The organism is Neolewinella aurantiaca (assembly GCF_008014675.1).
Lineage (GTDB): Bacteria > Bacteroidota > Bacteroidia > Chitinophagales > Saprospiraceae > Neolewinella > Neolewinella aurantiaca.
On sequence record NZ_VOXD01000008.1, the window covers coordinates 1 to 57,671 of the forward strand.

Here is a 57,671-nt window from a genome sequence, read left to right on the forward strand (position 1 = left end):
TCCAAAAAGCCTTATCATGTGTATCTTATCAGGCGGTACACGACTGGGAAACCCAGTACGTCTGCGAAAATCGATACGGGTTGGTCCGCCGTATGAATCGGGAGCTAAAATCAGCGGCGGCTTGAAGCTAACAGACGGAACACCCTAGTACTAGTAGTGCTCAATATTTTTTGTAGGGCAGTCCAATCGGAGGATCTATCATCAGTAGCCGTTCTACAAATTGTCACGCAGCCATGACTCGTGCCACCTATATGCAAACGAAATCCGTTTCTCGGTTTACCTTGATGATTAGTCACGCCGGGCACATCATATTGATCATTTTGTGGGGTTCCATCTTGAGCGTCAATTCTGAACCAATCATCATGAGAAGGATTTGTATTTCCTCCATTTTCCAAAATGTCAAATGTTCCGTTCGGGATTTCAACTTCGGCTAAGTTACGATTTGTCTCGAAATTTCCATCAGTCTGGTTTACTCCTCCTCCGGAAAATACATTTTCTATCACTAAAACTTGATTATGAGTTAGGTTGCCATTGGCATCTCTAGCACCACCATGAACATAATCGGCCGCTGAGACATATTTAGTCGACAAGTTCGGATCGAAATGATCTAGGTCAACAACGCTAAGTGTAGCATTTGTCTTATTGTAGGAAATGATAACGTCTTCTGGCGCCATCCCATCCGGATCAACCAACCTAACCGGATTCCCCAACACATAGTTATAAGAACTCCACCCTGGGAACTCCCCCGCCAACGCATCCACCCCCAAAAACCGCCCAATCTCAGAATCATACAACCGCGCTCCCCGGTTATCGTACCCCGTATCCTTATCCCGCTCGTGGTGGGTGGAGAGGTAGCGGTTTTGGTTGCAGGCCTTGTATTCGCGCAGGATTTTACCGTAGGGGTAATAGTCGGCGGCGTAGTCGATTTGGATGGCGCCCGCGCCGTCGGCGCGGAAGGTAAGGCCGGTGATGATGAAGGGGCGGAGCGGTTTCACAGGGCTACAAGATAAGGCGATTGGCGAGAACAGTCATTGGCCGGGGCATCTGGGCGCGGACGCAGGTTCCGACCCCGATCACCTTCGGGGTGCAAGGGGAAGATGGCTGAAAATAATATCCATTACCCAGAGGGAAGCCTATTAGCCCGCAAAGACAAGAAGCTTTCTCAGACTCAACTGGCAAAGCAACTCAGCACCTCCATTTTCGTCATCAGTCGCTACGAGCGTGGCGAGATGACACCGTCCATTGACAACGCTAAAAAACTAGCCGGTTTACTTGATACCACCGTAGGCTATCTACTCGGCGAGACCTCCGATCGCGATTTACTGAAAGACCCCGCCATGCTACGTCGACTTATCGCCATTAGTGAGCTGCCGGAAAAGGAGCGCGATCATGTTCTGTATAACCTTGACGCTGTAATTCGGGACTACAAAACTAGGATGGCGTACGCTGCTGGCTAACGTAACTTTACCTTAGGTAGCATTAAATTGGCCCATTCCGTTTGTAGCGATCTATGTAATATTGTATAGCTGCAACATCAGCTGAGTCTATTCGCTCAAGCCTATAAGTCGGCCAGCCACCATGATTTTCAGACTCTTCAAGCAATATGCTTTTCAAGTCAAAACTCATCTTGTAGAAGCCGCTAGTATCAAGTATTCTATTCGGTGCATGGCAATCCGAGCATAGCCAAAAGAATAGGTCCGAACCCAATAAAAGCTCTTCTCCGGTGTTCGAGACCTTCGACTTGTATATCTCCAAATTCGTTATTTCTACATCAACGACCTGACTATCAAGCGATACGTATTTGTATCCGTTTTCCGATTCTATCCAATGACTATATTCTGGTTTCTCAACACTGTCTGAGGAAGAGCTATTCCGGCAAGAAAGAAAACACAGAAAAAACAGCAACACAGTTACAAGACAAGTTCTCATACTAACGCTTTTTGTAATCTGCCTTTACTGATTTCAGAAAATCACGCAAATCTGTTTGACTGGATAGTTTCGAGGGGTCTGTTTGATTCACAGAACCAACTCGCGTCTTACCCTCTTTTCCCATTAATAAACCGCCAACTATTTGCCTCCTCTCCGCAAAGGACACATTTTTACCATTTCCTGTTGTCGGGTGCATTAGCGAACCTGATTTTGATAAATGCTCTAACCCTAGGTTATGACCCAGCTCATGTGCGGTCACAGTTTTACTTCCACTAATGTATTTAGATTCTACAGCAGCTATATGACCACCTAATTGGGCAATACCGGCCGGATTTCCTTCGCCCTTACCTTGATCTGAAATTGCATCTACAACAGCTAAGACGTGGTCAGACTCGCCTATATCGTCGATGCTCGAAGCAACTTCAAAGTCAAAGGTGACATTTAACTCAAAATTTGTGCGATCTGATCCGCCGCCAGCAGCAGCGGTCCTTCCATTGAATGTTTCTATGCCACTAATACGCTTTGCATAATCTTGAATCTGGGAGTCTGACAGACTACCCGAACTAAGATTTATCACCTTTCCAGTAACCGTTACATCTAAGACTATTGTACCATCGTCTCTGGTGGACTGATTCACAATGATGTCTTGCCCACTCCGACCATCCGGATCAATAAACCGCAACGGGTTATTGTAAGCATAATGGTACGGGCTCTGATCCGGGAACTCCCCCGCCAACGGATCAACCCCCAAAAACCGCCCAATCTCAGAATCATACAACCGCGCCCCCCGGTTATCGTACCCCGTATCCTTATCCCGCTCGTGGTGGGTAGAGAGGTAGCGGTTTTGGTTGCAGGCCTTGTATTCACGCAGGATTTTCCCGTAGGGGTAGTAGTCGGCGGCGTAGGTGATTTGGATGGCGCCCGCGCCGTCGGCGCGGAAGGTTAGGCCGGTGATGATAAAGGGGCGGAGCGGTTTCACAGGGCTACAAGATAAGGCGATTGGCGAGAACAGTCATTTGCCGGGGCATCTGGGCGCGGACGCAGGTTCCGACCCCGATCACCTTCGGGGTGCAAGGGAAAGATGGCGCAGATCAATAGTCGCTAGTCGACAAGTGCTGAGGCATCTGCGGGTCAGCTATTCATTGGGTTTGATACAACTATTTCGATCTCTTTTTCCGTTGTACAATTTTCTCAACGTCACCGTTCTTACCCAAATAATGAATAGGGCCCAAAATTTCATCTTCGCAGTAAAAGTAGGTGTCCGGAGTACCATCTCTACGATATGTTTGCCATAGTCCGTGAGCTAAGCCATTCTCGTAATGCTCAACTATGGTTAAGCGGCCTTTAACATAACGGGAGACAGAACCGCTAAGAATACCATTTACATAATTACTGACTCTAGACAACCTCCCCTTAGTATCGTATTGATATTCAAGGCCGTGCTTTCTTCCTTTCAGATAATTGCCTTTTTCAATAATAAATGGCTTATTTGTGTACTTATAGCGAATGGTGTAGGCACCATTGAGCTGGCCATCCACATATCTTGATTCTCTTAAAATGAATGTCTCTCCGTATTCTTCGACGCAATCGCCTTGCTTCAAACCATTACCATCTAAATAGCAATCTTGAGACCAAAGAACGCTGAAAAATAGACAGAAAAACAGCAGAGTACTTATTGTTTTATTTATCATAAGTTAATTATTGTTAACACCATCGACCACTCTAGTTGATCTTACAATTTCTAAATATGAAAAACTAAGGTTAAGCCGATACCTGGAATCCTGGGCAGGTGCATTCGGTGATCTACTCACGGTGATGTCTATAGAGCCACCTGTTACTGTCCCAGAGAAAGAGCCGGAATAAGTTACTTGTCCATCAAGTGAAGGCCCATTATTAAGGCCAAAATCACCAGTCATCAAAGTCTCTCCACCACCACCTTGACTTACAGTCAATCTATCTGGAAGATTATCTCCATCAAATGAAACATCAAACTGGCCTGTGCTAATTTGAGCAGAACTTAAACCGTCAGGCGCGCCAAATGTTGTCGTTTCTTCAAACCCAAGATTTGGTACGGCAGATGATGCGCTATTACCATCCACAAATGAACCTATTTTGGCTTTCGACTTGGCAAACTCAATAGTGACATTTATGTTACCGCGTTGTCCAGTGGGTGCAGTTCTTCCCATTCTACCGCTAGTTGAAGACCGACTACCTCCCCACATCCACTTTCTCTTTCCATACTTCTTAGCTAATCGATTAGCCTCAGGCCCTAACACAGACCTAGCATCATCTAATGTCAATGAGTTATTGCTTTTCACGGCATCCGCCCACATTGCTTCCAAGGGTTCTCTAACCTTTTCTCGGAATTTGCGGTTAGCTCTTTGCCGTCTTCTCTCTTTTTTATCGGAATTCCCCCCATTACTTGGCATTCTCCCATCTGGATCGATCAGACTAATCGGATTCCCCAACACATAATTATAAGGGCTATGCCCAGGGAAAGAACTAGCCAACGGATCCACCCCCAAAAACCGCCCAATCTCAGAATCATAAAGTCGCGCCCCCCGGTTATCGTAACCCGTATCCTTATCCCGCTCGTGGTGGGTGGAGAGGTAGCGGTTTTGGTTGCAGGCCTTGTATTCGCGCAGAATTTTACCGTAGGGGTAGTAGTCGGCGGCGTAGTCGATTGGGATGTCGCCCGCGCCGTCGGCGCGAAAGGTTAGGCCGGTGATGATGAAGGGGCGGAGCGGTTTCACAGGGCTACAAGATAAGGCGATTGGCGAGAACAGTCATTGGCCGAGGGCATCTGGGCGCGGACGCAGGTTCCGACCCCGATCACCTTCGGGGTGCAAGGGAAAGATGGCGCAAATCAATAGCAGCTAGTCGACAAGTGCTGAGGTCTCTGCGGGTAGCTATTCATTGGGGGAGACAAAGAGCGCAAACATGTGCTTTTTGCGCTCGATGCGATGATTCGGGATGTGAAGTTGAGGGAACTGACGGCGGAATGAAGGGCATACTTTTATAGAACATTCCCATTTTATTCGTACAAATCGTCTACATACAAATATATAGACCATAAACAACATGTTACTGCCAAAACATTGTCATAATTGTAAATAGCAACAAGTATTGAGAACAAAGCCATTAGTGGAAGCGGACGAAGCAAACTGGAAGGTTGCTTTAGTACAGCTCGAACATTAATAGATATCCCGACTAATATACTAAAAACAAGCCCCCCATTAATTATTGGCAAGACATTATAATCTACCTTAAAGAACATATGCATGCCAATAACAAGAAGTGACACCCACTGCACAACTCGAGAAATAACACGCAACATATTACCTTTTAAATTTACCATCATGATCGTAGTATGTTGTACCCCCTCTTTGGTTTGATTTAGTAACTGTGGATTGTTGACGTTGAGGTGAAGTAGCCTGCAATGTACCACCAGCTGCCAAAGCAACGCCACTCAACACTTTTACGCCCAATGTAAACCCTCCTACACTAGCAGCGTAAGCTGCCGTAGACATATTACTTCTATTTTGTTCTTGAGCTTGCTGCCCTGAGAATACATAGTTGAAATTTCGGTTAGGTTCAGCATCGAAACTCTGTTGTTTCCCGAATGAAACCGCCTCTCCAACAGTTCTCCGAAGATCAACACTACCATTTGTAACAGCAGCATCTCCGCACGATGTACTACAACTAGACTCCTTACGAGTAACTCCATCAATTACTGTCGTTTGAGTTTCAACATCGGTTGTAGCATTTGTCACTACTCCATCATCTGCTACATCAACATAAGAGGACTCTGTAGTAACTACTATCTCTTTTTTGGTGCTCCCAAAAAACTCTGTTTGGGTTTTGGTAGTTGTTTTATTATATATTCTAACTCCATTATTTGGCAGAGCAGTAGAAGTTGTTGTAGAGTACCAATCTGTTCGAACTTTTTTTGGTGGATCGTCAGGCCCAGTAGCCATTTTCCCATCCGGATCAACCAATCTCACCGGATTCCCCATCACATAATTATACGGTGACCATGCTGGGAACTCACTAGCCAACGGATCAACCCCCAAAAACCGCCCAATCTCAGAATCATAAAGTCGCGCCCCCCGGTTATCGTAACCCGTATCCTTGTCCCGCTCGTGGTGGGTGGAGAGGTAGCGGTTTTGGTTGCAGGCCTTGTACTCGCGGAGGATTTTACCGTAGGGGTAGTAATCGGCGGCGTAGTCGATTTGGATGGCGTCCGCGCCGTCGGCGCGGAAGGTAAGGCCGGTGATGATGAAGGGGCGGAGCGGTTTCACAGGGCTACAAGATAAGGCGATTGGCGAGAACAGTCATTGGCCGAGGGCATCTGGGCGCGGACGCAGGTTCCGACCCCGATCACCTTCGGGGTGCAAGGGAAATATGCCTGAAAATAATATCCATCACCCAGAGGGAGGCCTATTAGCCCGCAAAGACAAGAAGCTTTCTCAGACTCAACTGGCAAAGCAACTCAGCACCTCCATTTTCGTCATCAGTCGCTACGAGCGTGGCGAGATGAAGCCGTCTATTGACGTTGTCGTCAAGTTGGCGGAAGTCCTCGAAGTATCTATTGATTATCTAGTAGGTAAAGTCGATACCGCACTCGACGCGGACACACTTAGCAAGGTACGAGCGATTTCCGATCTATCTGATGATGATCGTTCTTTCGTGCTACGGGCGATGGATGGGCTTATCAGAGACTTAAAAAAATCAGCGGGCTTACGCCATCACATAAACGGATCGGCTCAACGAATTCCGGAAAGTGGCTACTATTTACAAGGCATATTTGTCAAATAAGACAGATGTGGCTCCCCCTTATTTACCCATACAAAATAGTTTGACAGATCAAGTTGACTTGCGTTAGCTATTTGATAACGAGTAAAGACATCTCCGTTATATTCAAATGTGTATCGAATGAGTTCCGGGGAATTATTTCCGACAATTTGAAACCCTTGCTGGCATATCTTGCTATAAGCTGTTGTGTCAAATACTGGTGAGGTAAAGTCAATTGAACTAACCTCTGGATTTAAAGGATCGTAAATAACTTTATAAGTTTCATCATTAAAAAGCCCCCTCGGGGAATAGCGTTGTGCGTTTTTATATGTAACGCCATTTACTACGTATGAATAGCTTAATCCTTTATATTCTATTGCTACTCGCCCGATAGTGGCAAGGCCTGATTTTTGAAGATAATCCATTTTCTGCTTACCGCTAGATAGCTGGTAGTATCCTATACAGACAACTAACATAATGGTTCCAAACAAGGCCAGACAACTTTGGTTATTTTTCATCTTTACCTATTGCTTGATTGAACATTGCCTTTGCTTTATTAGTGACGGGCTCTTTCATTGTATCGGCGAATATTCCAGTTGCACTAGTCATAGTTTCTGCATTGGCAGATTGTAATCCCTGTATCTTCCCTTCACGAGCAACTGCTTGCGTATGATTATTTGATCCGGGTCTAAACTTCTTGATTTTGTTAGCAGCGCTCCTTGCTGTAGACCTAAGCCCTGCATTTACGGCGTCTCCTAATTTTGCTCCAGCAGCATCTGAGACTTTGCCAGTTAAGAGACTAATCGAGGCCTCTACTGCCACATCACTTGCCGCCTTGGAACCATTAGCTAGTGACTCAACTTTGATTTCCCCGTCACTGAATGTTACATCAGTACTTGCCTTAGCTAATTCGTCAGTTACGACAAGTGCTACTTTAGCAATCCTAGCTACTTTAACTGTTGCAGTAAGTGTACTAATTCCACCAGTCAATGCCCCGGTAATAGTGGATTGCGCGACATCATAATAGTCTATATCTAAAATAGGTTTACCTGTTGCTAAATTTGTCGTCATCTGAGAAATGATCTCAACTCCTCCACCTACAAGAGCTCCAAGACACCATGGACACTCCCCATCAGGATCAGTAAGGCTCACTGGATTTCCCCAAACATACTGATAAGGCGACATCATTATCTGGTTCGGATGATCCGCCAACGGATCCACCCCCAAAAACCGCCCAATCTCAGAATCATAAAGTCGCGCCCCCCGGTTATCGTAACCCGTATCCTTGTCCCGCTCGTGGTGGGTGGAGAGGTAGCGGTTTTGGTTGCAGGCCTTGTACTCGCGGAGGATTTTACCGTAGGGGTAGTAATCGGCGGCGTAGTCGATTTGGATGGCGTCCGCGCCGTCGGCGCGGAAGGTAAGGCCGGTGATGATGAAGGGGCGGAGCGGTTTCACAGGGCTACAAGATAAGGCGATTGGCGAGAACAGTCATTGGCCGAGGGCATCTGGGCGCGGACGCAGGTTCCGACCCCGATCACCTTCGGGGTGCAAGGGAAAGATGGCTGAAAATAATATCCATTACCCAGAGGAAAGTCTATTAGCCCGCAAATAAAAGAAGCTTTCCCAGTCCGCTCTCGCGAAAAAGGTGAACCTGGCCAACATCCAGATCAGCCGCTACGAATAGCAAAAATCCAAGCCCTCCCCCGACGTCGTCCGCCGCCTTGCCGACGCCCTCGGCACAACCGCCGATTTTCTGATGAACGGAGACAGCCAGACCGTCGCCGCCGGTAAGATTATTGACCGGGACTTACTGGAACTATTCGCTGCCGTTGAAAAACTCGACGTTTCGGATCAGACTATGTGGTTAAGACTTTTATTGATGCGCTGGTTACTAAACGGAGGGTGCAGGAGTTAGCTTAACCGATTTGATTTTTCATTGACATTCACATTGTGCCGCTTTTTTAACCCTCTTTGTCACATTGCTTGAAGAAAAGTAGTCAGTAGCATACTCCCATAAGAAATCTGTTTTATATTCTGCCCTCATTTTTGAAGGGAGATCGAATATTTTTATATGTAAGTATGCTTGCTGAAAAACATCTATTTTTGTTTTAAAGCTATACGGCTTGTTTCTTATAAAGCCATCCACCAACCTCCACGATTTAAAACTTATGAGAGCATTAGAGTCTGGCGGCATTAGCATGATGCTTTCATACATACTTTCGCCCCCCACTACTTCTCCGATCCTATAAGCTACCTTGAGGGTATCGTATAAATGAGTAGAATCAGGTGATGGAAAAACTATTTCAAAGTCTGATATATTACTTTCAACACAACCATTTCTTTCTATAACAACGTTTAAGCGAGATTGAGCTGATGCGTCTACAGAAGATAGCAAGCACTCCAAAATTATAAAAACAAAAACACGTCTCATGTTAAATGATTTATCATGCGATTAAAAACCAGCTTCTAGCTTTATTCTATTCTTTAGGATTTGCTGCATAGCAGACTTAGTAAGCGTTCCCTGAGGCTTTACTTCTCCTCTACCATAAAACGCTGCTCCCAGCTTAGGTTGTGATATACCCGAAGAAGTCTTTGATGCATTTCCTAGCCTACCTACAATGATGTTTTGTAGGAAATTTGGAAACGCGTCTTGGTCGGCTTCGCCAGCAGGCTTTTGCCCCGTAAGTGATGGTTTTAAAGCGCTGTAACTTCTTACTCCACCTCCAGGATCTTCAGTTGCGTTCAAACCATGAGAATGTATGCTGACTCCATTAACACCACTTCTTCCAGGAACAGTCGCACTTTCTTGAGCCCCACGTTCTCCAGTGCTTATTACTCCTCCTTCAACTAATGAAGCTTCTTCATAATCTCCACCGTTGTTTTCTGTTCGATATAAGACTTGTGCCGCAGCTCGAATATTCGTAGCTGTCGTTTTGATTTTGGCACCGCTAATTAATTGCTCAGTAGTGACATCTCCATTTGCAAGTTTTTGCTGAATTTTGCTTGCGGAACCATCTACAACAGCAACATGATCAGGTGTTGAATCATCAACTCTAGCAATCAGGACTCCATCTTTATCAACAATATCAGTATCAACACTTCGCCCGTCAGGATCAGTATTAGATATCGGATTCCCTAAAACGTAATTATAAGGGGAAAACGGCGCGTACATACCCGCCAACGCATCCACACCCAAAAACCGCCCGATCTCAGAATCATAAAGTCGAGCTCCCCGGTTATCGTACCCCGTGTCCTTATCCCGCTCGTGGTGGGTGGAGAGGTAGCGGTTTTGGTTGCAGGCCTTGTATTCGCGGAGGATTTTCCCGTAGGGGTAGTAGTCGGCGGCGGCGGAAGCGTTCTTCCGTAAGCGGAAGGTAGGCTTTTCCGGAGGAAATACAAATGGTTAAAGCTTCAGGACGTGTGTATCCGCGCATTAAATTTCAATGAGGTTACCCCACAATGTTTGTCCGGTTTGAGCGCAAGTTGATTTTAAATTACTGAGGCGAGTTGATGAGCGCGCAAACCAGATTGTCGCTCACCCCCCTCCCTGCCTCCCCACATCGCTACGTTGGGGAGGAGTAATCGCGACAATCTGATTTGCGCCCGTTGATGTACCTGCATTAATCTCCCCCTCCAACTGCCAGATTTAGTTGACACCTATTGAACAAGTTCAAGTATTTACCGGAATTTCCGTCTGACCTTTACCCTTGAACACAGCAAACAATGATCAACAAACGGACCATGACGAACTGCTTCACCCTTCTCCTCAGTAACGGGCTGTTAGTACTGACGCTTCTGATGACAGGTACAAGTGTCTGCGCCCAAAACGCTTACGACATCACCCAGGAAGAGGCCCTGGAAGCCATGATGGCGGCCAAAAAACATGCGGAGGATACCGATGTGCTCGTAAATATCGCCGTCGTTGATGCGGGTGCGAACCTGAAAGCATTTGTGCGTATGGATGGTTCCTACCTGGGAAGTATCGATGTAGCCATCAAGAAAGCCAAAACTTCGCGGTATTTCGACATAGACTCAGGTGAACTGGGAACCCTGACCCAGCCCGGAGGGATCATCTACAACATCGAGCACTCTAACGGCGGGCTTATGACTTTTCCCGGAGGGGTCCCCATCAAAGACAAAGAAGGAAATATCATTGGAGCGATAGGTGTCAGCGGAGGCACCATTGAACAAGACAGGGAGATTGCTACAGCGGGCGCTGCGGCGCTTATCGATTAAACGCCTCTTTCACCCAAACCAAAGGTTTTGGATCATAATTTATACTACTGAACTTTTTTGGTTCCCTCTCCGCTGAGCTTTAGGCGAGCACGAAGTACTGCGAAGCAAACCTTGCTGGAAAGGACGGAGGGTGAGGTGGAAAATCAAAAATGTCCAGTAGTATGGTCATAATTACAAAAATTCAAATTTAATCATGCCATTCATCAAATATATCGTACTGTTCGGGTTAGTGTTTTTCTCTCAGGTCTGTTGGTCGCAGTCTTCAGATGAGTTGATGCTGTATCGCCAGGATTTCAAAGGTTTATCGGCCAACAATACGGTTACTGTAACCAGTTACGACAAAAACGATTCCCATTTCGTCTACGTAGGAGGCTTCAAAGGCATTGATGTTTTCAGCTTAAATGAAGATGGCCAGCTAACGGAGTTAAGCAGCCATGAACTGTACAAAGAAGAAGGACCGGCCAGGGGCATGGTTGCCGACAACATCAACGGAACAGACTTCCTTTTCGTAGCCAATAAGCACGGAGACGCTATCGAGACATTTGAAATCCTTAGCAACGGGTCGCTCAAACGAGCGTCCCTGACCCTCGACACCGACGAAACTCACCTGGGCACCGCCATTACCCTTCAGGTCGTTCACATGGACAAAGCCTCCTATCTGTTTATCGGAGGCTTGGAAGAAACTCCGGGCCTGAGCAGTTTCAAAATTGAGGACGACGGCAAACTAACCCACGTCCAGTCAATGCCGGACACGGAAGAAATTCACACCGATGGCATCATCGGGATGCACACCGCCAAAATCGATAACACAACCTATCTGTATACGGGAGGATTCCAGGACAATGGTGTCAGTAGCTTCCGTATCAAAGAGAACGGCAAATTCAAGCATGTCAACAGCATTAGCGACAACACCACCGATCGGTACCTCACCGGTGCCTATCCCGTAACGGGAGTAACCCTGGGCGACAACCACTACGTAATTGTAGGCCACCGCCATCATAAGTACTACAAAAGAGGGAACTTCATCAAAAGAAAAAACTTCATCTACCACGGCGATGCTGTCAGTGTTTTCAAAGTCGACGAAAAAGGCGCCCTCGTCCCGCACTCCGTGCTGAAGGACGACAAAACGACCAAACTATCCGGGCAAACCCGGATCGAGGTTGTTTCCGTAAGCGCCAATAAAGCCATTCTTGCCGTAGGCACCAGGGATGACGCAAGCATCCAGCTTTGCGAACTCAACGAAGCTGGCGTTCTTAGCCCGGTCAATTACCTCGAAACCGGATTCTCGATCTATTACGGCCTGAGGTCACACCAAATCGGGGACAAACACTTCCTGATTGCAGGCTCCAATCAGTTTGATCTGAGAAAAGTAGTCTCCTATGAAGTAGCTCCCGCAATCGACCGCAAGGAGAAAGTACTACGGCACATCGTAAACCTCAGGTATAAAGACGAAGCTTCTGCCGCAGAAGTCGATGCCGCAGTAGCGATGTTTGTCGACCTCAAAGATAAAATCCCGGGAATTACCGACATTGAATGGGGCGTGAACGACAGCACCGAAGGAGCCAGCAAAGGGTTCACCCATTCCTTCGTCCTGACGTTTAAGGACGAACACGCGCGAGAAATTTATCTTTTTCATAAAGCGCATTTAGACCTGGTAAGCAAAATAGGGCCTATCATCGCGGATGTTTTCGTGATGGACTACTGGACAAAAGCCGAATAGTGGTTCCGTCCGGCATCACTTCATTCAATAACCCAAACAGAAATGAGCAATTTAACAGGAAAGAAAGCGATAATTACTGGTGGCAGCAGAGGTCTCGGAAAAGCTACCGCTCTGGCATTGGCCAAAGAAGGCATCGATGTCGCCATCACGGGCCGAAACGAAGAAAAGCTGAAAGAAACCGTTGCTGAACTCGAAAAAACCGGTGTTAAGGCGATCTATTCCGTATTCGATGTTGGAAACTACGAAGAAGTAAAAACCGCCATCAAGGATATCGTGGACCGGCTCGGATCAGTTGACATTTTGGTGAATAACGCCGGAATAGCTGCGGTAGGCTCCTTCAACGAAATGGAAGTAAGTCTTTGGAGCCAGATCATTCAAACGAACGTCATGGGGATGTACTACGTCACCAAAGAGGTACTACCCTACCTGCTCGAAAAAAACGAAGGAGATATCATCAATGTCTCTTCTACCGCAGGGCTGAACGGCAACGCAAACGTATCGGCCTACTCAGCTTCCAAATTTGCGGTGATCGGGATGTCCGAATCACTCATGAAAGAGGTTCGTAAGAACAACATCAGGGTCAACACCCTGACGCCGAGCACCATCGAATCGGACATGACCATTGAGCTTGGCTTCACGAATGAAGGCTCCCAGGACAGCGTCCTGCAGCCAGAAGATTTTGCGGACCTGATCCTCGCCGGCCTGAAACTCCCACGAAGAGCGATGCTCAAAGGTGCCGCCTTATGGTCTACAAATCCGTAGTAACCTGCGGGCTAATCAGTCCGGGTAGCGAGACTACCCTGCTTTAAACGCGACTATTCCCCTACCCCGGCACTGCGCCATTGTCCGCCGTGTACCGCAAAATCAGCGGGAGGCCCTCTCCCCTCGCCCGGGTGATCTCCCGTTTCCAGGCAGCCCGCAGGGTTTGCAACACATTTGCATGCTCCGGCGCATCGATCAGGTTGTGGATTTCCCCGGGGTCTTCCGCCAGGTGGTAGAGTTCCTCGTAGACCGGTTGCTCGCCGCGCAGCGGCGACTCTACGTAATCCCGGTAAACAGCAATCCCCGGATCATGAACGGGGTACAGCATGAGGTTGGGGTTTATGCCCAGCTCTTTAGCCGTGGAGATAAGCTTACTGGCCGGGAAGGTCGAGTTACGGTAATACCGGATGTATTTCCACTCTTTGTTCTGTACCGCTTCGCAGCGCGGGTTGCCGAACTTGGTCGACCAAAGGTTTTCGGTAAACAGATACTCCCGCACCGCTTCCTGCTTCCCCGCGAGAAGTGGGCCGAGGTCTTCCCCCTGGAAACTTGCCGGAAGCGGCACACCCGCCCGGGTAAGAATGGTTGGTGCAATGTCGATTGACTGCACCAGGGCTATGCTCCTTTTACCCCGCTTCCTTTTGGGTTGCTCAGGATCGAAGATGATGAGCGGCACGTGGGTCGTCTCCTCGTAGCAAAGGGCTTTCCCGCCCAGCCCCTGCTCGCCGTGAAACAGACCGTGGTCGGAGGTGAAGATCAGTACGGTATTTTTGGCCAGACCGGCCTTCGTCAGGGCCGCTCGCAGGTTCCCCACCAGCCGGTCGATGCCCGTCATGGCCTGGTATTCCCGAATCAATTGCTCGCGGTTGGTCTCCGGCGAATCGACGTAGTCGTAGCCCGCCTGGCGGTCCTCGGCCCTGAGGAGATTAGCGGGCAGCTTGGGTTGGTCAATGTCTTGCTTTGCAACATAGTAGGCAGGCAGGGGAATGTCCTGATCGCGGTAAAGGGTACGGTAGATCTCATCGTCAGTATCGCGCATTTGCATCGAGCGGGTCCCCGCTCCGTGGGGTAAGTTGAGGTTGATGGAGAGGAGAAAAGGCTGGTCTTTGGGCCGGGCATCAAGAAAATGCAGCGCGCCCTCCAGCTTACGTTCGTTGGTCATCAGGAAATCATCGATGCCTTCGCTAACGATTTCCAGTTGCGTATCGACTTTAGCGTTCTTAAAAATCTTATGCCTTTCTTTGGGGTAAAACCCCAGGTGACCGTGCCCGGCGTACCAGTAATCGAAACTCTTTTCCATCAGCCCGCTACCGTAGCCCCCCTCACCGATGGGCGCGTGGTTTTTGCCGATCCAGCCGGTGTAGTAACCGGCCTGGCGCATCACTACGGGATAGGAATTGGCCCAGGCTTCCGGCGCTACGCTGGTACCCGAATTGAAATTAACGTTGTGCCGCCGCTCGTGCTGGCTCAACAGAATACTGATCCGGCTCGGGGTACAGATTGCGCTGGTCACGTGCGCGTTGTCGAACAGGATGCCGTCTTTGGCGAGCCGGTCGATGTTTGGCGTTTGCACGGTTTCATTCCCCGTACAGCCCAGGTAACCGTACGACTGATCGTCGGTCAGGATGAAGACGAAATTGGGGCGGGATTGGGCCACCAGACTACCGGCAAACAGACTCAGGTATAACGCTACGATTACTAGTCGATACATAGTTGAATTGATTTTCATTTCGAATAATTTACGGGCGCAGACGCGGGTGCAAGGGGAAGGTTGAAGGAGCAAGCTTTTTTTCAGCGCCACGCCATCCGATGATAAAAATTACTTTACTCCCTCATCCTATCCGGGCCCGTGGCCCGGCGCCGTTGTGCCTCCCATCGACGCTCGGCCTTAAGCGACCCTTCGATGTGGGGGTCTTCCCAGCCGGGGTCGATATTTTGGCGGTCCCAATCAGCATAGACAGCCTTCAGGCGCTGAACGATATCGGGTTCAGCCGCGGCAAGGTCTTTTTGTTCCCGGGGGTCATCAGCAAGGTTAAAAAGCATTGTTCTACCCTTGCGGGTATTCTCGATGAGTTTATAGTCGCCGTCCCTCACGGCGGACTCCCAGCCGCCAACGGCGCGCCAGAACAGGACGTCGTGCGGAGCCGACGATTTCTGACCACGGAGGTAGGGGCCGAGGTTTTGCCCGTCGAGGTGGGAAAAAGCGGTAGCTTCCCCTCCCGCGGCCTCCACTAAAGTGGGGAAGAGGTCCAGAGCGGAGACTACTTCGGGATAAGTCTTTCCCATTGGCAGCCCCGCCGGCCAGGTGATGAAGAACGGCACTTTGATGCCGCCCTCGAAGAGCATTCCTTTATAGCCCCGGAAGGGTCCGTTGTCGGCATACTGCCCCCGGCCACCGTTGTCGCTAAGGAAGACGATGATGGTGTTTTCCTTGAGGCCGTTGGCGATCAGGGCCGAATCGATGCGCCCAACACCGTGGTCTACCGCGTTGACCATGGCGGCGTAGACGCTGCGGCCACCGTATTCGATGTGCTTCGTCCGTTCGAGGTATTTCGCCGGCGCGTGGTCGGGTGCGTGAGGAGCGTTGTAGGCGAGGTAGACGAAGAATGGAGACCTCGTCTGCCGGTCGGTGATGAACGAGATCGTTTCATCGGTGAAATCATCCGTCAGATAGCTAAGGTTCTCCGGCGCGACGGGAGTACCATTACGGTAGATCGTCCGGAGCTCGTCGGTTTGGTCGCCCCAGTAATTCATGGCTCCGCCGGGGAACCCGAACCAGTGATCAAAACCCTGCGCGGGCGGGTGCAACGCGGGGTGGTCGCCCACGTGCCATTTACCGATAGCGGCCGTGCGGTAGCCCTGTTTTTTCAGTGCTTCAGAGATCATTGTTTCTGACAGCGGCGTACCAACGGTTTCATCGTTGTTGCCATGGTAGGGCATATTGCAGTCGTGGCCGAAGCGGGCCTGGTAGCGCCCGGTCAACAGGCCAGCCCGCGACGGGCTGCAGTACGGATGAGAGACATAACCATTGGAAAGGATGGTGCCCTGGCCGGCAAGCCGGTCGAGATGTGGCGTCGGAATGTCGGTGCTGCCGTTGAACCCGACGTCCGCCCAGCCCTGGTCGTCGGTCAGGACGAGGATGATGTTGGGCGGATCTTCAGGTTGTATAATAACGGAGACGCCAGTCTGCCGGGACAGGCAGGATGCTGCCGTGAGAATGATTAGCGTCAGGCTTAAAAATCGGCTCATTGGAATTTAATTTACGATTATTTCCAGGTGTATTCTCCCGTGCGCATCATAACTTTCATTGCACCTGCGGCCGCGCCCGGACCACATGTTCTTTCTGGCGCGGCCGCAGGTGCAATGGAAAAGTTGGAGGAGCAAAACGAAGAAATCCCCCTCCTTCGGAGAATACCTCCCCGGATCACAAAAGCAAATATGGATGTACCACCAGTTCCGGACTGTTACTGTTGGTTATTTCCGAACAACTACCGGTTTTTCACAGCATTTTGCCCCGCCAGTACGGTCGGTAATCTCTCCTGAACCGATACCTTGACCATCAGCTTCTAAAATCTGACGATCATGAAAACTTCTCTCTTTTCGCTTGTGCTCTTTTTTGCGTCGTTGACTTCATACATAAGTGCGCAAACATCCCTGCCCAACGTAGTGCTGGTGCTGGCCGATGATGTTGGCCCCGGCGACCTTTCCGCCTACCGCCGCCTGCTTGGCCAGGAGGTTATTCTGGAAACCCCGAACCTCGATCAGCTGATGGCGAACGGCACCTCTTTTTCCGACGCTCACTCTCCGAATGCGCTCTGTGCTCCCTCCCGCTACGCCATCATGACGGGCAACAACACTTACCACAGTTACGCGCCTTGGGGCGTTTGGGGTGCCTATCAGGAAAGCCCGCTCAAACCAACCGACATGACGCTCGGCAAGCTGATGCAGCAGGCTGGCTACCAAACGGCCTTCCTCGGCAAATGGCACATCGGCGGCGATTACTACCGCAAAGGAACCACCGAAATCTACCGCCAGGGAGACCGCTCTAAGCCGGAATTGGACGTAGACATCCGCCGTATCGTCGGCAACGGGCCCACGGACCACGGCTTCGATTACAGCCTCGTATTCCCGGCCGGCATCCAGGATGTTCCCTACGCCGTCTACGAAAACGACACTTGGATGCCGCTGTACCCAGGCTCGGAAATCACAGAGGTCACCCAGTCGAAGCTGAACCGCTTCGGCTTCAAAATCGACAAAATGGAGGGCATGGGAGACTCCAACTGGAACGCTTACGATATGGGCCCACTGCTGGTCAATAAAGCAGTCAACTACATCCGGGAAGCCCGCACGGACCAACCGCTGTTCATGTACTATTGCAGCCAGGCGGTTCACCTGCCGCACACTCCCGCGATGCTCCTCGACGGCCAGAAGGTGCGGGGCACAACCCCCAGCAGCCACATGGATATGGTAAAAGAACTGGACGTTCAGGTCGGGATGCTCGTAGCCGCCCTGAAGGAGAAGGGCGAATACGACAACACTCTCTTCATCTTCACTTCCGACAACGGCGGGCTGCTCCGCAAGGAGAGCATCGACGCCGGTCATAACTCGCCCGGTATTTACCGGGGCGGCAAGAACCAAAGCTTCGAGGGCGGCCACCGGGTTCCGTTCATTGCCTCCTGGCCGGGCAAAATCCCTACCGGAACCGTTGCGCCCGAACTCGTATCGGGCACCGACATCATGGCCACCCTGGCCGCGATTACCCAACAGGAACTGGCCCCGCACCAGGCGATGGATTCTTACAATTTTCTCCGCCTGATGCTCGGCCAGCCGGACGCTCCCTCCCGCGAATACCTGATGATTCAGAGCGGAACCGACCGCAAGGTTATCTTCCGCGACGGGAAGTGGAAACTCATCATGCAGTCCGATAAAGCCGGGGAAAAGTTCACGCCCGTCTCCCTGTTCGACCTTCAGGACAACGTAGCAGAAGTTCCGGCAGGCGACCTGATCGGGCAGGCGAAGTACAGCGGCAGGGTGAAGGATATGTTGGGTAGATACACCGCCATCCGGCACGGAAAGCTGAGAACCGACGGTGGCAGAGCAGGGGATTAGTCCCGGAGTTATCCTTCTCTATTTCATACCGCCGGACCGAACTACGGAATAGCCGTCTTCACGATACTGCTGCAGAAGCGTACTCATTTCGGTGATCCTTTCCGGGTGCTCACCGTAGAGGTTGACGCGCTGCTCCGGGTCATCTTTCATATTGAAGAGTATTCCTTCGGTATCGAAATCAGTGTAGCCGGTCAGTTTTTTGAATCCTTCAGGGAGCTTCCGGTGCCCTCCGGAGGAACTGTTGATGTAGAGCCAGTCTCCCTTCCTGATGCCCCATTTCGAGTTGTACGTATTATGAACGGTCGCTTCCCTGAGCGGGGATGAATACTCAGTGCCCAGTACCACGGGAGAGAAGTCGTAGCTATCCGGCGAGGCCTTTGCCGGCAGGGTCGTTCCGGTTAGGTTTGCCAGCGTGGCCATGATGTCTACCTGCGAGATCAGTTCGTCAGAAACAGCGCCCGCTTCGATTTCCCCCGGCCATTTGATGATAAAAGGCACATGGTGCCCTCCTTCCCAGACGTCGCGTTTCAGCCCCCGGAAATTGCCCATGCTGAAGTGACCGTACTTCTCGGCGCGTTCCCATGCGTAAGACTCGGTGCCGTTATCGGCGCTGAACACGATGATGGTATTCTCTTCCAGTCCTTTTTCCTTCAGTGCCTTCAGCACCTGCCCTGCTACCCAGTCGGTTTGTACAACGAAGTCACCATAAGCACCTGCCTGCGATTTCTGGTCGAATTCGTCGTTCGGGATGATGGGGGCGTGCGGCGAGGGCAAAGCGAAGTAGAGAAAGAAGGGTTTGTCTTCTTCCTGCTGGTCAATCCATTCAACCGTTTTCCGGGTGAGGGTTGGCAGCACCTCGTACGGGTTCCATCCTTTCACCCTCGGGCCGGGACGAAACTCCCACCGTCCTTCCTTGGTCGTGAAACCGATATTTTCGGTGGTCATTTCTTCGGTGGGCGCTTCGAGTACCCGGTCGTTCTCAATCCAGGCATACGGAGGGAAATTGATGGTACCATCTCCGAAGTAGTAATCGAAACCACGGTCCAGCGGGCCTCCGGCGAGGGGCTTGCTCCAGTCGATGTCATCTGAATGCACTATCCGGCGGACCTTGCCGTTCGGGCCCAGAACGGCAGTGGTGTCTTCTGCAATTTCCCAATCCCAACCCAGGTGCCACTTCCCGATACAAGCTGTACGGTAACCATTACTTTTCAGCACCTGGGGCAGGGTGATGTCCGAATCCTGGAAAAAAGGTTTACCGAATGAATTGACGATGCCGTGTTGTCTGCGCCAGTGGTAGCTTCCCGTGAGCAGCGCAAAACGGCTGGGGGAGCAAATTCCGGACGAGCTGTGCGCGTCGGTGAAGCGCATGCCTTCGGCAGCGAGCTGGTCCAGGTTGTCCGTAGGAATCTTTGATGCCTGGTTCTGGCAGTTCAGGTCTCCGTACCCCATATCATCAGCGTAGATGATTACAATATTCGGTGGTTGCCCGCTGCTTTCGGTGCAGCTCTGCAGCGCAATAGCGCATAGTATTGTCGTAAAAATGACCGATGCTTTCATACCCTTTATTTACCTATTAAGAGGCCTAACAGAACAGCAAGGTAATCAAATTAGCCAGTTATGGGACAATGACGGACCGGAGAAAGCTAAACTCAGCGGCAGGCGGAACAATAGCGCGTTACCCTCCCCCCGAAGCGTCGGGCAGGCAGGCCGACGAAATCATCCAATGGTGAGCTTTCCGGAGGCGCATTGCTTAAAACCGCCCTGGCACCTGCGGCCGCGCCCGGTCGTTATGCGATTTCAGGGCGCAAACGCAGGTGCAAAATCTGGTTTGAGGGAACAAGCTCTTATTCCTGGTCTACCCGTAGTATTTCCTCGTTCACTTTTTTTGCGGCAACGGAATAAAAGTATTTGATCTCTTTCCCCTCCCCTACGGCTATCTTGTAATTGCCTGCGTGGCGTACGCGTGGCTGGTAAGCATTGCCTTTGATGCGAAGAGATGAGATCACCTCACTGGTGTAATTGTCCAGCACGGTCACGACCTGTTCCGGCTCAGAAAAAGTAAGCGTTGGCAAGAAGAAACCATCCCGGATTTCGAAATTATCAGTTTGCCCGAAGGTTACCGGCCAGCCGGGATAAGGTTTGCTCCCCGGGGCGAACATATCCACTCCGCGTGGCCAACATTCGTAGGTGGTCTCTCTTCGTTGTTTGTTGAAACGAATGATGCCGTACCCTGCGGCCCGGCCGTGGAGAGGATCGCTTTTTTCGGAGTTGTCTTTATTGGTGGGGTTCGCCACGGCGTGCACGGTCATTTTGTTGTGAAAGGCATCCTCGTATTCCCCCGTGTACTGAGGAGCTCCGGGCCGACGGTTTTTGCCCGGCTCATCGGGCAGCCACCACCTCATCCAGAAATTGGCTACGGCCGGGACGGCAAATGAGTAGCCGGCATCATTCCATTCTTCAACGCCGTGATGAACGACAGAGCCGAGGTGCTGATCACCGGCGATCATACAGGCGTAACTTTTGCGGATGACAGAGAGCGCCTTGTTTCTGCCCGTCTGGGGCCAGCCGTTGGAGTCGTGGCTGTACTTATTCCTCCTTTCGAGGGTTGGTGAGTGGGTAGAAAGATTGGCAAAGATCGTTGCGGAGAGCACCGCTTTCATCTCCGCATCTTCCCAGTCGGTGGTCCAGTCTTCCAGAAAGTCCAACTGACGCTTGCCCAGGAGCTGAGCCCCGGGTACGTCCATGTCCCGTGTGTCCGGGTAAGATTTTTTCGTCAGTACCCCTTTCGGGCCGGATTTGAATTTCCGGTCCTCGATGATAGCAAAGCTGATGCCACCCCACTTCAGGTCGGTGTAGTACACCCCGATGCCTTGTTTGATTGGTGTAGGATCGTAAGGATCGGGAAGGTGGCTGGTCTGCGCCCGTTCTACTTCCCGGATATACTCGACGGGCATATAGTAACCACCCTTGTTCCCGTCGCGGGTATCAGTTTTGTTACCGCCGTTCCCCCAAAGGTTACCCTGACCAATATCGTGGTCGTCGGGGATGGTGACGGTGGGTGTATTGCGGATGAGGTCGCCAAATGCCTCCCCGAATTTCAGCCAGTTGCCAAGGTGGTTACTATGGTCGTAGACCTGGTCTCCTGCAAAAAACAACAGGTCTGGTTGCAGGCGTTCCAGGTTATTGACAATGTCGTCCATTGGTAAGTCGCTGCCATGTTCGATCACATTGGACCAGCAGGAAAAGGCCGCTACGATAATTTCCTCTTTTTGTACCGGGTTTTTACGAATGATGCCTTCGTAAAAAGCCTTGTCGGCGTAAACGACCCGGTAAAGCTTTTCCAGTTCTTCGTCCCAATCCTCAACTCTGAACTGAGCCGTGTACCCCGGATAGTTGATTCGTGCTTCCTGAACGGTTTCCCATTCTCCACCATCCAAAATCTGGAGGCTGGCGGAAAACGGTTCGTAGTTCCTGACCGGATAAAACTGAGCGGTGAGCTTCAGGGTGCTTTCGTGCACCGTATACAGCGCAAAGCAAATTTTGCTCTGCGCCTTTCCTTTTGCGGACAACGGGGAGCTTCCCTGCTCCTGAGCATACGTCGATGTGAAGCACATACAGATGAGCAGCAGAAGACAAATCACCCGTTTACGGCCGAAAAAGTGGCCTTGAACACAGAAATTGAAGTAGTGCATGTTGCTTTTGTTTTTTCGTTCTACGTGCTCTCGTTTCTCGGTTACGGAGCAGTATCCACCATTCTGCCAAAAGGCAGAATGGATCAGCCTCCGCTCAGAGGCCGGATGTAAGTGTAGTACACGCCGTAGTGTTCGCCTCCTTCGATGAAGTCGTTTACCAGCAGGGTTTTACCGGTAGTTAGTCGCACGCGAAACACGACTGCTTCCTCGTTTCCCTTTACGTCCTTTTCCAGAATCTGATTGGCTATACTGATCCGTACCCTTTCCGGCTTTACCGGCTGATATTGGTAAAGGTTTTTGGGGTTTTCTGCGGGGATTCCCCAGGTCGGGCCCGGGCATTCTTTGGGCCACCGCCGGCAGGCGATTTCGTACCATCCTTCGCGCTCGACTTCGATGGCGTGCGTGTTGTTAGAATTTTTCATACCGGCAGCCACCTGATCCGCTTTCCAGATTCCGACATCTTCGCCAATTGCGTGCTGGATGGTAAGTTTGACTTCCTCCTGGGCTTCGTTGCCAATTACGGTGCAGGGCAACTCATCATAGCGGATAACGGCCTGCGCCGCAGCGATAAAGCGGGCGTTATCGGCACGCATTCTTCTCACCAAATCCGGATGCTGAGCGGCGACATCCCGATCCTGGAGGCGGTCTTCCTCCACATCGTAGAGTTCATCTCCGTTCAATAAACGCCACTTTTCGTTCAGGATGGCAGCTTTGTTTACAGCCGCGGGTGGACGCCAGTCCTGGCGATGGTGAACAAACACATTGCGGTCAGGCAGTTCCTGCTTAGCTCCGGTTAGCAGAGGCGAAAAATCCACTCCGTCAACTTTTACACCCTGCGGCAACCGGAATCCGCACAGGCCCGCCAGAGAGGGCATCAGGTCTACATGAGCGGTGAGCTCCCCAACATCGCGACCACCCTCTACCCTGCCGCCGGGCCAACGGATGAAGAAAGGGACACGGTGACCACCTTCGGAGACGGCTCCTTTGCGTCCGCGCAAACCGTGATTGTAGCCAAGTTGGCCGTCTGCGCTGATCCCGCCCCGCGTACCATTGTCCGTCATGAAGATGAGGACGGTATTGTCCAGCAGGTCGCTTTGCTCCAGGAACTGCTCCAGCTTCCTGAAGTTTTCGTCGATGTTGGCGATCATTCCGTAAAAATTCGCGCTGAGAATTTCGCTGCCTTCCAGGTGACGGTAAGGCGCCGCGTATTCATCCGCTACGATCCAGGGATCATGCGGGGCATTGATTGAGAGGTAAACGAAGAAGGGATCATCTCCGTTCCCGGCGATGAACTTCGTCGCCTCTTCAAACCATACATCGGTGCAGTATCCCTTAAAAGATGCAGGCGTATTGTTGACGTAATACACATCATCGAAATAGCTGTTGCCCCAGTGATCAGAAAGCTCCCCCACTCCACCGGCTTTGTGGTGCACGGCCACTTCGAACCCACAATCCGTCGGCCGTACCGGGTAGTTGTCACCGAGGTGCCACTTACCGAAAATGCCGGTCCGGTAGCCATTGTCACGGAACACCTCAGCGAGGGTGGTTGTCCCTTTTGAGAGGGCATCCCGTCCTTTGAAAGTAGCCCACGCTCCGTTATTGATTGGGTACCTTCCGGTCATCAGGGCAGCCCTGGAAGGGGTGCAAAGGGGGCTGACGTGAAAATCGGTCATCCGTACAGCTCTTTCGTAGAAACCATCAATGTTCGGGGTTTTGAGCCAGGGGTTCCCGTTACACCCCAGATCACCACTTCCCTGATCGTCGGTGAGTACGATGATGACGTTGGGTGGCCGGTCGGGGGGGCGTGCAATGCTGGCCGCACATCCGGAAAGCAGAAAACCCGCTACCACCAAAGCCAATCCCCGATAAGAAAAGGAGTATATATTGAAACTACTCATGCAAGATGCTTTTTCAACCTACTCCAGCCTCCAGGTCCGTACCCAGTCGTAGCTGGTGGTCCGTCCTTTTTTGTTTTGTGAGGCGAGAAAGCTGCCCGTGGCGGGCACCGGGTTCCAATCGTAGGTTTCGATGGCCATGTGCAGGAAAGCCGGCATATTGAAACCGATGCTGGGCGTGATGGAGTAGACGTATTTGCCGTCGAGGTAGAACCGCAGCTCATCGGGCGATTTCCACCAGCAACCATAGACGTAGTAGCGCTTCCAGTTCTTTGTTTCCGGGGTCATCTGTCCCTGAATCTGGGTAGGTTCGGGGTTACAGGACGTTTTGCGGTGGATGGCGTTGGAGTGAAAAATCTGGTCCCAGTCCTTCACCCAATCTGCTTTTTCGGGAGAGACGGCGCCCACGCACTCCAGGATATCGAGCTCCTGCTTTTGCTCGCAGTTGTACTTGGACATGAGCCAGAAGGTTGTCGACATTTCCGTGTGGTTGGCTTTGATGCGGGCTTCGTAGTACCAGCCGTGCTGGCCGGGGTTAAGAGCCCGGACGATACCGCCGTAGTACAGGAACGTATCGTTTTTGATGACGCGTGGCTCGTCGAGCACACCAACTTCGACCTGGAGTTTTCCTTTTCTCACCTTGATGTTGTCTTCGAGGAAGAGCCCGGGCGGACGCCCGATCCAGGCCCAGTCGTTGCCCACCGGAGCGGTTTGCCATTTGGTACGGTCGATTTTTCTCCCCGAGAATTCGTCGGACAGTTCGGGGACGGGGCTCCAGCTTTTGTCGGCGGGGGCCGGGTCTTCGCCCGGCGCAAAAGTTGGCTGAGCGGCGGCAGTTATCGATAAAAAGAGGAATGTAAGCAGGAGAGATGATCTGTTCATGGGAATACGGCTGAACCCCGTAGGGTTCGGTTTTGATGAGGCTCAAATATCCTCCTGACGTACGTTTCCCGCTGGTGTAAATGGGTTCTTCATTAGACCATATGGTTTACTTTGGTGCTAACGATCATTTCGTCCTCACTTTGCACCTGCGCTCCGCCGCCCTGAACCTGACCGGGCACCTCCCCTGCTCTTATTTTTTCGATTGCTTGTTTCGGCTCACGTACTCGCTCGGCACGATGCCGAACTGGCGTTTGAAACACTTCGAGAAGTAACTCGCCGTGTTGAAGCCGGTCATGTACATCACTTCCTTGACGGAATAATTGCTGTTTTCCAGCAGTTGCACCGCTCTTTTCAGACGTACGGTTCTGACGAACTCGCTGGAAGACTGCCCCGTTAGTGCCTTCAGTTTGAGGTAAAGTTTGCTGCGCGAAACGCCCATCTCCTTTACCAGCTGATCGACGCTGAATTCAGTGTTGGACATGTTTTCTTCCACGATGTCCATCGCCTGGCGCAGGAAAAGTTCGTCGGAGTCGGTCACCGTCACTTCGGCCGGCTCGGTGATCACTTCTCTGCGGAAACGATCGCGCAGGATGTCCCGGTGTTGAACGATGTTCAGAATTTGCTGCAGCAAAGCTTCCTGATCGAAGGGTTTGGTTACGTACCCGTCGGCGCCGTACCGGAGGCCTTCGAGGCGGCTTTCTTCGGTGTCTTTTGCCGTGAGCAGGATAACCGGGATATGACTTGTCTGGGGGTTACTCTTCAGCTTATCCAGCACTTCTATGCCGTCCATTCCCGGCATCATCAGGTCGGAAACGATGATGTCCGGCGAAGACGTGAGCGCAAGCTCGAGGCCGGCTTCACCGCTGTCAGCGGCGATGACCCGGAAATCGTTTGCGAAAGTATGACGGATATAGTTCCTCAGATCGGGGTTATCATCGATGTAAAGGAGCAGAGACGAATCATCCGAATCTTCCTGTTGCGGAGAGATGCCCGCCCCTAACTGAAGTGCGTTCAGTTCTTCTTCCTTATTGTTCTCTTCAGGCATGAAATAGTCTACCGGATCTGCCTGCGGGACGTAATCGCTGAGATCACGCTGTTCGAGTTCAGATTTCTGGTACACAGTTTTGTCCAGTGGCAGGCGCAGGTAGAAAGTAGTTCCTTTCCCCAGGCTGCTCTTCACGTCGATGAGCCCGCGGTGCAGGTCGACGAGGCTTTGTGCGTAAGCAAGGCCGATGCCGGCTCCCTCTCTGTTCATGCTGTCTTCCTGAGCTCCTTTATAGAAGCGATCGAAGATTCTTCTGAGCTTTTTGTCGGAGATGCCCACTCCGGAGTCTTTCACGGTAATGAGGAGCGTTCCGTAGCCGGGCAGGTGTTTTTTAAAGCGCGGGTCGTCCTGGTTTATCTTTTCGATGGCCAGCAGAATGTCTCCGCCTTCGGGTGTGAACTTGAAAGCATTGGACAGCAGGTTGAAAAGCACCTTTTCGAGAATCTCGGGAGCAAACCAGGTCGTGATGGGGCGTTCTTCGGCCACTACCCTGAAGTTGATGTCTTTTTTGGTCGCCAGAAACTCGAACGGAGCCACGGTTCCTTCAATGTGTTCCACCACATCGTTTTTGCTTACCCGCAGGCTGAGCTTACCCTGATCGAGCCTTCTGAAATCGAGCAACTCATTGACCAGTCGCAGCAGGTATTTGGAGTTCTTGTACATCAGGTGGTAGTACTGGTTGCGTTGCTCCGGCTGGAGGCTGGACTGGTTGCGGATGAGCGACTCGAGCGGGCCGGAAATGAGCGTAAGCGGGGTCCTGAATTCGTGGGAGATATTGGTAAAGAACTGCAGTTTGAGCTGGTTGAGTTCCTCGGTTTTCTCCTGATTGACTTTTTTGAGCTCGATGCGATTCTTCTCCTCTATATCGATGATGGAATAACGGCGCAGGAGGTACAGAAAACCGACAAAGAGCAAGAGGTAAAGGAAGTATGCGGCATTGGTTCGCCAAAAAGGTGGCTGCACGACCACGCCAAGTGTGAGCACCTCCTCGTTCCACACCTTATCGTTGTTGCTCACCTTGAGCATGAAAGTGTAATTGCCGGCGGGAAGGTTTGTGTACGTAGCTACCCGCTGGCGGGCAGACGTAAAAATCCAGTCCTTATCGAATCCGTCGAGCTTATAGGCGAAGCGGTTCTTCTCCGGGGAAGCGTAATGGAGAGCTCCCAGTTGAAAAGAGACGCTGTTGTGGCTGTGGATGAGGTTGATGCGCTCGAGATTGCTGATTGCCTGCGGCAATACTACCTGGCCGTCTCTCTCCTCCCCCACCTCTACTGGCTTATTGAGGATGCTCAGGCCGGTGATCACCGGCCGGGCCGGGATGGCGTTCAACTTGATCGACTCCGGGTAGAAAGCCGTGAAACCATTGACCCCCCCGAAGATGATGCTGCCGTCGGCCTGGGTACAAACGGCCAGTTCTCCGAATTCATCGCCCTGTAAACCGTCATTTATGTCAAAATTTTCAAATTTCTCCTTTCTGGGGTCAAACCTGCTAATTCCCCGGTTGGAGCTTATCCACAGGTTGCCGCTCTGGTCTTCGGTAATTGCTTTGATGACACCGTCGACCAATCCGTCGGATTCGCCGTAGCTTTTAAAGCTTACCGACTCGCCCTCGGTTGCCGGCATGTATTTATTGATGCCTCCACCAAAGGTCCCAATCCAAACGGTGCCGTCGGTTGCCGTGTAGATCGGCAAAATGTAGCTGTTGCTCAACGAGCTCCTGTCTTCCGGGATATTCTTGTAAGACTGGTGCGAAGGGTCTGCTTTCGCAGCTTCGGACGAAGAGATGAAGACCAGTCCGTCTCCCGTACCCACCCAGATATTTCCGGCCTTATCCTCTTCCAGGCTACGGATGATCTGACTTGGCAGCTCGTTCCCTCCGGTTTCTCCGATCCTGGTTTTTACGTAGCCCCCTTCAGCCTCAGGATCGGGAGTCCACCGCATCAAGCCATCAAAATAGTTGCCGATCCAGAACGCGCCGCGGCTGTCTTCCAACATGGCAAAGACCGAGCCTGTTACTTCGCGGATAGGTTCAATCGATATATCCTCCCGGTTCAGGTCGGCCCTGAACAGGCCGGGGCCACTATTGGAGCCAAAATACATGGCGTGTTCCACCTCGTTGTTGATCTCAATGATCGAGTACACCCTCCGGGGTCGCTGAAAATGCCGGAAGGTCGATTTTTCGTTCAGCGGTAACGGGCCATCGCTGAGTTCTATTCCGCCCCCGTCGGAACCCACCCAGATCCTTTGCTCCGAATCACGGTACAACGCCCGAATGGTGGCAGCAGCCCCGCCTACGTCCTTATGATGGTAAAAATGCTTACGAAACGGATCGAATTTATTGATGCCGCCGCCACTGGTTCCTGCCCAAATGATCCGGGTCTCATCGATGGTGAGGGTGGTGATGTCGTTGTTACTCAGGCTACGGGGATCCAGGGCATCGTAGGTGTAATGCTCCAGCTCCTCCGGCATTTCACCGTTCCGGCCAACGGAGTATTTGTACAATCCGGTAGACGCCCCGATCCAAAGCTGATCGATCTCTCTGTCGTAGGCCAGTGCGTTGATTCCGGTCAGGTGGCCTACGAACCTAAACGCTTCGCTGTCGGCAGACTGCTGCATAAACAGCCCTGCGCCACATCCCAGTAAGAGCTCTCCACTGGCTAGCTGCACGATAGAGGTTGCGTTTATATTTCCGATATTTTTGAGATCGATTCTGCGCAGGCTCATTTCATCATCATCCACCACCCGGAAGAGGGAGTTTTGGGCCGCGAACCAAATGTTTCCGGAGGCGTCTTCGAAAAGAGAGTGGATAAAGAAGGGCTTAGAAGGGTCCGGTAAGCTGATATGAACAAACTCGGGTTCGGCTCCTTCCCGAAACTTCTTCAGTACGCTGAGTCCTTTATTCGTGCCCACCCACAGCCGGCCTTTTTTGTCCGACAGGAGGACGTTTATCGTGTTGGATCGGATGCTTTGCGGATCAGCGGGATCGTGGGTAATTCGCTGGAAATTATTGGTGGAACGGTTGTAATAATTCAGCCCTTTTCCGGTAGTGCCGATCCACAGGTTCCCCTTCTCATCGTCGGTTATTGAGAAAATCCGGATACCGCTGATGCTGTTGGAATCCTGCGGGTCTGGCTTGAATTCCTTTACCTCGTACCCGTCGTAACGGTTGAGCCCGGCGAAGGTGCCGAACCACATGAACCCGTCGTCGTCCTGAAAGCTACAGGTGACGTAGTTGGCAGAAAACCCCTGCTGGGAGCCCAGCCGGTCTACGTACAGCCGGTCTTCCTGGCTTGTCAGGGGCGAAAATGAACAGAAAACCAGCATCAGGAGCAACGAAACCCGTAGCAATTGACGCGGCGAAATCTTCTGGCAAATTATCATCATCAAAATTAAGCTTCCTAAAATATAAAAAACGGGTAGGCACTTTCTTTTCCTGCTTCTTAACCAAGCCGTATAAACATCAACAATTCCACCAACATCCTGATGCATTAACGACCTGACCGCTACTCGTAAGCTTACCCGTCGGGCGTGGCTCCGAACAGATTGATCAGGGCGCTGACGCAGGTGCAAAGTAAAAAACAAAGAGCATAGTGAGTTGACTATGCCGGTTGATCAACTGTAAGTTGCCGTTCTGCGAACTCATGAACTAACCAAAAGAAGCAGGAAAAAACCGATTTGTGTTCTCTAATCTTAAGTTTCATTATCCAACACAACACTATCTCCAGGTGGTCAATCGGGGAAAAAATACCTATGCCTTCTCAGATGCAACTAAAAATCTGGTAATTAACACTAGCCAATTTCATTTATTTCCACTCGACACCTCATTAATTGCTTTTAACCCCCTATTTTAGAGCCACCTTACTATTCCCCATCCCTTCCTTATAGAGATTTATTTGCTTTAGTCCAATCAGCAAGTAACAAGTCTGTCGACTGCATACTGCGATCAGGGCACTGGTTTTCCTTATTCCCAAACACCTCCAAAGAAGCATTCAATTACAGTCGGCTCATTAAGCCGACATAACTCTAGTAAAACACTTTCCCATATGCAAACAAAACTCAACCTCCTTATTTTATCCTTGTTCCTCACCTTCCAGGTGAGCAATAAGGTGCGGGCTCAAATCCTCTATCCGAGTTGGAGCCCAACTTCCTGCAACACCCTTGACAACCTTTCCCCAGGCTCACTGGTCGAGAGTGGATCCGACTTCTGGGCCAACTTTCCGGGCGCAGATTCAGATGCAACCATTACGAACGAACAGACTTTCTCTGGCAACCGTGCCTTACGGCTTGATCGTCCTAACGCAGGGTATTTTGACGATGTAGTCTACTACATGAACCCCGCCACCTCCGGGCGCTACCGCATTGAGTGGATGATGTTTCTACCGGTGGGTAGTGCAGCTACAGCAGGCCTGATCAACGATTTTGATGGAACCAGCGGGCCCAACAGCAACTGGGCCTACCGGATCGAATTCAACGGTAGCGGGCTGGCGACCATTCTTCTTGGTCAGGGTGACGTACAACTTACCTCCATCAGCTACCCGCGGGGGCGCTGGTTCCGTGTAGCCCAGGTCATTGACCTGGACGATGACTACGTCAGCATGTTTATCGACTACAACCACGTGGCAGACTGGAACCTGAGCGACGGCGAAGATTCTTTCGGCAGCCTTTCCCTGGACGCCATCAACATCTGGGCTAAAGTAGCTACTGACCTCCCGACCAGCCAGAGCCCCATCTATATCGACAACATGTGTATTTCTCTGCGAAATAACGGCGTGATTGTTGATTGTTTCGAACCTAACCCTTCTTGTTTATTAGGCGAAGACCTATACAACGAGTGTGCCGGATTGCAGGCTGGCTTCGTGGAAGGTGAATGGACCCTCGGCAGTTGCGACGGAGGCGGTAACGGAGAAGCCAATATTTGCCTGGAAGCCATCCCGCTCGACTGTAATTATACTTTCCTTGGCAACAACTTTGAATCGGACAACAGCTACACTTCGTCCGATTACACTTGTGCTACAAGAGACGTCAACTACAATGGCGGCGACGAGGTATTCAGAATAGACCATCCCGGAGGCCGCTTCGTTGTGTCCCTGATGAACGACGATGCTACTGATTTTGACATCTTCCTCCATGAAGATGCAATCTGTGACGGAGGCGAGGCATTCGGGCTTGCACCGGGCAGACAACTGCCCACATGTATTGCCAAAAGCGATAACGTAGCCGGCACTACTTTCAATCGTGAGCAAATCTATTTCCCTTTGCTTGATGCCGGTACTTATTACCTGGTGGTAGACGGAGTAAACAGCGATGAAGTTGGCAGTTACGAACTCGCCCTGAGTTGTGAATTTAACTGTTTCACAACCGATGCAACCCTTAGCTGTGGAGGCACTGCTAACAACAGAATACCCAGCCGGGAAGAACAACCCCGGGGTAATTTTACCAGTAACTACTGCGGAATTGACACCACAGTGCCAGGAACCGGCATTACGGGCAATGAACATACCTACCGCCTGAACATCACCGATGCAGGAACTTACGACTTCAACCTCACGGTTCCTTCCGGATCAACAGCAGACTTTGAACTTATCGTTCTGGCCAGTACGCCCGAAGCCAATGGAGGCACCTGCGCGTTATTTGACGACTGCCTCGGTATCGCCACCAACGGAGGTTTTGGAGAACCGGAAAACCTTAGTCTGTTCCTCGATCCCGGAGAATACTTTCTGGTGATAGATGGATGGTACGGCAGTTTTGGCGATTACACCATCAGCATGAGTTGCGACGCGGGAAGCGAATGTGATTCGCCCGCATACAGCTTCGATTCAGATTTTGGGGCCACCCGGCTCGCAGACGGCCGGTACAGCTTTGGTGGCATTCTGGGAGATTTCAGTACTGAAGACAGCTACCTTATCAACTACATCCCAGCTGAAAATTCCGGCCTGGCCATTACAGGAAACGGTACCGCTGACTTCACGATAGACTTTGCCGGAAGCGGCGGCAATTACACCGTTTGTTACCCCTATTACGATTTTTCCGGATGTCTCAACTACCGATGTGTAGACCTCTGCGTGGAATCCAACGATGCTCCATTCAGGTTCCTGGCTGAAGATCAACCGGACAACGAAAGGGTGCGATTACTGCTCTCTGTACTCCCCCCACCCAATGACGGTGGAGTTTCCAACGTAACCTGGTTCTATTACGATGACGGAGAGCCAATACAAATCGGTAGTGGAGTATCGGTATTTATTTCGTATCCGGAAGAGTCATGTTTCACCAGAACTTACTTCGTGCGATACTACGACAATTCAAACGAATGCTGGCGAATCGAACGTAGAACCGAGACCATTTGCCCACCACTTAACTGCCCTGATCCGGTTTACAATCAGAACTGCGGCAGTCAGGTACTTACCCTTGACGCCAACGGCGACTTTCTCATCAGCAGTCAGGGAGCAGCTACCCCCGGCGAACCCTGGCTCGTTCAGCGCGAACCGGTGACTGCCTTTACCGGGCAAAGTATCAGCCTGAGCCGGGCCAATAATTACAATGTAGAAGTATGTTTTCCGATTACTGACTCCAATGGGTGTATCAGCTACTGCTGCCAGCAGTACTGCCTTGACAATCAGGAAAACTCGCCCCAGGTTCTCTATGATTACGACGTAGAAACAAATACTTACCAATTTGAACTGGCAGAAGACGGTACGGTCAGTGAACCACAGTGGATTTCTCTTGGAAACTCCGGCCCACCCATCAGTGGGTCGGGTACTACGGCCAATGTTCCCACTCCGGCCAACTGCACAACCCAGACTTACTACGTCCGTTATTTCAGCGGTGGTTGCTGGAAGCTCGCCCGTCGTACCGTATACATCTGTGACCCTTACGCCTGCGATGGCATCGGCTACCAGTACGTTGAGGCAAACAACACCTTCAGTCTTTCTATTGAGGGGGCAGACAGTAGCCAACCCCTGGCCTGGGTCGACGACGATACGGGAGCCGGGCTCGGTACTACCCCCACCATCCCCGTTCCGGTTCCTCCCGGCAACTGCGTCACCCGTAACATCAGCGTTCGGTATTACGACGCTACCCGCAGAGCGTGGATCATCTGTTGCCGGACCATTTACCTCTGCGACCCAAACCAGTGCGACGGAATTTTGTACCAATACGCTGCCGATGCGCAAGCCTTTGATCTTTCCGTTGAAGGGGCAGACCCCGACCAACCCATCGCATGGGTTGATGATGACACCGGCGGCAGCCTTGGTTCGGGTGCAACCATTCCTGTACCTGCCCCACCCGGCACCTGCGTTACGCGCAATATCAGTGTTCGCTATTACGATACTTTCCGCCAGAGTTGGGTAATCTGTTGCCGCTCGATCTACTTGTGTTCTCCGGTGAACTGCGAGGAGAATATCAACTTCAGCTATTTCAACGGTAATGCAATTGTTACCGCCGACATTGGAGATGCGAGCCGGAACTGGTTTGTGAATGGTGACGCTGCCGGAAGCGGTGCGTCGCTGGCAGTTCCCATCAGTCAGGGCCAAAATGCTGAAGTGTGCGTACAGTACTTCGATACAACTGTAGGTGGATACAGAACCTGCTGTAAAAACATCAGTATCCCAAACTGCTCCCTGCCACTTACCAGTTTCATTCTCCTCCAGGGAGACGAGGGAACATTTGCCCTTAATACTTCCGACGAAGCCGGTGTTACGGCCTATGACTGGGAAGTTGACGGTACGTCCATCTCTGCTTCCAGAGACCTCACCCTGAACCTGCCTCCGGGCACCTATACGCTGTGCCTGACGGTCACGAACAGCTGTGGCAGTCAGCGATTCTGTCGCGTGGTCAATATTCCCAACACCGATACAGACCTCATCCTCCGGCCATTACCCGGAGCGTGTGGGGAACCAGGTGAAATTATCGACATCCCTATCTATGCCGACAACTTCACCAATATCCTCAACTATCAAATTACCCTGGGTCTCACCGATACCTCGGTCGCCAAAATTGTGGGCCTGGAACTGGAGAATATTCCAGGAGTGGAGGATTACCTGATTTACAACGGAGCCAGGGCTGCAGTAATATGGGATAATGCTTCCGGCCTCTTTTACCCCGACGGCACCCTGCTTATCACCCTCAAAGTCGCAATTCAGAGTGGAGGACCACTTTCCTCGGACGTAATAATTGCCTCCGGGCCGGTTCCGAGTTACGCTGAAAACGGGAACGGCGAAGAAATCCCGATAAGCATGTTGCGCGGTACGGTAGGCCCTTGTAGCGAAGTCGACGTCTCCGGCAGACTTATCACCGAAACCGGTCAGGGTATTGCCCGGGCAACCGTGAGTTTGTACCGCAACGGGATTATCGTTGACCAACTAATAACGGATGCTACCGGACAATACGAATTTATGGTCACGCCCGACGGCGCCGATTATGCCGTACGGCCCGAAAAGCTGATCAATTACCGCAATCACGTGAATTCCGGCGATCTTTCGGCCGTTCGACGACACATCTTTGGCACCGCTCCTTTGGTCGGTCCCTACCGCAGAATAGCCGCCGACGCCACCAATATTGGCAGTATCAATTCAGGCGACATCTCATCCATTCGTCAGCTTGTATTCGGTCTTATCTCCGAGTTCCCGGGTGTTCCTTCGTGGGAGTTCGTTCCTCAGGACCATGTTTTCGCCGATCCTGATAATCCTACCGCAAGCGCGTACCCACGCGAGATTAACCTCGGCCGGGTGAACGGAAGCCAAACCGGGCTGAATTTCATCGGTCTGAAAATGGGCGACCCCAGCTCAGGGGCTGACCCGCAGAACGCCAGGCCCGACGGGCCGGTTGCCACGGGGCGCTCCCTCAACGACCTTTCCTTCATGGTGGGCGAAGCCCCACCCGTGCGCGGGGTGCCGTGGGAAATGGACGTTTATGCCTACAATTTCACCGATATGCTGGCGACGCAGTTCTCACTTGCATGGAACAGTAATGTAGTCGACCTTCTCGAGATAAAGAACGAGAACACCACCCTTGGCCTCACAGAAGAGAATTTCTCGCTCGCTGGCGTCCGGGACGGGCAACTTCCCTGGCTTTGGTTTGCGGAGGAAAACGCCATAAGCCTTCCTGATTCGGCGCTGCTGTTCACCCTCCGGTTCAACATTATCGGAGATGTCGGCGACACCGCTTCGGTCTCGTTTACAGAAATGCCCACAGAGTTCTTTTTCGAGGATACAGGAGGTGAAATTGCCGCAAATTTCGGAGAGAAGGAGCAAATCGTAGAAGTATTTACCAGCACTTCAAACTACCACCCACTCGATGAAATCAGAGTGTATCCGAACCCTGCATCTTCTGCCTTTTTCGTCGAGCATCCACTACAGCACCCTACGGCGGTCAGCCTGTACAACCTGCAAGGTGCTTTACTTAAAAACTGGCCACAAAGCCGGGGCAATGAGCACTACGATGTAAAAGACCTTCCCGCTGGCACCTATCTGCTTTCCTTCCGTCAGAGAGGGAAAACGGTCATGCGACGGATAGTCATCACCCGTTAGGGCATTTGTCACCGTTGACGCCAATACAACCTCAGTTCGGGCCGGGTGCCCGAACTGAGGTTTTTTATTCTCCGGTTCGCATACTAATAAGTCTGCGCGATCGCAGGTCCAAAGAAGGTTTTCCGGAACGGATCAGCCCGTTTCACAGTAAGGGTGTCTTTGTTATTCTGGATGCTTTCAGTTTAAGCCCCCCGGCACCCCGTACACGCTTTTGCGCCGTACGGCAAAATGATTTACAAAACAAGCTTTACCTTTCCACCATGCCTCACCTTACCACCTTCGGAGAGATAATGCTCCGCCTCAGTCCGCCCGATAAACAGCGCTTCAGTCAGGCGTCCACCTTCGACCTCGTGTACGGCGGTGGCGAAGCCAACGTTGCCGCCTCGTTGGCCAATTACGGCATCGGGGCAACCTTCGTATCCCGGCTTCCCGACAACTGCATCGGCGACGGAGCATTGCGCTTCCTCCAGGCCAAATCCGTTAACTGCGACCACGTGGTGCGCGGCGGCGAGCGGCTGGGAATCTATTTCATAGAAATGGGAGACATGCAGCGCGGACCAAAAGTGGTCTACGACCGGTCCCACTCCAGTATGGTTTCGTTGGTTCCTGGCCAGATCGACTGGGAGGCAGCCTTTCAGGGCTCCGATTGGTTCCATTGGTCCGGCGTGGTGCCGGCCCTTGGCCAGGCCGCAGCCGATGAGTGCCTCATCGCCTGCCAGACGGCTGCAAGGATGGGGCTCACCATCAGTACCGACATCAACTACCGCGCCAAAATGTGGAAGTACGGCAAGCACCCGCGCGAAGTCCTGCCCGCAATGGTGGAGTACAGCGACATCATCCTGGCCAACGATTTCGACGCCGAATTCTGCTTCGGTCTACAACTGCCAAAGACGGATGCAAGCAAGGATGTCGCCGCAGACCATAAAGCTTTCCTGGCGGCCGGGAAAGCGTTTATGAAAAGGTTTCCAAAGCTAAAAAAGGTGATCGCAACCCAGCGCCAGTCTCATTCGGCCAGCCACCATTCCTGGTCGGCACTGCTGTACGACGGTAAACAGCTCATCACGGCGCCAACCTACGAACTCACGCACCTCGTTGACCGTGTCGGTGGCGGAGACAGCTTCGTAGGCGGACTTATCTACGGGCTGATGACCTGGCCTGATAACAACGATAAAGCGCTTCACTTTGCGGTGGCAGCCTCAGCCCTCAAGCATTCCGTTTTCGGAGACCTTAACCGTGTAAGACTCAAGGAAGTAAAGCAGTTCATGAAAGGCAATGCTTCAGGCCGGATAAGCAGATAAAGAGGTTAATAAGTCAGCCTTGTTTCATTACTCCGCCTAATCAGCAGGCGGGGACGCAGGTGCAGGGTTGCGGACAAAAGATCGCTCCGGCCCTGCTCATTGTCCTTAACCTTGTACCTGCGACCGCGCCGCATAATGCTTCGGATCCCTTAACCCGGATCAGTCGCCGTCCGCATCCGTTACCGTAAGCACAACGCTGATGCTGCTCGACAGATCGACCCTCATCAGCACCAACAACGCCTGATAATCGGCCGTCAGTTGCGAGATGGCCGCTGTGTCATCGGTTACGAGTTCGCCCAGGGTGGTGTTGCGCTGGCTCAGGGCATCCAGATTCGCCGCCACCTTCTCGATCGCCGCCGCAATGCGCGGCGCGACGTCGGTATTGCCCAACTCCGCGAGGTAATCATCGAAGCCATAGCCGTTTCCGGCCGACTCCCCGCCGTAGTAAGCCAGTTCCCATTCGGCAAAACCTGCCCGAAGGCACGCAAGCGAATACGCCGCAAAAGGCGTTTCCACCAGGCTGGCATCAGGAGCCTCCCCACTCTCTTCGCCCGACGGGGTACGTAGCCGGAAGCGAATGGTTTTGTCGAGCTGGTTGATCAATCCGTTAACGAACTGGTTCTGACCACCGCCAACACTGAGGCCGGTATTCGTCGTGAAAGCAGGGCCGGCCTCTAACCAACGATTGTTGAGTTCCGTTGCCACCGTGGTCAGGTAATGGGAGAGCGCCTGCAGGTAATCCCTGCGCGCGGCATCGTTGGTGAAGCGCTGAACCGTGGTGGATTCGTCTTCGGCAAACAACAGGTACTCCAAAGTGCCCAACCCGATGATGGAAGATCCCCGGCTGCTGATGTACGCTTCATCGATCGTTTCTCCGGCGTTGATGGCATCGTCGATGCCTTCTGTGTCCACCGGCCAACGGTGAATGCGGGTATGGAGAAAGAAGTTGGACACCGGCCCAAAGTCGTACACCTCGCACATTTTCCACTGATCCGTGGCGGAGCGCCAGCGAAGTTGTACTTCCGCCAGATTTTGAGTGTCCGGGTTTGCAGCGAATGCATCTGCGGCGGTTTGCAAGGCAGTTGCCTCAGCAACGAACGCAGCATGGGCCGGGACAATGCCGTTGTTGAATACAGCACTTAGTTGGAGGCCCCGCGGATCGGAATAATCGGGCTCGGATTCGTCTTTGCCGCATCCGATGATCAGCAAAACAGTAAACAGTGCCGGAGCGATCCAGTACGCTAAAGAAGTCGTTTTCATTACAGAGAATTTAGGAATGCCAGGAGATCGTCACGCTCGGAAGCGCTGAGCTCTTTGAAGCCTTCCCTGCTGTCGGCGGCTTCGCCGCCGTGCCAGAGAATGGCTTCCTCCAGGTCACGGGCCCGGCCGTCGTGCAGGTAATTCGTATGTCCGTTAACAATGTTGAAAAGGCCGATTCCCCACAGTGGCGGCGTTCGCCACTCCTGGCCTGTGGCCAGAAATTCGGGCGAGTTATCGGCCAGCCCTTCGCCCATGTCGTGCAGCAGCATATCGGTGTATGGTCTGATCGTCTGCCCCGAAAGAACCGGAAAATCAGGGTGATCGCCGGTTACGATCTCTTCCCGGTGGCAAGAGCTGCAGTTCAGTCGCCGGAAGATTTCTTTCCCGCGCAGGACGTCCTGTGCTTCCCAGTTTCTACGTCCTGGCACAGCAAGGGTACTGGAGTAAAGGGTTACCTTCTGCAGGTTATCCATCGGTATTTCGGGGCTACCGCCATTGGCCAGTTCACTGCAATCTTCGCTGGGCGGGCAGTTCTCGTCGGGGAAAAGGTCGGAAGTGATACCGAGGTCGCCGGCAAAAGCCGCCGCAACCTGCTGTAATACGGAAGGCTGGTTGGCCTTCCAGCCGAAACGACCGGGGCGCAGATCATCGGCCACCACGTCGTAGACATAGTTGACTTTCCCGCTGATACCGTCGCCATCGGCGTCGTTCGGGTCCGCCATCGCCAGGAGGGTCGTTTCATCGATGGCCTCGAGTAAGCCCAGGCCAACCATCTGGTTAGCAATGCGGGGTGAGATGTTGGTAGCTGTCAACTCACCCTGCGTCAGTTCACCGATACGGTAATTGGGGCGTTGCAGCTCGTAAGGAGAGCCATCGGCATAACTCCCGGTAATGGTTTCGTAGTCGATAGAGAAGGCTGCTTCGGTATCTACGTTCAGGACGCTCTGGTCCTGAAGCTGCCCGCCGTAATAGGGATCCGGGATGGGATCTCCCGCCAGGGCGTTGCCGGTGCTCAGGCGCAGCAGCAGGCCGTGAGAAACTTCGCCGGGGTATGCTGGTGGCCGGCCCCGACCATCTTTGAAGTGGCAACCCGAGCACGAGCGGGCGTTGAAAAGGGGTCCCAGGCCATCCCGCGCAGTGGTCGACGCCGGCGCGGTAACCCAGTTCTGGTTGAAGAGAGAATTACCCGTAAAGAAATTGAGACCGTCGGTTTCCGACAGGCCCGGCGCCTGAAAACTGAAGGCATCATCGTCGGCAGCAAATATCGTCGTCGTTCCTCCCGAGAGTTCTTCGCCGTTAACAGAACGAAGAGACAAATCATCTTTCTCGCAACTCTGCAGGAAAATCAACAGGGAAAAGGCTAAAAAAGGCCACCCTGGCAGTACGGTAAATTGGGAACTCTTCATCAAAAAAGGACATAATTTTCGGTGTAGGGATAAAAGTACTTAGCGCTTAGGCGCCACGAACGGGTCCCCTAAGCGCTAAACACTTTATACATCAATTGTTCATTACCGGTTTCTACTCGATACGAACCTCGATGCCGATGGCGTCACCGCCTTCAACGATCTTGTCGCCAAGTGCGCGCAGAGCGGTCACAGCAGCAAGTACGTTCGGGCGGGTGCTGTCGTCAGAAATGGCGTAATCAAAAGGAATCGCGGTTTCGTAAACCGCCAATTCAGCGGCTTCGAGGTGAGCGAAAATTTCTCCAGCGAGAACCGGGTCAGCTTCCAGGATGAGGTCAGCGATGGAAGCGCCTTCTACGTCGTTGATGGCACGGGCGAGGTAGACGTCGCGGATACCGTCGTAGTTGAGGCGAAGATCGCGGTGGGTATTGTCGGAGAAGCAAGAGTGCTCATCTTCCTGATCACGGTTGTCGTAAGCGACGAATACACGCTCACCGGCAAGTTCGGACTTAGAAAGTGTAGCAATGGCGGTCATCATGTCGCTCAGTGAAGTAGCGTCGTCCTGTGCGAGGAAAGCCGTACGGTAAGGTCCACCAACGGCCCACTGATCGATGAGGATCTGGAGGTGATCGAGCAGGAGTTCGGAACAAGCTTTGAGGTAAGCGCGGCGGCGGTCCTGGTTGTCGGCGGTGCCACCGTCAACGAAGTCAGTGAAGGAACGCTGACCAGCTTCGAGTGCTGAAGGAGCCGTGAGGTCTTGTCCCCACAGGAGGAACTCGATAGCGTGGTAGCCTACGCTTACGTTTTCTTCGCCACCTTGTCCGTTCAGGTCTGCAAGAGCGTCCTTAGTGATGGTTGGCAGCAGTGCGGGAGAATTGATGAGGCCTGCATCACTGTCGTCATCAACATAGTCAATGTAAGCTTCGTCGAGTGGCCATGAGTTGAGGAGACCTTCGGGGCCTTCTTCGCCGTCAATTACGTCGATGGGTCCGTTGGCGAAGCGGTACGCTTCGGTTGGTCCGTAAGATTCACGGGCGGCGAGCCATGCGTCCTTAGCGGCTTGCTGAGTCGTTGCGGTAGGGTCAGCGATGAACGCAGCAATTGCGGCGTCGAGGGTTACTGCATCAGCGCGCGCAGCTTCGTAGTTAGAGAGTACGAGGTCGGCGTAATCTGCCTTAACCTCATCCTGAGAAGTAAGAAGCGTAATGTCGTCGTCGTCTTCACATGAAGTAAAGCTCATTACGATGCACATGGAGAGGAGGAGGTAAAAATATTTAGTCATAAGTATTCCTATTGGATGTTTGGGGGCGCAAAACTATACTTATTTAGACTATTTAAAAATAGATTTATTGATTTTTTAGCTTCCCTGTTGTTCTTTAACACATTCTGAACCTCGGCTTAATGAAGAGCCGGCGGCATTTGATTCTTGATTTACGGCCACCGTCAGAAATCCGTTCGCAGTAGCCCCGGCTTCAGCCGGTGGTTTATTTACCACTTCACAAAAGCCAAAGCCCCAAAACAAAAGCTGCCAGCAACACACGGGTAGTGTGCTGCTGGCAGCCAGATTTCAGAACGCAGCGCGCTGAGCGCGCTTTGTACAGGTATAACCTACCCTTTAGCTTCCGCTACAAGGGCGATACACTTAGCGGCAAGTTCTTCCATGCCTTTGTAATCGCCGTTGGCGAGCAGGTCTTTGCGCAGCAGACCCGAGCCCATGCCTACGGCAACCGCACCTTCGCCAAACCAGCGGCTGAGGTTTTCGGCGTTAGGTGCAACACCTCCGGTAACCATGATGCTTGTTTGCGGAGACGGAGCGAGCAGGGACTTGATGAAGCCCGGAGCTACAGCATTACCCGGAAAGCACTTCACGATTTCAGCACCAAGGCTTTCGGCCCGGCCGATTTCGGAGGGCGTGAAACAGCCCGGCATCCAACCGATCTTACGGCGGTTACAGAGCGGCGCGATTTCCTCTACGAGCATGGGGCTAACGATGAAGTCTGCGCCTAACTGAATGTAGAGTGCTGCGGTTGGTGCATCCACCACGGAGCCAACGCCAAGGGCAAGGTCCGGGTAGTTCTCGCGGCAGTGCTCGGCCATCAGGTCAAAGACCTTATGCGCACCAACGCCGCGGTTGGTGTACTCGAAACTGCGCATTCCACCGGCGTAGATGGCATCGATTACTTTTTTTGCTTTGTCTACTTCTGCGATGTAAGCCAGGGGCACGATGGCCTGGTCCAGTACCGTACGGTAAACGTCTAATCTTCTCATTCTTTTCACTTTGTGAAAACCCCGGACTCCGCTCATGCTTTGCACGCGCTGCGTCCGGGGTTTACTTTGATTAAATCCTTACGGATTAGTTTGGGTTTACACCTGAGTGCTAATGCACCCTTAGCGGCTAACGCGGCCGGAACCGTCTCCATCCATGAGCGCCATCACTTCTTCGGGAGTAGCCAGGTTGGCATCGCCGAAGATGGAGTGCTTGAGGGCAGAAGCAGCAACGGCAAAGCGCAGTGCCTTTGCGTCGTCGTCTGGCCAGGTCTGGAGGCTGTAAATGAGACCACCCATAAAGCTGTCGCCACCGCCAACGCGGTCAACGATGTGGCTGAGTTGGTAAGTAGGAGCGGTGTACATCTTCTCGCCGTCCCACATTACACCAGACCAGGTGTTGTGGCTGGCAGAGATGGAACCACGCAGGGTGGTGATCACCTTCTTCGCTTTCGGGAAGCGCTTCATGAGCGCCTTACAAACGGGAAGGTAAGCTTCGGGGTCCATGGTGTCTCCCTTGGTTACGTCTACCGATTCGGGGTGAATATCAAAGTGCTTCTCAGCGTCTTCTTCGTTACCGAGGATGATGTCGCAGTGCTCTACGAGCGCGGGCATGATCTCCTGCGGAGACTTACCGTACTTCCATAGTTTCTTGCGGTAGTTGAGGTCGGTAGAGATGGTGATGCCTTTGGCCGCAGCGACTTTACAGGCTTCGAGACAAGCATCAGCAGCGGTTTGGCTCAGAGCGGGGGTGATACCCGTCCAGTGGAACCAGTCTACGTCTTCGAATACAGAGTCCCAGTCGATCTCGCCGGGTTCGATGGTCGCCATACCGGAGTGGGCACGGTCGTAAACTACCTTGGAACCGCGCTGCATTGCTCCGGTTTCGAGGAAGTAAATACCGAGGCGCTCGCCACCGCGTACAACGTGGCTGGTGTCTACACCACGGCCACGAAGGGCCATCATGGCGCAATCGCCGATGTCGTTCTTAGGGATGCGGGTAACAAAACGGGCATCCATACCGTAGTTCGCCAGCGTGACGGCTACGTTGCTTTCGCCGCCACCGTAGATGACTTCGAAGGAGTTGGCTTGTGAAAAACGTTTCCAGCCGGGAGGGCTGAGGCGAAGCATGATCTCGCCGAAGGTTACAATACGTGGCACTTCAAGTTGATTTTGTAGGGTGATCCATTTCTGTGTTGCAAAAACACGGTTTAACACCACAAAGGTAATTACGTATTTTTCTAATACAACTCCTTTATTTTCACCATCCTCACTCAGAAGGTGTTAAAATCGTTTTTTTTACAACGACTACCGTGCAATGGATTGCATTTTAACCCATCTTGCACCTGCGTGCGCGCCGTTTGACCACCATTTTGCGCGAACGCCGGTGCAGGGAAGGTTATGAGTGCCGGGACCTGAATAAATTTCATATCATGAAGCTTCAAAACCACTATATCGATGAACCCAACTACTAACAAGCAAACCGCCGAGGCATTTTATCGCATGGCCTACGAAGGCAACCCCGCCGGGGCCGTCGAAAAATATGTCGGGAGCACCTACATTCAACACAACCCCGCCGTAGCCGATGGTCCCGCAGGCTTTATCGATTACTTCGAACGAATGCACCGCGAATACCCCGAAAAATCGCTCCGCTTTCTACGCTGCATTGCCGAAGGCGATCTCGTCGCTCTCCACACCCACCAAACCTGGCCCGGCAACGATCAGTACGTAACCATGGACTTTTTCCGCTTTGATGAGGATGGGAAAATAGTGGAACACTGGGACGCGATTCAGCAGGTTCCGAACGAGATGGCCCACGAAAACGGAATGATCTAGCGCCCCCGGGCGCCCTTCAAAACCCGGCCAGAGCCGGCCCGCGATCGCAGATTTCCAGTCCGATGCCCAAAGGTCAGATTCAAAAAACCAAAAGTGTTAGATTTTGATGATTTTGTAGGACAGTACAGGATAGTACAATTTTCAGGGTTTGCTATTATGCCGCTACATTTCGCTTCAGAATTGTAAACCCCATATACTTAAATCATCATGCTTAGACAAAACCGTAGAAACTTCCTCCAAACTGCCTCCGTTGGAGCTGGTCTCGTATTTATTCCATCCTGGCTGCGCGCCGGCTTTTCGGGCTTCAGCCCCAACGCTCAGATCAACATCGGGGTCATAGGAACCGGCAAACAGGCCGTTGGCCTGTTTAAACGCGGCAGCGCGATGCCCGAAGCCCGGGTCGTAGCGGCCTGCGACGTCTACCCCGCCAACCTGAAACGGTTCGCCAACACTGTTGCCGCCACCTACGCCGAACAAGCCGGTGGCGGAAAAGAAACCGCCCCCGCCACCTATACCGATTACCGCAAATTGCTGGATCACCCCGGACTCGACGCCGTCCTCATCGCCACGCCCGATCACCAGCACGCGCAGATGTGTATCGACGCGCTCGACCGCGGCCTGCACGTCTACTGCGAAAAACCGCTCGCCCACACCATCGAGGAAGGCCGCGCCATCGTTGACGCCGTGGAACGGAACGGAAAAGTGCTGCAAACCGGCAGCATGCAACGCTCTATGCGGACCTTCCAGCGTGCAGTCGAACTCGTACAGGGAGGTGCCATCGGTGAACTCCGGGAAGCCATCGTGAGCATCGGCGTCCCCGCTAAACCCTTCGACCTCCCCGAAGAGCCTATACCAGACGGCCTTGATTGGAGTACCTGGCTGGACGGCACCGTGGAGCGCCCTTACCACTCTACCCTCTTGCCGGAATCCAACGGCCGAAAATGGGGCGCGTGGCGCGACTACGCTGAGTTTGGCGGCGGCATGATCACCGACTGGGGCGCGCACATGTTCGACATCGTGCAGTGGGCGAAAGGCAAAGACAACTCCGGCCCGACGCAGTTCTTCCCCTCCGGAGGCGACGCCAAATACGGCCTGACTATGTTTTACGACGACGGCTTCCGCGTGGAGCACCGCCAGTTCGGTCGGGGTAACGCCGTCCGTTTCATCGGCTCTGAAGGTTCGCTCGATGTGGGTAGGGGTTTCATCGACAGCACGATTCCCGGCCTCGTTGGTTATAACGACACTAATGCCGCCATGAAAACCAACGCAAACGTAGCCCACTTCCAGGATTTTTACGACGCTATTCTGAAAGGAACCGAACTGCGCTGCCCGGCCGAGACGGGCCACCGGACCTCAAGTATGTGTACCCTGGCGAACATCGCCTACCGCCTGCGCCGTCCGCTGATGTGGGACCCCTCCACCGAACGAATCAGCAACGACCGGGCCGCAAACCGTTTGCTCGGCCCCGAATACCGGATGTCTTTGGGTTAGAAAAGGTAGTGTTATGCGTTAAGCGCTCGGTTAAACCCCCTCCCCAGCCCTCCCCACCGGGGAGGGAGTTTATGAAAACGCTACACGTTTTGAGTGTGAAGTCATGACGGTGCCTTGGAACGGCTTTGCTCGCTTCCGCTCGGAACCTCATCCCCAGCCCTTCTCCGAAGGAGAAGGGAGCTTATGAAAACGCTACGCGTTTTGGGTTGCAAGCTGTTAGGCGGTGACGATCATCTCGGTCTAAAAGCTTAAAATTGAATCCTAAACGTTAACCCTGCCCCAGCCCATCCGCTCGGAAGCTATATTCTCTACACAAGTCTCAAAATGGCTCGTTAAGGATGATCTTGCCTTTAAAACGCCTAGCGTTTTCGCTAGCCCCTAGCCCGTGGGGAAGGGGCTGGGGAGGGGGTTTGGGAGCAGATGTAAACCTACACAAGGAGAGTAACTTCCAGGAAGACATTACAGGCGGCAGATTCGCGGGAGTAGTGCATTTCGTGATACGACGATCCGTCAAAGTTTATAGCTGATGAGATGCTTTTACTTCTGTACTAAGCCAATCTTTGCAGGGTGGTAACAGCGTCATATCTCGTCTAACATACCTGCCGGCGGCCTACTTTTGCTGCGCGGCTTCTGCAAGGTGAGGCAAGAAGATAGTAAAAGCCTTGGCTGTGGCGCCGGCTGATCGTCAATTGTTGCGCTTAGAATTAGGGTTTTACGTCTATGAGTATGAAGTCATAACGGTGCCTTGGAACGGCTTTGCTCGCTCCCGCTCGGAACCTCATCCCCAGCCCTTCTCCGAAGGAGAAGGGAGCTTATGAAAACGCTACGCGTTTTTGGGTTGCAAGCTGTTCGGCGGTGACAATCATCTCGATCTCCACCTGACGTAACCTGTACCGAAACCGGGAAGCCCTGCATCACACCAAATCCTTCAGTGCTCCCGCCAGCTGCGGAAAACGAAAGTTGAAGCCTTCCCGGACCAACCGCTCCGGGACTACGTAGCGACCGTACAGCGCCAGTTCGGGATCGGTGCGGAAGATGTTGTGTGCACCAAAGCGGACGAGCGCGGCCGGAGCCGGCAAGCCGATGTGTACACCGGCCGCTTTGCGCAGGGTTTTCATGAAGGTTCTGTTGTCTACCGGTTCAGGAGCGGAAGCTATGTAAGGACCGGACATTGACTCGTCCTCGATGCCGCGTTGCAGGATAGCATTCATATCGTGCTCATGGATCCAGCTCATGCCCTGTTTTCCGTTGCCCACCGTGCCGCCCAGACCGAGCCGGGTGATGCGAAGCAACGACTCCAACGCACCGCCGTTTTTGCCCAGCACAAAACTGGTACGGATGATGACGCCCCGCATTCCGTCGGGCAAAGCCTCCCGGAAAGCAGCTTCCCACTTTTCACCCACGAAAGGAGCAAGGCCGTAGCCAAAAGGAGAAGCCTCGGTACAGGTTATGTCCGGCGAGTCTCCGTAAAGATGAGCGGTGCTCATCTGAACCCAAACGTCGGGTTTTTTGGTGGTTTGCCGGAGCGCGGCACCAACCGCGGCAGTAGACTCAACCCGGGAGCGCAGGATCTGATCGATATTTTCCGGAGATTTGATGCAGTCGACCGAACGGCCGGCGAGATTGACGATGGCAGTGCAGCCCTCGAGGCTTTGCGCCCAGTCGCCCACGGTTCGGCCGTCCCAGCGGGCGTACTTATGGGGCGACTGCGCCAGCCATTTAGGTTCGCTGCGGCCAATCAGTACCGACTCATAACCTGCTTCGTGAAGCTGATTGGCCAGAGAGCGGCCGATAAAGCCGGTTCCTCCGGTTATTACTATTCGTTTGGGCATGGGGCAGGGATTTGCATGAAAAACGGGTAGCAACGGGGTTGGTTGCAGATTTTTTTTGAAACGTTCCATGGCATGCATCCGCTCTTCCTCCAACCCCACCCTGCACCTGCGGCCCCGCCCATCAAAACTTTTCTTGAAAAAATCAACCCCATGGCGAAGGTTTTTAAAAAAGGTGAAGTCAAACCCGGTAAACCTCCACACTATAAGTTCCTTTTCTACTCGATTTTAATGGTAATGCGCAGCGCTGCAAATTGTCCATTGGGGTTCTCCCCACAGTGATCAGCCCGGAATTAGAGGCTGTGTTTTTTTCATCATACAAAACCGACTAGAATGCGTTTTACCCGAATTGGAACTTTGTTCCTCCTGCTCCTCACGTCCTTGTTTATCGTAAGCTGTGAGCAAGACGAGGAATTGGAAATTCTCGAGTCCGAACTGGCGGACGAAACCACCGACTCTGAACTGCGTAACGGCAATAATAACGGGGGCAATGCCAACAACATGAGTCCTGACCTGATTACCGACTGGACCGACTTGCTCCTGGAAATAGAACGTTACGCCGGAGGCATGCGCCCCAACGCCAGCGCGCGGGCCATGGCCTATATCTACCTGGCCGCCTACGAAACCGCACAGCCCGGTATGCGGGGCTACGTCTCCAACACGAGGTATTTACAGGGGCTAAATATCGACGACGATGAAGCCAGCCGGCAAATCGACGTAGAGATCGCTCTCAACGCCTGCTTCGCAGACGTACTTGACCACTTCCTCATCAACGTGCCGCTGGCACGCAAGGAAGCCATCTCTGAACTGGAAAGCGACTACCGCGCCGAACTGATTGAAGACGTAACGGAACGCGTAGTGACCAACTCGGAAGACTGGGGCACCTACGTAGCCCAGCAAGTGATTGCTTACAGCCAGACGGACACCGAAGCCGAGAACCAGATTCTGGAACCCGTCCCGCTGTCGTACGAGCCCCCGACGGGCCTCGGCTTCTGGACCTATTCCGCAGACCCCGAAAGGGCTTTATTCCCATATTGGGAAAGGGTCCGCACGTTTGTGGTTTCCACCGACGAAACGACGACGGTACCTCCGCTCGCGTATAGCACAGAACCCGGCAGCCCTTACCGCGACCAGATGGAGGAGGTCTACCAGGTCAACAACGCTGCCCGCGAGGACGACGGAGAACAACTCTGGATTGCAGAATTCTGGAGTGATGATGTGGAAGACCTGATGATGAGCCCACCAGCCCGGCAGGTGACGATTGCCAACCAACTTGTCGACCAATATTCATTGAGTATGGCCGAGACTCTCGCTTTGTTCACGAAAATCGGGTTTGCACTCAACGATGCTGCCGTAGCAGCCTGGAAGTACAAATACGAACACATGGTGATGCGCCCGAGCGTGTACCTGCAGGAATTTATCGACCCTGACTTCCAGACCAATCTTTACCGTCTCGTCTATTGGCCCAACCCGGGCTTCCCGGGCTATCCATCGGGGCACTCTTGCTTTGCTTCGGCAGCGGGAGGCATCTTCATCGACACCTTCGGCGACAATACCGACTTTACCGACCTTACTCACGAAGGCAGGGAAGAATTCAGGGGCGCTCCGCGCAGTTTCACCTCCTTCTCGGAGATGGCCGAAGAGAATGCCTTCTCGCGTATTCCGCTGGGCGTTCACGTCCGGATGGATTGTGCGGAAGGATTACGCCTCGGATATGAAATCTCCGACGGCGTCAATAACCTGAGACTGCAACAGCAATCACGGTAATTACAGAGCGGAGAAGCAGAATACAGATTGCAGACGCGTGCGATAAATAGAGCGCAGGGCGCAGATTGCAGAATACGGACAGAAGCTCTGCTTTCTGTATTCTGCTTTCTGTATTCTGTTCTCTGCTTTCTGACTTCCGCTCACTCCCCTTACTGCAGGTGTTCCTCCAGTTTGGCATCATCGACACGGTAGAGTTCCGGCCCGCCCTTTACACCGGGCTTTTTTTCTTCGGTATTGATCAGGAAATCGTAAGAAAGAATTTTGCGCCGGAAGTTCCGGCGGTCCAGTTCTTCATCCAGGATGGATTCGTAAACCTCCTGCGCCTCCTTGAGGGTGAAGCTGTCGGGCAGGAGGTGAAAGGCCAACGGTTGTTGCCGGAGCTCTTCTTTCAGCGCTTCGTAAGCATCGGCCAGTAATGTTTTGTGATCGTAGCCCAGGTCCGGAAGTTTGTTCATTGGGCACCACATTACTTTATCGAGGTATTCCCGTGCAATAGGGTCGTGGTCTTCGGGGCTGACGAGTGCGAAGTAGGTTGTGGTAACAACCCTCCGGACGGGGTGACGGGTCAGTGAACTGTAAGTACCAACCTGATGAATGGGCACATTTTCGACGTTCACCAGATTGCTGAGCAAATGGGTCGCTGTGTCTTCCAGCGTTTCGTGGGGTTGCATAGCTCCCCCCGGCAGTACCCAGTATCCTTTGAATGGTTCTACCGCACGGCGCACGAGCAACACGCGTAGTGCATCTCCCGAAAAACCGAAGATGGCGCAGTCTGCAGTCAGAGCGACTGCATGGCTTTCTGTTGATACTCTGCTGGTATGGTTCGTGTTCATCCTTGTTGTCGTTACTGGTGCAATATAATGGCTGCGGCTCTTAGATTGTTTTCAAATAGTGTGTTACGAATCTCCCTTTCCTCCGGCCCCTCCTTCTCGGTAGAGAGGGGAACATGGCCGGCGGAAAATTAGTGATAGTAGTGCATTTGGCGATACAATGGTCCGCTACGATTTCGGTCTGACCGGTGTTCATCTCGTCTTGCATCCCTGTCCGGAGCGTTCTTTTGAGATTAACAGGGCGTTTTACTTCACCGCTTTTTAAAACTCCCTCCCCACTGGGGAGGGAGTTTATGAAAGCGCTACGTGTTTTGAGGTAAAACGGTCGGTCTGTTTCACCATCAGACTACACCCCTACGTTTAGCGGCCCATCCAGCCTCCGTCAACGAGCAGGACAGCACCGCTGACGTAGTCTGACGCCGGACTCGCAAGAAACACCGTCGGGCCCTTGAAGTCTTCGGGTTGCCCCCAGCGACCGGCCGGAATCCGGCCGAGAATGGAAGTGCTGCGCTCAGGATTATCCTGCAAAGCCTGGGTGTTATCGGTAGCGATGTAGCCCGGAGCGATTGCATTTACCTGGACGCCTTTGCCCGCCCATTCGTTGGACAGCGCCATCGTGAGCTGGCCAATAGCTCCCTTGGAAGCAGCATAGCCCGGCACCGTGATTCCGCCCTGAAAAGTTAGCAAAGAAGCGGTAAAAATCACCTTGCCACTACCCCGCTCGATCATATCGCGACCAAACTCACGGGCAAGAATGAACTGAGCAGACTGGTTGACTTCAATCACTTTATCCCAGTATTCATCCGAATGGGTAGCCGCAGGCTCGCGGAGGATGGTACCGGCATTATTAACGAGGATATCCGGCGTACCGTGGTCCGCCTTCACCTGCTTTACAAAACCATAAAGTGCCTCCCGGTCACTGAAGTCACAACGATAGGCTGTGAATTTTCTGCCCAGCGCGGTAATCACCTCCTCGATTGCGGAACCGGAAGATTCAAGGCTGGCCGACACACCGATGATGTCTGCCCCGGCCTCAGCGAGGCCGACGGCCATAGCGAAACCGATGCCCCGTTTACAGCCGGTCACCAGGGCAGTTTTACCGGAGAGGTTGAATTTTTCTAAGATCATAGTAATTTTATAAAAGGTAAGGAATGGCTGCTTTTTTTAGCTGCCGGCAACTCAGGCCTGATTATCGGATATTGTCCAGTGGAGCGGCGTCCATATCGGTAAATGCCTGATTTTCTCCGGCCATTCCCCATACAAAACGGTACGCGCTGGTACCTGCTCCGCTGTGAATACTCCAGGGAGGAGAGATGACCGCCTCGAAATTGCGCACTGCAATGTGACGGGTTTCGGTAGGTTGGCCCATGAAGTGCATCACCAGTTCCTCCTGCGGTACATCGAAGTACAGGTACACCTCCATCCGGCGTTCGTGGGTGTGCGGCGGGAAAGTATTCCAGATATTGCCGGACAGTAGTTCCGTGAAGCCCATCACCAGCTGGCAGCTCTGCACGCCGTTCTCGTGGATGTATTGAAAAAGTACGCGTTTGTTGGCATGCTCATCGTCGCCGAGTTCAACCCGGTTGGCGTCCGACTGGGTGGCCTTTGTGGTTGGATATTCTTTATGGGCAGGAGCCGAGTTGAGATAAAAATGCGCGGGCGCACCGGCATCGTTACTGGCGAAGGAAACGGTTTTGCTGCCACGGCCGACATAGAGGCAATCGAAACGATCCAACTCGTACGTTTTGCCGTCTACGCTCACGCTGCCGGCGCCTCCCAGGTTGAGTACACCGAGTTCCCGTCGCTCCAGGAAGTAGTCGGCGCGCAGGTCGTCGTCGTTGGGCAACTCAATGGCAGCCGACGTCGGAACAACCCCTCCGAAAATGAAGCGATCGTAATGCGAGTAAACCAATTCGATTTTTCCTGCCTCCATCATGTTTTGAGCAAGAAACTCTGTACGCGTCTGGTCGGTAGTGAAAGTTTTGAAGTGTTCGGGATGGACCCCGTAGCGGGTTTTCATGACTGTATTTTTTTAATTGCGTCAAATGTACACAGAAAAACGTCTGTGGTTCAATTTCCGGCTTAAGTAATTGATTTGTTGATGGGCGACGGTGCGCAGGTGCAATGGGATGGATGGGTGATTAGCTACTACCTCAGGGTGTTAGCCCGACAAGACCGATACCCGGCATTGCTCGCCCAAACGCCCCTCCTACTCCAGTTCGTACGAAACCGTATATGTTCCTGACCCCAGAGTAATTGGTGTTTGTGAAGCCCCCGGTACTGCATTACCTGACCAGGATTCACCATTCATTTTCACCGTTCCGGCTCTGGCGGCGCTGAGAGGTAAGATCGCAGTAGTATTGAATGGGATGGTAAGCTGCATTGAAAACAGCTCACCCTGTTTCTTCCATTTATTCTCGATCACTCCAAATGGGCTGGAGATGCGTGTATCGGCGTGATCGATTGCCTCCGGAACAAGGGGATCAAGGATGAATTCTTTATAGCCAGGGCCTTTTATTACCGGCTTGATCCCACCCAAACGCTCGTAGAAGTAAGCGGCAAAACCGCTGTGCATCGGGTGATTGAGTGAATTACTGAACTCGATGCCTGTTGACCAGTCGAACTGCCGCTCCGGCCAGGTCGTGAAACCGGTGTTCAATATGAAAGCCTGACTGGGGAACTCAGGGTTAGTAAGTACACTATAGGCGAGGTCGGCCTTTTCGTAATCGCTCAATACGGTATATAAATAGCGATTTCCGTGAATGCCGACGGTGTGGTGGCCATTATTGACTTCTTCAATATCGTAGATCAGACCGTTCAAAACGCTTTGCTCTTCCTCCCCGGGTACGAGATCGAACTGCATAGCCATCACAGTGGCCGTCTGGCTGCCGTACCAGCGGTGATTGGTGCCTGGTATCGGTTCCTGATATACGCGGTTAAACGCAGCCCTCAGGTCGCTTATCTCATTCGTAAGAAACCGGGTGTATTGCTCGTCTTCCACCAAGACCGAAAAGGTCTTCATGACTTTCAAAATGTCGTAAAAATAGGCTGTTGCTGAGACAACCGGATGACACTCCATTGCCGACGGGTTTTTCCTGCGATCCCAGCGCGGAGGGCACCAGTCTCCCATACCATTTTCGATAATTCCGTCAGCATTTTTAAAGCTGAGGTAGTAGGCTGTAAGCTGCTTCATGTCTGCGTAGTTGTCGAGGACGATTTGCTCGTTGCCGTAATGGAGGTAATGATACCAGGGCAGGTAGATAGCCGCAACACCCCAGTCAAGTTTTGCAATGGTCGAGGTCCGCCGGCCGGGAGCGATCATCGTGGGCACCAGAAAATCCTTTTCTTCTTTTGCTCCTTTTACCCTCCGAAACTGCGTTCGGATGTCTTCCATGTATTTTTCGTAGAACGACGCCACGTCGTAATTGTAAAGAGTAAATTCCGCAGCGGCGTGGGCATCGCCCAGCCAGCCGCATTTCTCGCGGTGCGGGCAATCTTCCGGAATGCCATGAAGGTTATCGACAACAGTCCATTTACTGACTTCCAACATCCGGTTCAGCAGAGAATCCGAACACTGAAAATCTCCGGTTTCCTCCACGTCAGTACTCACCAGATAGGCGGTAAAGTCCTCTTTGCGCGGCCGTTGGCTAAGGCCCTCTACTTCCGCGTAGCGGAAGCCGTGGTAGGTAAAGCTTGGCTCCCAGCTCTCGCGCGCATCACTTCCGCACACGTACACCAGTTGCTGAGACAGGCCGCTGGCACCACCACCGGTAGAACCAAGAAAGAGCGCGTCTTCGTTCCGCTTCAACGCCTCGGCCAGTTGCAAATGAACCCTCGTTCCCGCTTTTTCCCGGACGCTGAGGCGAATCCAGCCAGCGATGTTCTGGCCGAAGTCGATGATCCAGTTTCCGTTCGTGGCCCGAAAGATTTTTTGTGGCTCCAACGCCTTCAATTTCCTGATCGGAGGAATTACCTGTGGCTTTAGGGTTCCCACTACCGGACTGGTTACCGTTACTTTTCGATTTCTGGAATCGTCGTAGCCGTTTTCGTTCCATCCTTTGTTCGAAAAGCGCGCGTCGTAGGTTTCTCCACCGTAGATGTTGTCGAACACGATTGGGCCGGGAACTGAGGTCCAGCTCCCGTCCGTTACGATGGCTTCCGAAGTACCGTCTTCGTACCTGATTTTAAGCATCAAACGAACTGCCGGCGGACCGTAAGCCAGGTTTTTTTCGGATTCGGGATCGCGCTTGAAAGCCAGGTTCTGCCCGTAAAAACCGTTACCAAGTTTTATCCCGAGTGTATTAGCGTCTTCAAGGATATGTTCCCTGGCGTTCAGAACCACGTAATAGGCGGTCTTATCGTAATTCGACGGAGCGGGGTCCAGCTTATGATCACCAACTTTTTTCCCGTTCAGGTACACCTCGTAGTAGCCCAGGCCCGTCACGTAGACGGTAGCGTCCGTCACCTTCTTCCCGGTGATAAATTCGCGCCGGAAGTAACCCGCCGGAAAACTGGTCGCTGAAATCGGTTTTTCCATTTTACCCGTTTGTACGTTTCTGAACCGGTGTTCCGATGTTCGTTCGTCTGCGGGTACCGTGATCCAACGTGCACCGGTCCATGCCTCTTCTCCTTGAAGCCCGGTCGTGAACGTTTGTACCGGGGACCAGGACGAAGCCAAGGCCGCTTCATCCCAGATTCGAACCTTCCAGTAGTAGGTCTTCCCGGCTTCCAGTGACTCGCCGCCGAATTCGTTGTGAACGGAGCTGGCCGCCGCGAGCTTCCCGGAATCCCATACGTCTCCCACGTCCTTCGCCAACAGTTCCGGAGCTGAAGAGACTAGTAGCCGATAAGCGGATTGATAACGGTTGGTCCCTCCCGCCGATACAACCCAGGAAAACCGGGGCTTCAGCCCGTCAATGACCATTGGGTTTTCTGCATAATTACACAGCAGGCGCTCGAATGCAATAGCTCCTGGTCTCAGGCGCTCTTGTTGATTTGAAGGGTAAGGCAATAGATTACCTGACGTAGCGGTTTTTGGGGCGCGGCCGCAGGTGCAAAGTGACAGGATAAAGAGCAGGGAAAAGAGGATAGGTCTTTGCATTCATCAATTATTTTGCTGAAGGCATAGCGCCTCCTTTTTGATACGTTTAAGAGGGCCACTGTCCCCTAAGACATACATTCTTCGATAATCAGTTCCTTTTTGCTTTTCAGCGACAATAACTCTGGCATCAGGGTGTGCATTTTCAATCAAAGAAGAAATGGCGAACGTGGATTTTTTTCTGCTCAAAAAAACATTGGCTTTACTGAAAGTAGCTCCGGCATCAAAGCTGTCCCATCGACTTACCTCACCAATACCTTCTTCATTTTTGCTCTCCAGGTAAGCACTCACTTCATTAGGAGCCCCTGCTTTTATATTCCCTCCCCCAACAGGAAGGCCGGCGTTTTCGTTTTGCACCCATTCCGTTCCATCCCATCGGAAGTGGTGCATGTTTTTTGGCGCACTCCTTCTCTCCCCCACATCTTTGCCAATGGTGACACCGACATGAGGATTCCCATCAGTATCTAAGTCCACGACACCCTGAAAAGTCCAGTTCCCTGGTGTTGTTGTAACCAATGCCTTTGCGTCCGCTTCCTCCTTTGTCACCGGCACCTTCATGGGCTCACCCTTTACGTTTTGCCACGATCCGGTTTTCGTGTCAAACACCATATAATATAAATTATACCTCTTCGCTATGTGCCCCAAGCTTTGTCCTGTTTTATCGCCGTCGCTGCAGAGGTGATAATCGAACGCAACGATCAACTCATTTCCATTTCCTTTCGTAATCCAGGGGTACCAGGAGTCTTCCGCGGACTGATCGGTTCTACGTTTGTGCTTCAAAAACGAAACGGGGTCCTCGAATGTACGGCCGTTATCCGTTGATTTCTGGTACACCCAATTGCTCCGGTGAGCGCCATGACGATAAAATAAATATATATCCCCATTGTCCATTTTAATGAACTGATTGTAGGTGCCAAAAGGAGGGATATTATCCAGCGTCTCCCAGCTGGAGATATCTAAAGATTTTTTTGATACAGCGTGTGAGTTTCTTCCATAATGATGGTTCCCTAATACGTTCTCTCCATGCTTACGCATTCCACCATGGCCACCGAATGCGATATGAATATATCCGGCGTCATCAATTATGATCGAAGGTTTACCGTGATTGTCTATTCTTTTTTTTCGGTCTGGGTCTTTACCCATTTCACTTACGCCCGCCTTAAACGGCCCTTTCCACTCCTTGGTCTTATGGTTGTATGAAGCTACGTAAGGGTCTTCAAGGGGCCCCTGGTAACAAACATAGGTGATCCCCTTGTGGTACACTCCCGCAGGATGCTGTACCACAGCGACCGCATTGCCAAAACCATTGTCCGCAAAAAAATCGGCCAATGGCTCATCATTACTTTTCTCCACCTGAGGTTTTTCTTTGACGGTGCAAGCCAGCAGAAAAAAACATAAACTCAGATTGATTATTACTAGTAGTTTCTTATTCATTGAAAATATGATTTATTCCTAATTTTCCTCACGTAATCAGAATGATGAATTGCCGGCAAGGCTCGATTGACTGCGTTAGCCAGCAAGAAACACCCGACAGCTAACAGCCTCCGTGCCCATTTCCACATACAGTGGCAAAGCCTGCACCCCGGGCACCATATTGAATACCCGCTCCCGCTTGGTTTCCTTGATCTGTAAAGGACCGGTTGCTTGCACAACTACCATGCTATCGGGTTTTACTACGTGGAAGGTCTTCTCATCGATACGCTTCACTTCGTCGGTAGCAACTGAAACAAGCGGTAGCACGAGCCGAACCGCCGGCCCGCCCTCAGTGCTGGGCTCAACGGAAAAGGTGAAGGCCTGCTCATCGATGGTGTAAGCAATCGTATACGGTAACGTGCCAGCAGTGGGCGGGAGTTGCTCCTTGTCCAGGAGCTGAACTTCCGCCCATACGTTGACCTTACCGTCACCCTCCGTTGTTGCCACCTTGGCACCAAGGTCGTAGAGGTTAGTGTACCATTTCCCGTCTATCATCGCTTCCAGGCGCGGGGTAAGGGCAAATTCTTCGTCGTCCGGATCTGGTTGCTGGTTGAATTTTTCCACCAGGATGTACTCGGCCATGCTGGCGACGAAGAGCGGTCCGACGGCTTCGTGCCAGACCATACCGGGTGCTCCGCCCGTAGCCGCGAAGCAGTGTTCTTTGTAGATGAAGTCGTAGGAAGAAACCGTCGCCCGCCAGGGGCCACGGGCCAGGAGCCAGACGTCGACCTCGGGGAAGTGACGTACTCCGTCGGCTACCTCCCGGGGCAACTTATCCCCGGGCTCCAGGGCGGTCAGGGCGGCCGGGCCGTCGAGCAGGGCGGCCAGCGGCTTGGCGTGAGCGAAGGTGTGGTGGATGCAGGGCGGCACTCCGTGTTCGGCGTAGTGGAGACCGCCGTAAATGAGACCGTTGGCAGCCGTACAGCGTTCTAACAACTGGGTGGTTCTGATGGCAGCGGTGGCGAAGGCGGGGTTGCGGCCGGCCATGAGGGCGTAGGCCGTCTGGCTACCGTCCGTAGTCCGACTGCCCCAGTAGCTCCATTTGGCCTGCCGGGTTCCCCAGCTGTTGTCCCAGCCGCCGTCGGGAAGCATGAACGCAAGGTGACCCTCCAGCGACCTGGTCAGCAGGTCGAGCAGTTCTTCGTCACCCACGTGCAGGGCGTAGTGTGCCACCCCGTTGAGGGACTCCTCTACGTTGTACCCGAGGTCGACGGGGCGAAGCCCCTTCGATGAAAGTGCGTCACTCGGCTTTCCTTCCCCGAAGAGGAGGGTATTGGGTTTTGTGAACCACTGCTTCGCATCCTTTCCCAGCACCCGCGCCCGCGCCTCATACTTGCCTTCCTCAAGCACCTCGCCGATAAGGATAAAGGCGTGGAGAGCCGTGAAGCCGTAGTTGATATTGGTAAAGTTCAGGTCGAAGTTGGCAAGCAGGTACTCCCCTACCCGACTCAGCCGCGCCCGCCATCTTTTCTGTAGATCAACGGGGAAAATACCGCCGTGGTACTTCAGGGTTTCGGCGAGGGCAATGGCTCC

General features: G+C 52.5%; 38 protein-coding genes and 1 pseudogene (1 of these 39 running past the window's edge). 11 read left to right on the forward strand and 28 right to left on the reverse strand.

The window, feature by feature from the left end:
- Window positions 1-110 precede the first annotated feature (110 nt).
- Window positions 111-995: an RHS repeat-associated core domain-containing protein gene (locus tag FUA23_RS06715; RefSeq protein ID WP_147929963.1), complete on the reverse strand. Its 885-nt coding sequence runs from the start codon at window positions 993-995 to the stop codon at window positions 111-113.
- A 102-nt stretch (window positions 996-1,097) separates the two neighbouring features.
- On the opposite strand from FUA23_RS06715, the gene FUA23_RS06720 reads away from it, so the two are divergent.
- Entirely contained in the window at window positions 1,098-1,457 is a 360-nt protein-coding gene (locus tag FUA23_RS06720; RefSeq protein ID WP_147929964.1) for a helix-turn-helix domain-containing protein, read from the forward strand.
- 473 nt (window positions 1,458-1,930) lie between these two features.
- Here FUA23_RS06720 and FUA23_RS06725 read toward each other — a convergent pair whose 3' ends face one another.
- The 4 genes from FUA23_RS06725 to FUA23_RS06740 all read right to left on the reverse strand — a co-directional run bounded on the left by FUA23_RS06725 (window position 1,931) and on the right by FUA23_RS06740 (window position 6,230).
- On the reverse strand, window positions 1,931-2,908 hold the full coding sequence (locus FUA23_RS06725; RefSeq protein ID WP_147929965.1) for an RHS repeat-associated core domain-containing protein: 978 nt from the start codon (window positions 2,906-2,908) through the stop codon (window positions 1,931-1,933).
- Between the two features lie 178 nt (window positions 2,909-3,086).
- On the reverse strand, window positions 3,087-3,620 hold the full coding sequence (locus FUA23_RS06730) for a toxin-antitoxin system YwqK family antitoxin (RefSeq protein ID WP_147929966.1): 534 nt from the start codon (window positions 3,618-3,620) through the stop codon (window positions 3,087-3,089).
- A gap of 3 nt (window positions 3,621-3,623) precedes the next feature.
- A complete protein-coding gene (locus FUA23_RS06735) occupies window positions 3,624-4,682 on the reverse strand; it encodes an RHS repeat-associated core domain-containing protein (RefSeq protein ID WP_187270916.1) in 1,059 nt (352 codons plus the stop codon).
- Window positions 4,683-5,267: 585 nt separating this feature from the next.
- Complete coding sequence (locus FUA23_RS06740; RefSeq protein ID WP_187270917.1) at window positions 5,268-6,230, reverse strand: RHS repeat-associated core domain-containing protein; 963 nt, start codon at window positions 6,228-6,230, stop codon at window positions 5,268-5,270.
- Between the two features lie 103 nt (window positions 6,231-6,333).
- Here FUA23_RS06740 and FUA23_RS06745 point away from each other — a divergent pair, with 103 nt between their 5' ends.
- Window positions 6,334-6,747 carry a helix-turn-helix domain-containing protein gene (locus FUA23_RS06745; protein ID WP_187270918.1) on the forward strand — a complete coding sequence of 138 codons (414 nt, stop codon included), beginning with the start codon at window positions 6,334-6,336 and terminating at the stop codon, window positions 6,745-6,747.
- Here the strand turns inward: FUA23_RS06745 and FUA23_RS06750 are convergent.
- The 4 genes and pseudogenes from FUA23_RS06750 to FUA23_RS06765 all read right to left on the reverse strand — a co-directional run.
- A complete protein-coding gene (locus FUA23_RS06750) occupies window positions 6,720-7,241 on the reverse strand; it encodes a hypothetical protein (RefSeq protein ID WP_147929970.1) in 522 nt (173 codons plus the stop codon). The genes FUA23_RS06745 and FUA23_RS06750 overlap by 28 nt on opposite strands.
- Window positions 7,231-8,178 carry an RHS repeat-associated core domain-containing protein gene (locus tag FUA23_RS06755; protein WP_187270919.1) on the reverse strand — a complete coding sequence of 316 codons (948 nt, stop codon included), beginning with the start codon at window positions 8,176-8,178 and terminating at the stop codon, window positions 7,231-7,233. The genes FUA23_RS06750 and FUA23_RS06755 overlap by 11 nt, the downstream gene beginning before the upstream one ends.
- Before the next feature lie 478 nt (window positions 8,179-8,656).
- Window positions 8,657-9,154: a hypothetical protein gene (locus FUA23_RS06760; RefSeq protein WP_147929972.1), complete on the reverse strand. Its 498-nt coding sequence runs from the start codon at window positions 9,152-9,154 to the stop codon at window positions 8,657-8,659.
- A gap of 21 nt (window positions 9,155-9,175) precedes the next feature.
- A pseudogene (locus FUA23_RS06765) lies at window positions 9,176-10,048 on the reverse strand (RHS repeat-associated core domain-containing protein); the annotation flags it as partial.
- A 416-nt stretch (window positions 10,049-10,464) separates the two neighbouring features.
- Here FUA23_RS06765 and FUA23_RS06770 point away from each other — a divergent pair.
- The 3 genes from FUA23_RS06770 (at window position 10,465) to FUA23_RS06780 (ending at window position 13,441) form a co-directional block, all read left to right on the forward strand.
- A complete protein-coding gene (locus tag FUA23_RS06770) occupies window positions 10,465-10,959 on the forward strand; it encodes a GlcG/HbpS family heme-binding protein (RefSeq protein ID WP_147929974.1) in 495 nt (164 codons plus the stop codon).
- 193 nt (window positions 10,960-11,152) lie between these two features.
- Window positions 11,153-12,679 (forward strand): Dabb family protein, encoded by a 1,527-nt coding sequence (locus tag FUA23_RS06775; protein WP_187270920.1) that lies wholly within the window; start codon window positions 11,153-11,155, stop codon window positions 12,677-12,679.
- Between the two features lie 42 nt (window positions 12,680-12,721).
- Window positions 12,722-13,441, forward strand: coding sequence for a 3-ketoacyl-ACP reductase (locus FUA23_RS06780; RefSeq protein WP_147929975.1), 720 nt, complete (start codon window positions 12,722-12,724; stop codon window positions 13,439-13,441).
- A gap of 61 nt (window positions 13,442-13,502) precedes the next feature.
- Here FUA23_RS06780 and FUA23_RS06785 read toward each other — a convergent pair whose 3' ends face one another.
- Window positions 13,503-15,152 (reverse strand): sulfatase-like hydrolase/transferase, encoded by a 1,650-nt coding sequence (locus FUA23_RS06785; protein ID WP_147929976.1) that lies wholly within the window; start codon window positions 15,150-15,152, stop codon window positions 13,503-13,505.
- A gap of 113 nt (window positions 15,153-15,265) precedes the next feature.
- A complete protein-coding gene (locus tag FUA23_RS06790) occupies window positions 15,266-16,690 on the reverse strand; it encodes a sulfatase-like hydrolase/transferase (protein ID WP_147929977.1) in 1,425 nt (474 codons plus the stop codon).
- 333 nt (window positions 16,691-17,023) lie between these two features.
- Here FUA23_RS06790 and FUA23_RS06795 point away from each other — a divergent pair, with 333 nt between their 5' ends.
- Window positions 17,024-18,550, forward strand: a complete 1,527-nt coding sequence (locus tag FUA23_RS06795) for a sulfatase family protein (RefSeq protein ID WP_147929978.1) — start codon at window positions 17,024-17,026, stop codon at window positions 18,548-18,550.
- Window positions 18,551-18,568: 18 nt separating this feature from the next.
- Here FUA23_RS06795 and FUA23_RS06800 read toward each other — a convergent pair whose 3' ends face one another.
- The 5 genes from FUA23_RS06800 to FUA23_RS06820 all read right to left on the reverse strand — a co-directional run bounded on the left by FUA23_RS06800 (window position 18,569) and on the right by FUA23_RS06820 (window position 29,448).
- A complete protein-coding gene (locus tag FUA23_RS06800) occupies window positions 18,569-20,107 on the reverse strand; it encodes a sulfatase family protein (RefSeq protein ID WP_147929979.1) in 1,539 nt (512 codons plus the stop codon).
- 287 nt (window positions 20,108-20,394) lie between these two features.
- The gene (locus FUA23_RS06805) at window positions 20,395-22,242 is read right to left on the reverse strand and encodes an alkaline phosphatase D family protein (RefSeq protein WP_222707001.1); all 1,848 of its coding nucleotides are present in this window, start codon (window positions 22,240-22,242) and stop codon (window positions 20,395-20,397) included.
- A gap of 83 nt (window positions 22,243-22,325) precedes the next feature.
- Entirely contained in the window at window positions 22,326-24,140 is a 1,815-nt protein-coding gene (locus FUA23_RS06810) for an arylsulfatase (protein WP_147929980.1), read from the reverse strand.
- An 18-nt stretch (window positions 24,141-24,158) separates the two neighbouring features.
- Window positions 24,159-25,019: a LamG domain-containing protein gene (locus tag FUA23_RS06815; protein WP_147929981.1), complete on the reverse strand. Its 861-nt coding sequence runs from the start codon at window positions 25,017-25,019 to the stop codon at window positions 24,159-24,161.
- Window positions 25,020-25,209: 190 nt separating this feature from the next.
- The gene (locus FUA23_RS06820; RefSeq protein WP_187270921.1) at window positions 25,210-29,448 is read right to left on the reverse strand and encodes a hybrid sensor histidine kinase/response regulator transcription factor; all 4,239 of its coding nucleotides are present in this window, start codon (window positions 29,446-29,448) and stop codon (window positions 25,210-25,212) included.
- 659 nt (window positions 29,449-30,107) lie between these two features.
- On the opposite strand from FUA23_RS06820, the gene FUA23_RS06825 reads away from it, so the two are divergent.
- On the forward strand, window positions 30,108-35,588 hold the full coding sequence (locus FUA23_RS06825) for a T9SS type A sorting domain-containing protein (RefSeq protein ID WP_147929983.1): 5,481 nt from the start codon (window positions 30,108-30,110) through the stop codon (window positions 35,586-35,588).
- 260 nt (window positions 35,589-35,848) lie between these two features.
- Window positions 35,849-36,886: a sugar kinase gene (locus FUA23_RS06830; protein ID WP_147929984.1), complete on the forward strand. Its 1,038-nt coding sequence runs from the start codon at window positions 35,849-35,851 to the stop codon at window positions 36,884-36,886.
- Window positions 36,887-37,045: 159 nt separating this feature from the next.
- Here FUA23_RS06830 and FUA23_RS06835 read toward each other — a convergent pair whose 3' ends face one another.
- The 5 genes from FUA23_RS06835 to FUA23_RS06855 all read right to left on the reverse strand — a co-directional run bounded on the left by FUA23_RS06835 (window position 37,046) and on the right by FUA23_RS06855 (window position 42,975).
- Window positions 37,046-38,146 carry an imelysin family protein gene (locus FUA23_RS06835; protein ID WP_147929985.1) on the reverse strand — a complete coding sequence of 367 codons (1,101 nt, stop codon included), beginning with the start codon at window positions 38,144-38,146 and terminating at the stop codon, window positions 37,046-37,048.
- Window positions 38,146-39,552 carry a di-heme oxidoreductase family protein gene (locus FUA23_RS06840; protein ID WP_147929986.1) on the reverse strand — a complete coding sequence of 469 codons (1,407 nt, stop codon included), beginning with the start codon at window positions 39,550-39,552 and terminating at the stop codon, window positions 38,146-38,148. The genes FUA23_RS06835 and FUA23_RS06840 overlap by 1 nt, the downstream gene beginning before the upstream one ends.
- 112 nt (window positions 39,553-39,664) lie before the next feature.
- Window positions 39,665-40,831, reverse strand: coding sequence for an imelysin family protein (locus FUA23_RS06845; protein WP_222707002.1), 1,167 nt, complete (start codon window positions 40,829-40,831; stop codon window positions 39,665-39,667).
- Window positions 40,832-41,157: 326 nt separating this feature from the next.
- On the reverse strand, window positions 41,158-41,817 hold the full coding sequence (locus tag FUA23_RS06850) for a beta/alpha barrel domain-containing protein (RefSeq protein WP_147929988.1): 660 nt from the start codon (window positions 41,815-41,817) through the stop codon (window positions 41,158-41,160).
- Between the two features lie 120 nt (window positions 41,818-41,937).
- Complete coding sequence (locus tag FUA23_RS06855; RefSeq protein ID WP_147929989.1) at window positions 41,938-42,975, reverse strand: sugar kinase; 1,038 nt, start codon at window positions 42,973-42,975, stop codon at window positions 41,938-41,940.
- A gap of 297 nt (window positions 42,976-43,272) precedes the next feature.
- Between FUA23_RS06855 and FUA23_RS06860 the strand changes: the two genes are divergently transcribed.
- Together FUA23_RS06860 and FUA23_RS06865 are read left to right on the forward strand one after the other, a co-directional pair.
- Complete coding sequence (locus tag FUA23_RS06860; RefSeq protein WP_147929990.1) at window positions 43,273-43,650, forward strand: nuclear transport factor 2 family protein; 378 nt, start codon at window positions 43,273-43,275, stop codon at window positions 43,648-43,650.
- 207 nt (window positions 43,651-43,857) lie between these two features.
- Window positions 43,858-45,141: a Gfo/Idh/MocA family protein gene (locus FUA23_RS06865; RefSeq protein ID WP_147929991.1), complete on the forward strand. Its 1,284-nt coding sequence runs from the start codon at window positions 43,858-43,860 to the stop codon at window positions 45,139-45,141.
- Window positions 45,142-46,055: 914 nt separating this feature from the next.
- Here the strand turns inward: FUA23_RS06865 and FUA23_RS06870 are convergent.
- Window positions 46,056-46,973 (reverse strand): TIGR01777 family oxidoreductase, encoded by a 918-nt coding sequence (locus tag FUA23_RS06870; RefSeq protein ID WP_147929992.1) that lies wholly within the window; start codon window positions 46,971-46,973, stop codon window positions 46,056-46,058.
- Between the two features lie 330 nt (window positions 46,974-47,303).
- Between FUA23_RS06870 and FUA23_RS06875 the strand changes: the two genes are divergently transcribed.
- Entirely contained in the window at window positions 47,304-48,737 is a 1,434-nt protein-coding gene (locus FUA23_RS06875) for a vanadium-dependent haloperoxidase (RefSeq protein ID WP_147929993.1), read from the forward strand.
- A 149-nt stretch (window positions 48,738-48,886) separates the two neighbouring features.
- On the opposite strand, the gene FUA23_RS06880 is transcribed toward FUA23_RS06875, so the two are convergent.
- From FUA23_RS06880 to FUA23_RS06905, 6 genes are all read right to left on the reverse strand, one after another.
- Complete coding sequence (locus FUA23_RS06880) at window positions 48,887-49,570, reverse strand: NUDIX hydrolase (protein ID WP_147929994.1); 684 nt, start codon at window positions 49,568-49,570, stop codon at window positions 48,887-48,889.
- Between the two features lie 357 nt (window positions 49,571-49,927).
- Complete coding sequence (locus tag FUA23_RS06885; RefSeq protein ID WP_187270926.1) at window positions 49,928-50,692, reverse strand: SDR family oxidoreductase; 765 nt, start codon at window positions 50,690-50,692, stop codon at window positions 49,928-49,930.
- A gap of 64 nt (window positions 50,693-50,756) precedes the next feature.
- A complete protein-coding gene (kduI, locus tag FUA23_RS06890; protein ID WP_147929996.1) occupies window positions 50,757-51,587 on the reverse strand; it encodes a 5-dehydro-4-deoxy-D-glucuronate isomerase in 831 nt (276 codons plus the stop codon).
- A gap of 189 nt (window positions 51,588-51,776) precedes the next feature.
- A complete protein-coding gene (locus tag FUA23_RS06895; RefSeq protein WP_147929997.1) occupies window positions 51,777-54,668 on the reverse strand; it encodes a family 78 glycoside hydrolase catalytic domain in 2,892 nt (963 codons plus the stop codon).
- 3 nt (window positions 54,669-54,671) lie between these two features.
- Window positions 54,672-56,099: a BNR-4 repeat-containing protein gene (locus tag FUA23_RS06900; RefSeq protein ID WP_147929998.1), complete on the reverse strand. Its 1,428-nt coding sequence runs from the start codon at window positions 56,097-56,099 to the stop codon at window positions 54,672-54,674.
- 75 nt (window positions 56,100-56,174) lie between these two features.
- Window positions 56,175-57,671 carry the 3' portion of a hypothetical protein gene (locus FUA23_RS06905; protein WP_147929999.1) on the reverse strand. The gene runs 423 nt beyond the window's last position, so only the last 1,497 of its 1,920 coding nucleotides appear in the window; its start codon lies beyond the right edge, outside the window; it ends in the stop codon at window positions 56,175-56,177.

Excerpts from the sequence above, each read along its gene's own strand:
- FUA23_RS06880 (WP_147929994.1), bottom strand. The coding sequence starts at position 49,570 with ATGAACACGAACCATACCAGCAGAGTATCAACAGAAAGCCATGCAGTC.
- FUA23_RS06835 (WP_147929985.1), bottom strand. The coding sequence starts at position 38,146 with ATGAAAACGACTTCTTTAGCGTACTGGATCGCTCCGGCACTGTTTACT.
- FUA23_RS06865 (WP_147929991.1), top strand. The coding sequence starts at position 43,858 with ATGCTTAGACAAAACCGTAGAAACTTCCTCCAAACTGCCTCCGTTGGA.
- FUA23_RS06900 (WP_147929998.1), bottom strand. The coding sequence starts at position 56,099 with ATGAATAAGAAACTACTAGTAATAATCAATCTGAGTTTATGTTTTTTT.
- FUA23_RS06870 (WP_147929992.1), bottom strand. The coding sequence starts at position 46,973 with ATGCCCAAACGAATAGTAATAACCGGAGGAACCGGCTTTATCGGCCGC.
- FUA23_RS06790 (WP_147929977.1), bottom strand. The coding sequence starts at position 16,690 with ATGAGCCGATTTTTAAGCCTGACGCTAATCATTCTCACGGCAGCATCC.
- FUA23_RS06775 (WP_187270920.1), top strand. The coding sequence starts at position 11,153 with ATGCCATTCATCAAATATATCGTACTGTTCGGGTTAGTGTTTTTCTCT.
- FUA23_RS06850 (WP_147929988.1), bottom strand. The coding sequence starts at position 41,817 with ATGAGAAGATTAGACGTTTACCGTACGGTACTGGACCAGGCCATCGTG.
- FUA23_RS06720 (WP_147929964.1), top strand. The coding sequence starts at position 1,098 with ATGGCTGAAAATAATATCCATTACCCAGAGGGAAGCCTATTAGCCCGC.
- FUA23_RS06795 (WP_147929978.1), top strand. The coding sequence starts at position 17,024 with ATGAAAACTTCTCTCTTTTCGCTTGTGCTCTTTTTTGCGTCGTTGACT.
- FUA23_RS06860 (WP_147929990.1), top strand. The coding sequence starts at position 43,273 with ATGAACCCAACTACTAACAAGCAAACCGCCGAGGCATTTTATCGCATG.
- FUA23_RS06810 (WP_147929980.1), bottom strand. The coding sequence starts at position 24,140 with ATGAGTAGTTTCAATATATACTCCTTTTCTTATCGGGGATTGGCTTTG.
- FUA23_RS06820 (WP_187270921.1), bottom strand. The coding sequence starts at position 29,448 with ATGATGATAATTTGCCAGAAGATTTCGCCGCGTCAATTGCTACGGGTT.
- FUA23_RS06785 (WP_147929976.1), bottom strand. The coding sequence starts at position 15,152 with ATGTATCGACTAGTAATCGTAGCGTTATACCTGAGTCTGTTTGCCGGT.
- FUA23_RS06830 (WP_147929984.1), top strand. The coding sequence starts at position 35,849 with ATGCCTCACCTTACCACCTTCGGAGAGATAATGCTCCGCCTCAGTCCG.
- FUA23_RS06730 (WP_147929966.1), bottom strand. The coding sequence starts at position 3,620 with ATGATAAATAAAACAATAAGTACTCTGCTGTTTTTCTGTCTATTTTTC.
- FUA23_RS06780 (WP_147929975.1), top strand. The coding sequence starts at position 12,722 with ATGAGCAATTTAACAGGAAAGAAAGCGATAATTACTGGTGGCAGCAGA.
- FUA23_RS06745 (WP_187270918.1), top strand. The coding sequence starts at position 6,334 with ATGCCTGAAAATAATATCCATCACCCAGAGGGAGGCCTATTAGCCCGC.
- FUA23_RS06805 (WP_222707001.1), bottom strand. The coding sequence starts at position 22,242 with ATGCACTACTTCAATTTCTGTGTTCAAGGCCACTTTTTCGGCCGTAAA.
- FUA23_RS06845 (WP_222707002.1), bottom strand. The coding sequence starts at position 40,831 with ATGACTAAATATTTTTACCTCCTCCTCTCCATGTGCATCGTAATGAGC.
- FUA23_RS06815 (WP_147929981.1), bottom strand. The coding sequence starts at position 25,019 with ATGAACAGATCATCTCTCCTGCTTACATTCCTCTTTTTATCGATAACT.
- FUA23_RS06825 (WP_147929983.1), top strand. The coding sequence starts at position 30,108 with ATGCAAACAAAACTCAACCTCCTTATTTTATCCTTGTTCCTCACCTTC.
- FUA23_RS06875 (WP_147929993.1), top strand. The coding sequence starts at position 47,304 with ATGCGTTTTACCCGAATTGGAACTTTGTTCCTCCTGCTCCTCACGTCC.
- FUA23_RS06750 (WP_147929970.1), bottom strand. The coding sequence starts at position 7,241 with ATGAAAAATAACCAAAGTTGTCTGGCCTTGTTTGGAACCATTATGTTA.
- FUA23_RS06760 (WP_147929972.1), bottom strand. The coding sequence starts at position 9,154 with ATGAGACGTGTTTTTGTTTTTATAATTTTGGAGTGCTTGCTATCTTCT.
- FUA23_RS06840 (WP_147929986.1), bottom strand. The coding sequence starts at position 39,552 with ATGAAGAGTTCCCAATTTACCGTACTGCCAGGGTGGCCTTTTTTAGCC.
- kduI (WP_147929996.1), bottom strand. The coding sequence starts at position 51,587 with ATGAAAACCCGCTACGGGGTCCATCCCGAACACTTCAAAACTTTCACT.
- FUA23_RS06800 (WP_147929979.1), bottom strand. The coding sequence starts at position 20,107 with ATGAAAGCATCGGTCATTTTTACGACAATACTATGCGCTATTGCGCTG.
- FUA23_RS06895 (WP_147929997.1), bottom strand. The coding sequence starts at position 54,668 with ATGCAAAGACCTATCCTCTTTTCCCTGCTCTTTATCCTGTCACTTTGC.
- FUA23_RS06770 (WP_147929974.1), top strand. The coding sequence starts at position 10,465 with ATGACGAACTGCTTCACCCTTCTCCTCAGTAACGGGCTGTTAGTACTG.